Genomic DNA, 49,452 nt, shown 5'->3' on the forward strand with positions numbered 1-49,452 from the left:
CCAATAGCCGCTCTAGTGATCCCTAAAAGCACCGGTTCAGCAATCGCTGGCTCGCCTTTTAAAGCGATCACACGAGCGTTTTCTTCTTTGAAGAGTTTTTTACTGACTAAATCCCCTTCAATAAACTTGCTATCCCCGCTGTCTAAAATACGCACTTGCCTTAGCATTTGAGAGACAATGATTTCAATGTGCTTGTCGGCAATGCTTACCCCCTGCCTGCGATACACTTGCTGGACTTCGCTCACAATGTATTTATAAAGCTCTTTTTCGCCGCTGATCCTTAAAATATCATGGCTTGAGATTACTCCATCTGTCATCGCTTCTCCCGCATGCACAAATTCATCGGCATGCACTAAAATTTGCTTACCTTTATCCACAAAATAATCCATGGAACGGCCATCTTTAGAAGTTACGATGATGTGTTCTTTATTGCGAATGGGTTTGCCAAAACTCACAATCCCATCCACTTCAGAAAGGATCGCCACATCTTTAGGCTTGGGTTTTCTCGCTTCAAAGAGTTCAGAAACCCTTGGGAGACCCCCAGTAATATCCCTGGATTTAACGGTCGCTTTAGGGATTTTCGCTAACACTTCAGCCTGCTCCACGCTAGAGCCATCGCTAATGGCGATAGAAGTTTTTGGCTCTAGGAAATAACGCATCTCTTCGCCATTAGCCCCCTCTAAAAACAAGCTTGGTTTGTACCCGCTTGGGATGTAATCGTTCACCACTAAACTGGTGATACCGGTATTTTCGTCTTCTTTTTCAGCGACCGTAACCCCTGCGATAATATCCACAAAACTCACCTTACCCTTAAAGTCCGCAATGATAGGGGTGTTGTAAGGATCCCATGTGGCAATCGTTTTGAAAGTGTTAGTCGTGGGTTTAGAAATCACGCTATTAGCGCTCACTTCACTATTATCATCAATCAAGATCTCAGAACCCCTAGCGATATAATGGCGAGCGGCTTCCCTACCATTATCATCAGCTACCACCGCAAACAAGCCTTTTTCGCTCACAATATCGCCCCTTTTGATCCCATGGGTGCGCTCTAAATGATTAGCCTCTAAAACATAGTATTTGATTGCGCCTTTTTCTTTGGCATACACATCTTGTGCAATAGGGTCATTATCCCTAACTAGCAATTCGCTCGCATAAGGGATGCGATTAGGCACATTCCAGCCCTCTTGGATAATATCAGCGATACTTCCCCCCTTATGCACCTTATGCCCACTAGCATAAGGCAAATACACTTTCCCCTCAATCTTACCGCCAACGCCGGCTAATTCGCTCGGCTTGACAATATCGCTTCTTCTTAAAACGAACTTAGCTTCTTGCTCGCCATTTTTCACGCTCACAACGACTTCTTCATAGACCGTTTCAATGCGTAATTCCCCATCAAAAGGTGCTTTAATCTTAGGCTCTACCACTAAAATAGAAGCGTTACGGCGGTTAGCGATAATGTTTTTACCATCTTTATTCGTGTAAGTCCTAAGGTTGTAAAAACGCACAAAACCTTCTTTGCTCGCTACAATTTCGCGCTCATCCTGACTCCTGCTCGCTGTCCCGCCCACATGGAAAGTCCTTAAAGTGAGCTGCGTTCCAGGCTCCCCAATAGATTGCGCGGCTACCACGCCCACCGCTTCACCTGGATAACTCATCTTGCCTTCGCCCAAATTCAAGCCATAACATTTCGTGCACACGCCCTTTGGCGCTTTACAAGTTACTGGGGTGCGGATCGTAATGGATTTAATCCCGGCTTCAACCACCTTTTTAGCGCCCTCTTCATCAATCAAAGTGTCCGCATAAAGCAAGATTTCATTCGTAATGGGATCGATCACATCTTCTAATAAAACGCGCCCAAAAATACGCTCCTCTAGAGGTTCAATCAGCTCACTCCCCACCGCAATATCCGTGATTTCAATCCCTTCATGCGTGCCGCAATCATCAGACACCACCTTGACATTTTGCGAGACATCAATGAGCTTTCTGGTCAAATACCCCGCATTGGCTGTTTTTAGCGCTGTATCCGCTAAGCCCTTTCTAGCGCCATGCGTAGAATTGAAGTATTCTAAGACATTCAACCCCTCTTTAAAGTTAGAAATAATGGGCGTTTCAATGATGCTGCCATCTGGCTTTGTCATAAGACCCCTCATCGCTGAAAGCTGACGGATTTGCGCCGCACTACCCCTTGCGCCGCTATCTGCCATCATATAAATAGAGTTAAAGCCCTCTTTATCTTTTGCGATAGTGCTCATCATTTCTTTACTCATTCTGTCATTGACTTCAGTCCAAGTGTCAATGATCTTATTGTAACGCTCTTGGTCAGTGAGCAGCCCTTGATCGTATTGTTGCTGGATTTTTTTAATCTCTATTTTGGCTTTTTCCACCATTTTTTGCTTGTCTTTTGGCGTGATAATATCTTCCATAGAGATAGAAATACCAGCCTTAGTCGCATACCTAAAGCCAAGCGTTTTTAAATTATCCAAAAAGGTTGCGGTAATGCCAATACCACCGACTTTATGCACATAATCCACAAGCACGCCAATATCTTTTTTCTTCATGGGTCTGTTCCACAAATCAGTAGGGATAAAGTCAGGCAAAATGGACTTGATGATCATGCGCCCCGCGCTCGTAGCGATAATATTCCCTCGATCTAAAACCCTAATCTTTGCGTGGATGTCTAATTCTTTCGTGTCAATAGCAGTGATGATTTCATTCACGCTAGAAAAAAGTTTATGCTCGCCCTTGACCCCGCTCTTTTCCAAAGAAAGATAATAAAGCCCTAAAACCATATCCTGGCTAGGAATGGCTACGGCTTTACCGCTAGCGGGCAGAAGGATATTCATAGAGCTTAGCATCAGCACCTTGCATTCAGCGATCGCTTCCTGGCTTAAAGGCACATGCACCGCCATTTGATCCCCGTCAAAATCGGCGTTAAACGCTGAACACACTAACGGGTGCAATTGGATCGCTTTACCATCAATCAGCTTTGGATGGAACGCCTGAATGGATTGCTTGTGCAAGGTAGGAGCGCGGTTGAGCAGCACCGGATACCCCTCTGTGATTTCTTGCAAGCATTCCCACACTTCATTGCTCTTTTGTTCAATCATGCGTTTAGCTTGTTTGAGCGTGGTGGCATAGCCTCTCTCTTCAAGCTTGGATAACAAATGCGGTTTGAAGAGTTCTAACGCCATGTTTTTAGGCAACCCACATTCATCCATTTTAAGGTTAGGCCCAACCACAATCACGCTTCTGCCTGAAAAATCCACGCGCTTGCCTAAAAGGTTTTGCCTGAAACGCCCTTGCTTGCCTTTAATGATTTCACTGAGCGATTTTAAAGGGCGCTTGTTAGCCCCTTTAACCGCATTGGTGCTGCGGCCGTTATCAAAAAGCACATCCACGGCTTCTTGCAGCATCCTTTTTTCATTGCGCACAATGATTTCTGGCGCCCCAAGCTCCATTAGGCGTTTCAAGCGTTGGTTACGATTGATGACACGACGATACAATTCATTCACATCGCTGACCGCAAACTTCCCGCCATCTAGTGCGACTAAAGGCCTTAAATCCGGTGGCAATACCGGTAAAACCGTGAGCATCATCCACTCAGGCCTGTTACCAGAATTTAAAAAGCTTTCTACCACTTTCAAACGCTTAATGAGTTTTTTCTTTTTCGCATCGGAATTGGTGTCCTTCACTTCTTCTTTCAAGCTCTGCAATAAGGTGATCAAATCAATTTCTTCTAACAAATCCTTGATCGCTTCGCCACCCATTTGCGCTACAAAGCCCCTGTCTTCGTATCTTCGTGAGATATTTTGATACTGCTCTTCATTCAAAATATCGTATTTCATCACAAGCTTAGTGCCTTCATTGTCATAAGCGGCTTCGCCTGGTTCTTTAACGATATAAGCTTCATAATACAACACGCGCTCTAAGTCTTTCATCTTAACGCCTAAAAGCGTGCCGATACGGCTAGGCAAGGAATTGACATACCAGATATGCGCTACAGGAGTGGCCAATTCAATATGCCCCATTCTGAAACGCCTGACTTTGGAGTGCGTGATCGCCACGCCGCATTTTTCGCATGTGCCAATGTCTTTGAAGCGAGGCTTTTTGTATTTACCGCACAAGCATTCATAATCTTTAGTGGGGCCAAAGATTTTCATGCAAAACAAGCCGTCTCGTTCAGGTTTTAGGGTGCGATAATTGATCGTTTCTGGCTTTTTAACTTCCCCATAACTCCAAGAATGGATTTTTTCAGGGCTGGCTAGAGTGAGCTGGAAAGAGCTAAAGTCTTTAGGCCTGTCATCTTCTTTAATGACAATGGGTTTAGGTGCTCCATCTTCATCCACATCGTCCCCAAAAATATTAATATCCAAAGCGAGCGATTGCAATTCTTTAGTCAAAACATAGAAAGTCTCAGGGATTTCACTCTCACCCACTTGCTCACCTTTAGCGATAGCCCTATAAGCGTTCTCTCTGCCTCTAATATCATCGGATTTAATGGTAAGCATTTCTTTTAGAGTGTGCGCTGCACCATAAGCTTCTAGCGCCCACACTTCCATTTCCCCAAACCTTTGACCCCCAAAGAGCGCTTTACCCCCAACAGGCTGGTGCGTTACTAAGCTATAAGGGCCTGTGCTTCTGGCATGGACTTTTTCATCCACTAAATGGTGGAGTTTGATCATATACATGTAGCCCACATTCACGCGTTCCCTCATTTTTTCGCCTGTGCGCCCGTCATACAGATCCATTTTGCCATCCATAGCGATCTTGGCTAATTCAAACAGCTTGTAAAATTTTTCTTGCGAGATGCCTTCAAACACAGGGATAGCCATCTTAACGCCCTTGCTCCAATCTTTAGCGTATTCCAAAAGCTCTTCATCAGAGCAATTCTCAAGCACATGGATTGTCAAGGGGTCTTTTTCATTAATGGCGTTAGCGATTTCTAGCATTTTAGCGCGCAATTCTTTGGCAAAATCTTTAGTTTTATCCTCTAGCATGCTAGCGATTTGTTTCCCAAATTCTTTCCCCACTAAGCCTAAATGCATTTCTAAAATCTGTCCGATGTTCATGCGGCTTGGCACGCCTAAAGGGTTTAAGACAATATCCACAGGCTCGCCATCAGCGGTATAAGGCATATCCGCAACCGGCACGATATTAGACACAATCCCTTTATTCCCATGCCTTCCTGCCATTTTATCGCCCACTTTAAGCTTCCGTTTTGTAGCGATATAGAGCTTGACTTTTTTGATCACGCCATTAGGCAAAATATCGTCTTTTTCTAAAATAGAGAGCTTTTCTTCATGCTCTTCGCCCAAAACTTTCTTTTGCTCTAAGAAATTGTTTTTAGTCACTTCATAGTGGTTTTGCACTTCTTTAGAATACTTTTTGACTAAACTGGCCAAAGTGAAGCGGTTGATTGAAGCGATTTCTTCTTTAGGGATTTGATCGCCTTCTTTATAATCCTTACCATTGTGGCTGAAAGGCTCTTCTAAAATCGCTTGAGAAAGGAGCGAACTGACGCGCAACAATTCTTCTCTATTAAGCATGGTCAAGCGGTCAAAATGCTCCATATCAAGCTTGGCTTTTTCTTCTTCATACGCGCTCAAAACTCGCGCGTCTTTCTCATAGCCTTTTTTAGTGAAGACCTTCACATCAATCACCGTGCCTTCCAAACTGGGGGGGCAATACAAACTCTTATTGACCACATGCCCGGCTTTATCCCCAAAAATAGCCCTTAAGAGCCGCTCTTCAGGCGTGCTTTTAATCTCGCCTTTAGGAGAAGTCTTGCCCACTAAAATCATGCCAGCGCTCACATAAGTACCGACTTTAACGATCCCGCTTTCATCAAGATGGGCGAGCGCTTCTTCTTTCACGTCAGGAATATCAGCGGTAAATTCCTCCACGCCATGCTTAAGCTCCCTAGCGTCCACTTCTTTTTCATAAATGTGCGTGGAAGTGAAAACATCGTCTTTAGTGATGCGCTCACTCACCACGATCGCGTCTTCAAAATTGTAGCCATTCCAAGGCATGAACGCCACGCGCACATTTTTCCCTAACGCTAACTCGCCTCTATCCATGCTAGGGCCATCAGCGATGATTTGCCCGGCTTCCACTTTATCGCCCACCTTAACGATAGGGACTTGATTGAAACTGGTGTTTTGGTTGGTGCGTAAGTTTTTTTGCAAAGAATACGCATCAATATAGGCTTCTTCTTTGCCTTCGCCTAAAATATAAATATTTTTAGAATCAATTTTTTCTACAACGCCTGCGCGATTGGCTTTGATCGCTCCCCAAGAATCCCTAGCGATAATTTTTTCAATCCCTGTGCCTACAATGGGAGCGTCGCTTCTTAATAACGGCACGGCTTGGCGCTGCATGTTAGTCCCCATTAAAGCGCGGTTAGCGTCATCATGCTCTAAGAAAGGAATGAGCGATGCGGCGACCCCTACTAGCATGCTAGAGCTTAAATCCATTAAGGTTACTTTACTCTTTTCGTTTAAAACGATTTCGCCTTCCACGCGCGTTTCAATCAAATCGCCCAAAATATTACCCTCTTCATCAATGGGGGTGCTTGCGGGAGCGATGATGTGGCTGTCTTCTTGAATAGCGGTCAAATAAATCGTCTCACCCACTACCTTGCCATCCACAACCTTTTTATAAGGGGCTTCAATAAAGCCTAAATCATTCACCCTCGTGAAAGTGGAAAGGGTGTTGATCAAACCGATATTTTGACCTTCTGGGGTCTCAATGGGACAAATTCGGCCATAATGCGTGGGGTGCACATCCCTAGCTTCAAACCCTACCCTGTCTTTCACCAACCCCCCTTCACCGAGCGCTGAAAGGCGTCGTTTGTGCGTAACTTCACTCAAAGGGTTAGTTTGATCCATGAATTGCGAGAGCTGACCGCCCATGAAAAATTCCATGATGGTGCTGGTGATCATTTTAGAATTAACCAAGTCATGGGGCATGAGCGAATCAAAAGCCCCGCTCATGGTAGTGAGCTTGTCTTTAATGGTCTTTTGCATTTTCACTAAGCCTGAATGCAATTCATTGGCCAATAGTTCCCCTACCGCTCTGATCCTACGATTGCCCAAGTGATCCCTATCATCAATCTTGCCCTGATTGTTTTTGATTTTCATGAGGTATTTAACGGTGGTGATAATATCTTCATGCGTTAAAGTCGTGATGTAATCAGGCACATGCAAGCCTAACTTGTGATTCATTTTCATGCGCCCCACCATGGTCAAATCATAGCGTTCAGGGTCAAAGAAAAGTTTTTTGACAAATTGCTTAGCCACTTCAGTCGTAACAGGATCGCCTGGTTTCATAACCTTATGGATACGAATCGCTGCTAGAGCGTTTTCATCATCAATTTTTTCCGTTTGCTTGAGCAATTTCAAAGACTCATAATCGGCCAAAAAAGAATGGATAATGGAAGCGTCATGCCCTAACGCTAGATCGTTGATGATCACAAATTCTTGCACGCCTAAATCGTGGATTTTTTCTAATTTGTTTTTATCTAGCTGAGTGAGCATGTCCAATAAGACTTCTTTCCCCACCATAACAGGCTCAGCTAAATGACGATTGAGTAAAATATCCATAGGGTATTCCACCCATTCTAGATGGTTTTCTTTAAGCTCTTTAATCTTTCTTGAAGTGAGCTTTTTTCCTGCTAAAAGGATAACCTTGCCTTGAGGATCTTTCAAGTCAAATTCCATTCTTTGATTGGCGTCTAATGAGGCAAACGGGATCAAATATTTATCGTTTTCATAACGCACTTTAACAAGCGGGTAGAACATTTTGATGATGTCTTGTTTTTGATAATCCATTGCCCTGAATAAAATGGTAACAGGCACTTTACGGCGTTTGTTGATACGAGCATACAAAACATCTTTAGAATCGTATTCAAAATACAGCCACGAACCCCTATCAGGGATGATTTGCCCTGTGTAAATGATCTTGTTTAAAGAAGTGCTGGACTCTTCTTCTTTAAAAATCACACCGGGGCTTCTGTGGAGCTGATTGACCACCACGCGCTCCACCCCATTGATAATAAATGAAGTGCGTTCTGTCATCAAAGGGATCTCACGAATGAAAATGCTTTGTTCTTTAATATCCTTGATACCGTTCTTTTCGCCACTTTTGGTATCTTTTTCCCACAAGATCAAGCGCACTTTAATTTTGAGGGGGATAGAGTAGGTAATACCCCTCTCCATCGCTTCTCTAACAGTGTATTTAGACTTGCCAAATTCGCAACCCGCGTATTCTAAAGTGATGCGGTTATGCTCATCTTGGATAGGGAAAATGGATTTAAAAACCTTTTCAATCCCGCTCTCTTTACCCTCTTTAGAATACAAGAAAGAATCATAGCTGTCTCGTTGTAATAATAATAAATTAGGAACTTCTAAATCTGTCGGGGTTTTTGTAAAATCAGCTCTCAAGCGGTTTTTTAGGGGAATTTTTTTTGACATATTTCAAGCCTTTGATCAAAAATTTTGAGTTATTTAATGCATTAATTCAAGTAAGCATTGCAAAAGGATCTTTAAACTTTAGAACCATCCATGATAAAAATACCAAACCCACCTGCAATACTAACCACTTTAGGCTACACGCTCACAAACAAAATCATGGAGCAAAATCATCTGCCACACTAGAGCAGAGAAAGGCGCAAAGACCTTTCTGTTTTTAAGTCTTACTTGACTTCAACCTTAGCACCTACTTCTTCAAGTTTCTTCTTGATGGTTTCAGCTTCTTCTTTATTCACGCCCTCTTTAAGCACATGAGGGGTTTTTTCGGTAGCGTCTTTAGCTTCTTTTAGGCCAAGCCCGGTGATTTCACGAACCACTTTAATCACCTTGATTTTTTCAGCGCCGCTATCAGCCAAAATCACATTAAATTCGGTTTTTTCTTCGCTCTCAGCCGCAGCACCACCGGCTACAGCCGCACCGGCTACGACCGTTGGAGTCGCGCTCACGCCAAATTTTTCCTCAAACATTTTAACCAATTCAGAAAGCTCTAAAACGCTCAATGAACCAATATACTCTAACACTTCTTCTTTTGAAATTGCCATAATCCAATCCTTCAAATTTTTTTAATTAAAGCCATCATAGGCTCTTAGTTTTCTTCTTTCGCTTTACGCAAATTGTCTAAACCGGTCACAAAATAACGCGCCGGAGCCGTCCAAACAGAAAGCAACATTCCCATAAGCTCTTCTTTGCTCGGGAGTTTTGAAACCACTTCCACATGAGCTACGCTAACGCTTTCTTTATCAAACAAGCCCGCTTTCAACACAAAGTGATCTTTATGCTCTTTTTGGAAATCAAACACGAGTTTAGAGAGAGCGATTTGATCACCGCCCCACAAAAACACATTGGTTTCTTTCAAATCCAAATCAGAATAGCCGGCCTCTTTCATGGCAATATGAGCAAGAGTGTTCTTAATCACTTGCACTTTAATGCCTTGAGTGCGAGCCTTATTCCTTAAAGCTTCCAACTTTTTCACGCTAAGACCCTTATAATCGCAAATCAAAAGGGCTTTGGCGCTATCAAATTGCGATTTTAAGTTAGCGACTAGCTCTACTTTATGCTGCCTTTGATGTTGTTTTTGCATCTTTTCCTCCTTTCTAGACTAGACCTCTGCAAGATTATCTTTTTAAAAAAGAAATTTTAAGCTTTTTAGCTCTTACGATCTTCAGCCTAAGATTAAAAACTCCTAACGCTATTTAATATCCATCAATTCCTGTGCGTCCAAACTCACTGAAGGCGACATGGTGAGCGAAAGAGCGGCGTTTCTAATATACTTGCCTTTCGCACTACTGGGTTTTAGGCGGTTGATCGTTTTAACCAACTCAAGCATGTTTTCTTTGATTTTTTCTTCAGGAAAACTCGCTTTGCCAATAGGGGCATGAACATTGCCCTTTTTATCCACCCTGAAATTCACTTGACCGCTTTTAGCGTTAGTAACCGCTTTAGCAATATCCATCGTAACGGTTCCGGTTTTAGGGTTTGGCATCAAACCCTTAGGGCCTAAAATCCTACCCACTTTACCGACAACCGCCATCATATCAGGCGTTGCGATCACCATGTCAAAATCAATACGGCCGTTTTTGATTTCTTCAGCCAAATCGTCTCCGCCAACGACATCAGCCCCAGCGTTTTTGGCTTCATCTTGCTTGATGTCTTTTGCAAAAACGGCCACTCTTACTTTTTTCCCTGTTCCATGAGGAAGCACCACCGCACCGCGCACCATTTGATCCGCATGCCTTGGATCAACCCCTAGCCTTAACGCTACTTCCACGGTTTCATCAAATTTGGCTGAAGCGAGGGATTTAACCACCTCTACGCCTTGCTCTACGCCATACGCTTTATCGTTTTGAATTTTAGAAAAAAGTTTTTCCAATCTTTTAAATACTTTTTTTGCCACGATTCTAATCCTTAAAAATTTCTTTCAATTCCAACAAAACCCAATCAATCCACAACTTCTACGCCCATGCTCCTAGCGCTACCCATAACGATTTTTTTGGCCGCTTCCATGGTGCTTGTGTTTAAATCTTCCATTTTCAATTGCACAATCTCTTCCACTTGCTTGTGGGTGAGCTTTGCGATCTTATTTTTGAGCGGGTTGTCAGAACCTTTTTCAACCCCAGAAGCTTTTTTGATCAAATCCGTTACCGGAGGCTTTTTAGTGATGAAAGTAAAACTTTTGTCTTGATAAACCGTGATAATCACTGGGATATTAAAACTCCCCATGTCTTTAGTTCTCTCATTAAAAGCCTTACAAAATTCCATGATATTAACCCCTCTTTGGCCCAACGCTGGCCCTACGGGAGGTGAAGGGTTTGCCTTACCGGCAGGGATTTGAAGTTTGATTTCTCCGACTACTTTTTTAGCCATGTTTTCTCCTTAAAAAGTTATATAATTTTTTCCACTTGCGAATGCAAAATCTCTATTGGAGTGTTCCTACCAAAAATAGAAACATTGAGCTTGAGTTTGCGGTGCTCCACATCATACTCTTCCACCGTAGCGGTAAAGTTCGCAAAAGGGCCTTCCACCACGCGCACCACTTCGCCTTGCTCAAAAAAGATTTTTGGCTTGGGGGCTGCTCGGTTATTCATTTTTTCTAGAATATGCCCAATATCCGCTTCACTCAATGGGGTTGGCTTTTTATTTTCTCCAATAAAACGGCTCACTCTTGGCAAAGATTGTATCTTATGCCACAAAACCGTATCTAAATCCACCTTAATAAAAACATACCCAGGATAAAGGCTTCGTTCCGTTACTTTCGTCTTGCTTTTTTTAGAAACCTCTATAATATCTTCAGTAGGTACAATGATCTCTTGTATCCTATCTCTTATATTATGGTCATTCGCTAGATTCTCAATCGCTTTCTTAACGGACTGCTCGCTCCCTGAATAAGTTTGTATAGCATACCAATCCATCATTATTCTCCTTAATTTAAAGCCACCAACCTATAGAACACTAGAGACAAAAGCCCCCAGAAAAAAATCCAACAAAGCTAAAAACAGCGTGATAGCACTCACCACCACCAAAACAGAAACAAGCGCGTTGCGTATCTGCTCCTTAATAGGAAATATCACTTTAGAAAGCTCTTCTCTAGCTAATTTATATTGCATGAGCCATTTATCCATAGTTTCTTTTCGCCCTCACTTAAACTTCATACATTTATACATTAAAAGAATTTTCAATCTTATCCAAAATAGCTTAAACTAAAATTAAAAAATTCAAAAACAATCCAATTGAAACAAAAATTTGATAGAATAAATTAGTAGATGGCAGGCCAGGAGGGACTCGAACCCCCAACAACCGGTTTTGGAGACCGACGCTCTACCATTGGAGCTACTGACCTAACCTCCCCTCCTTTTCAATCACAACACAAAAGAAAGAACTAGCTCTTCAATTTGATTTCTTTATGAAGAGTGTGTTTGTTTTCCCTTGGGCAGAACTTCTTAAGCTCCAGTTTTTCAGTGTTAGTTTTAGCGTTCTTGGTTGTGCTGTAATTGATGTCTTCACAATCAGAACATTTCAACCCTATTTTAACTTTCATGATAACCCTTTATTAGCGACCTTTATGGTAACTTTTTTACTTCCATATGAGTAAGATTATTCAATAATATTGCTCACAACACCAGCACCAACAGTCCTACCGCCTTCACGAATCGCAAATTTAGTTCCCAACTCTAACGCAACAGGGCTAATCAATTCTACAGTGATTTTCACATTATCGCCAGGCATAACCATTTCTACGCCTTCAGGAAGGGTGATAGAGCCAGTCACATCAGTCGTGCGCACATAGAATTGCGGGCGGTAATTGGTGAAGAATGGAGTGTGTCTCCCGCCTTCTTCTTTAGAAAGGACATAAATTTCTCCCTCAAATTTCTTGTGCGGAGTGATAGAACCTGGTTTGCATAGAACCATACCGCGTTCTACTTCTTCTTTTTTAGTTCCTCTCAAAAGCACGCCCACATTATCGCCGGCTTCACCTTTTTCTAATTCTTTTCTAAACATTTCTACACCGGTTACAGTCGTTTTTTGTGTAGGTCTGATACCAACGATTTCCACTTCATCGCCCACTTTCACCACGCCTCTTTCAATCCTACCTGTAACCACAGTCCCTCTACCTGCGATAGAAAACACGTCTTCAACCGGCATCAAGAAAGTTTTTTCAGTGTCTCTTTCTGGAGTAGGGATATAGGCATCCACTTCAGCCATGAGTTTAAGCACTTTTTCACCCCATTCACCCACATTACCAGCCTTTGCTTCTTCTAAAGCTCTCAAAGCTGAACCCGCTATGATAGGAGTGTCATCGCCAGGGAATTCATACGCGCTCAACAACTCGCGCACTTCCATTTCTACAAGTTCCAACAATTCTTGGTCATCTACCATGTCTTGTTTGTTTAAGAAAACAACAATGTGAGGCACGCCTACTTGACGAGACAATAAGATATGTTCTCTAGTTTGAGGCATAGGACCATCAGCTGCAGAAACAACCAAAATCGCTCCGTCCATTTGCGCCGCACCGGTGATCATGTTTTTTACATAGTCAGCGTGTCCTGGGCAATCCACATGCGCATAGTGTCTGTTTTCAGTCTCATATTCAATGTGAGAAGTAGCGATAGTGATCCCTCTTTCTTTTTCTTCAGGGGCGTTATCAATATTATCATAGTCTTTCATTTCTGCAAGACCTTTCAAAGAAAGCACCGCTGAAATCGCTGCACTCAAAGTCGTTTTACCATGGTCTACATGCCCAATGGTTCCAATATTAACATGTGGCTTAGTTCTATTAAACTTTTCTTTTGCCATTTGTATTTCTCCTTAATTTTTTGAAATGGATTTTAGAATTATACTAAACAAAATCCTAAGTATTCCTAAATGCTACCACAAAATTTAAGACATTTTTGTCTTATCGCCATTCAAGAGATTATAAACTGGAGCCTATAAGCGGAATTGAACCGCCGACCTCTTCCTTACCAAGGAAGTGCTCTGCCTCTGAGCTATATAGGCGTCTCAAAAACTAAAATGTTATCCTAAAAATGGAGCGGGAAACGGGGCTCGAACCCGCGACCCTCAGCTTGGAAGGCTGATGCTCTAGCCAACTGAGCTATTCCCGCATCTAAAAAAACAAAATGGTGGTGAGACGTGGATTCGAACCACGGAAGACATAGTCAGCAGATTTACAGTCTGCCCTCGTTGGCCACTTGAGTATCTCACCAAAAACTTCGCAAAATAACATTTTAACTGGAGCTGGCTAAGGGACTTGAACCCCCGACCTGCTGCTTACAAGGCAGCTGCTCTACCAACTGAGCTAAGCCAGCAACTAAAATAATCAAAGACTTGGGATTATAGCAGTTTTATACTTGACTTGTCAAGAAATGATGACAGAAAGCTAAATTATTCGTATGGCACAGAGCATGGTTAAAATTTTAGCTATAATCTAGCTCAATTTGGCTTAACACAGCTCAAAGCTCATTACATATTGAAAGAATTTATGGACACTTAAATTATGGCGAAAAAAAAACATAAAATTTCTACTTTAAAATACTTTTTACGCTCTTTAAAGCAAATCTATATGCTCATCACTTTCAAGGAAAAAATGGTTTTTTTCCTGCTTGTGCTGATGGCGGTTTTTTCTTCTTTTGTGGAAGTGATGTCTCTAACCCTCTTAATGCCTTTTATCACTCTCGCTTCCGATCCTAGCAGGGCTTTAGACGATAAAGACTGGAAAATGGTCTATGATTTTTTCCATTTTTCATCTCCCGTTCGCCTTATGTATTTCTTTAGTTTTTGCTTGGTGGGGATTTATTTGTTCAGGATGTTTTATGGGGTGTCTTTCACTTATTTGAAAGGGCGTTTTTCCAATAAGAAAGCTTATCAAATCAAGCAACAACTTTTTTTACAGCACATTAAAAGCAACTACCTCTCCCACCTTAACCACAACTTGGATTCTTTAAGAGACATTATCAATAATAAAGCGGATGGCATGTTTATGAGCTTTAACGCTTTTTTGAATCTACTCACTGAATTAACCGTGATCGTTTTTTTCTATTCCACGCTATTAATCACTAACTGGAAGTTAACGCTTGTATTCACTCTAATCATCTCTATACAAATTTTTATCATCACTAAAAAAATCACCATTCTTATTCAAAAAAAGGGCGAGATAGCGGCAAAATCTAGGGCGCAAACGCTTAAAGTTTTTTCCAAATTTTTCAGCAATTTCAAAATCACTAAACTCAAAGACAACCACGAAGAAGCCCACAAGCTTTTTGGAGAAAATAGCCGTAAAGCCCATGACACTGAGATCATTTACGCCACTTTACAAGTGGTCCCCAGGTATTCATTAGAAACGGTGGGTTTTAGTTTGTTGATTTTAGCGGTCGCTTACATTTTATTCAAATACGGCGAAGCTAAAATGGTGCTTCCTACCATTTCTATGTATGCTCTAGCGCTTTATCGCACGCTCCCTTCTGTTACTGGCGTTTTGAATCAATATAATGAGATCGCTTACAACCAGCTTGCGACTAACATTGTTTTTAAAAGCCTTACTAAAACCATCGTTGAAGAGGATTTAGTCCCTTTAGACTTTAATAAAAAAATCACTCTCCAAAACATCTCATTCGCTTATAAGTCAAAACACCCGGTTTTAAAAAATTTCAACCTCACCATTCAAAAAGGTCAAAAAGTCGCTCTCATAGGCCATAGCGGGTGCGGGAAATCCACGCTGGCGGATATTATTATGGGGCTTACTTACCCTAAAAGTGGGGAAATTTTTATTGATAACACCCTTTTAACCAACGAAAACAGGCGCTCATGGCGTAAAAAAATAGGCTATATCCCCCAAAATATTTACCTTTTTGATGGCACTGTGGGGGATAATATCGCTTTTGGGAGCGCTATAGATGAAAAACGCTTGATTAAGGTGTGCAAAATGGCTCATATTTATGATTTTTTATGCGAGCATGAGGGCCTTAAAACCCAAGTGGGCGAAGGGGGCGCTAAGCTTAGTGGCGGTCAAAAACAGCGCATAGGCATTGCAAGAGCCTTATACGATAACCCTGAAATTTTGGTTTTAGATGAAGCCACTTCGGCCCTAGACAATGAAACCGAGAGTAAAATCATGGATGAAATCTATCAAATCGCTAAAAATAAAACCCTAATCGTTATCGCCCACCGCTTAAGCACGATTGAACGCTGTGAAGTCATCATTGACATGAGCCAACACAAAGACAATCTTGACTAATCAGCTGGCTTTATTCTTGCTTGAAGTTTTGTAAATCAAACCCCTTAAAGCTCTCCAAATACTTCCCTTGATAGCCATCTTGCCCCACTAAATTTTTCAAAACCTTGCTGTTGTAACCCAAAAACGCCACTTTATTAGCCTTAGCGCTTTCATAGTCATTGACGCTATCGCCTATCATTAGCATGCGGCTTGGGTTATAGGCGTATTTTTGAATGATATTAGCGATGATTTTGGGTTTATTGGGCGGACTCCCTTCAACGCTCTTAAAATACTTAGTAATCCCTAAAAACTCGCACAACACTTGCAATTCGCTATGCAAGGCCGCTGAAGCGATATGGAAAATGTAATTTTTATAATGCTTATCAATAAACGCCATCACTTCGCTGTTCAAATGCCCCCTATCAAAAAGCTTTTGCTCTATAATGGCGCCAAACTCTAGGGCTAATGCATCTATTTCTTCTTGAGCGATAGGGGTTTTTAAAATCTCGTTATAAAAGTATTGGATCTTTTCATTCCTTGAAATCCCCCCACTTTGATAGTGATAAACTTCAAATTGTTTCAAACCCTCTTTATTATCGTTGCCATGCTTTTGAAACAACGCCTTAAACCCTTCGTATTTTAAATGCATGCTGTCAAAAATCACGCCATCAAAATCCCATAAAACCACTTCAAGCGCCATGATTTCCCCTTTTTTATAGGCTTATTTTGGTTTCATTTTACCTTATTTAAGCGATTATTTTTGCCATTTAAAGGTTGGGTTATTTTGACTCTTATTTGATAAGAACATGCAAACACTCTTTGGTGTGCGCGGCTTTATGGGTGCGTTTGTTATCTGCTTTAAAACGCATGTAGGTTTTGGTCATTAAGGAGTAAGCGCCGTATTTTTTTAAAATATTTTTAATCTCTGTCTCGCTCATAAGCCCTTCATTGTTATAGCTTAAAAAAATATATTTGAATCGCGCTTTTTTGATCAAGTTTTCAAAAGCGTTTAAGATTTGAGAACGAGAGCAAAAAGAGGATTTCTGGTAACTGGGCAAGCCGGTTTTGCCTTTTGGAGTAAAGGGCGTATAAATAGCAATCGTGTTCAATAAATGGTAATTCGCCCCGTATTGCCTCGCATTATAAGGAGGGTCTAAATACAAAATATCCCCTGAAATCTTTCCGATCAACTCGCTAGAATCTTGCTGATACACTTCATTAGCGTTTAAACTCACATCAAAATGAGCGCCTTTTAAGATGAGTTCTTTTTGAGCGCTTTTTTTAAGGCGTTTTAAAAAAGCCCCATAAACTGAAGCGGTGTTAGCCACCTTGTCCGCGCTCTCTAATAGTGATGCGAGCAAAAAATAATACGCGCAATTATCAATGTTTTGAGAAAGCTTAAGCTCTTCAATTTTTAAACGCATCGCATCAATTTTTTGAGCGTTTGTTTCGCTAAAATACTGCCTTGAACTCCCCCCTAAAGAATAATGCGAATAAATAAAGCCCTTTTTTAAAGCAATGTTATTGAGCCTATCAATAAGCTCTTCTTGATTAGGGATTTCTTGAATGTTGCCGATATAATTTTGATTCAAAACAAAGCTATAATATTCCAAATCATTAGAAATAACCTTATTAACGGCTTTTTTAAACGCACGCCCCACAATGCCCGTCCCAGCGAACAGATCACAAAAAATCGCACCAGAGAGATCATTGCCCGCAACCGCATGGATATTTTCCTTAATAAAGGGAATGAGCTTGTATTTAGAACCGATGTAGTTCATTGCAACCGCTATAAAGTAGTTTTTTGATGGTATCCATTTTGATACCCCTCATAATAGCCTTTTTGATGCCCTTCATTGTATATCCTACCATTACAAGTTTTCCTGTATTGTATGGGGTCATATTGATAACAACCCACACAGCCGTCATATTCAGCCTCCCCTTCATAGAAAGGATAACGATTGCCAGGAATTTTTGTTGCGTCAAATCTATAGCCAGTCTCTTTGCATTCTTTACAAATCTGGCGTTTCTTAATCATTACAAGCTTTGCATAAAGCCTGAAAATCATCAAAAGTCTGTGCGTTTGAATCAGAAACTCTTGAATCATCCTTGCGGCCGTCTTTATGATCCACCTCTATTTGAGTGTTTTCAGAGTTGCCGTGTGCACCGCACATAGTGCAACATTGTTGTTTATAGTGGTTTTTAATGTCTTGACGGATACTTTGATTAAAAACACATTCGGTATTATAGCCATTCAAGCGTATTCTATCAATGGAATTTCCTGGAGTTTGCCCTTTATCAAATTCTAATATAAATTTCTAACCAAAGATGAGTTATTCCTACACCAACTCCCCCCATTACCTAGCTGTAATCCTTGGTATTTTTCTACAAATTCTGTAACGCTTACCCAACGACTCACCCCATTTTTATCAGGTTGTGCGAGTTCCAAAAATAACTCTTTTTTACTTTTATTCATCTTTAAAATTCTCTCTATAAAATTTCATAAATTCTAATCAATTTATTTCAAAACAATCCGCATGGCTCAAATTAGCTCAACCGCTTGTCTAGAATTAACGATCCTTTGTGATGGTTTTGGCTTTAGCGCCTACAGCCGTAGAACCCGTGGGTAAATCTGAAAGCACCACCGCATTAGCCCCAATCCTCACATCATCGCCCACGCAAATCGCGCCCAAGACCTTAGCCCCTGCCCCCACTACCACTCGGTTGCCTAAAGTAGGGTGGCGCTTGCCCTTAAACTTGCCCGTGCCCCCTAGAGTTACGCCATGATAAATGGTAACATCATCTCCAATCTCTGTGGTCTCGCCAATCACCACACCCATGCCATGATCAATAAAAAGCCCTCTCCCAATCTTAGCGCCAGGGTGGATTTCTATCCCAGTGATAAAACGCGCTAACTGAGAAAGCGCGCGCGCAATAAAATAAAACCCTTTCTTGTGCAACGCATGCGCTAGGCGGTGGCAAAGCAATGCATGAATGCCCGGATAAAGCAAAAGAACCTCCCACTTATTCCTAGCTGCCGGGTCTTCTTGCAAGACACGCTCCAGGCTATAAGACAAATCCAGCATGATAGAGTCTCCGGTTAAAATATATCTGGATCAACATGACTTAAGCAGATTTTTCTCATCCATTCCAATAAAATTTGATGCAAATTTTTCTTGCCATTATACCTAAACTCACACTCCTTTTAATGGAGTAAAATTAATAGAGTAAAACGCTCTCTCTTTTAATTTCTTTAAATTCTCTTAACAACCCTTTAAAAAAGGCTTAAAAACCCACTAATCAATCATTGATTTGGTATTTATTTGGGATAAAACTATTTTAAATGAAAAAAATAAAAAGCAGATTGAAAAAAATTACTAGTAGTGGTGCCGAAGGTCGGACTCGAACCGACACGGGATTGCTCCCACCAGATTTTGAGTCTAGCGTGTCTACCAATTCCACCACTTCGGCGTTATAGAACAAGGAGTGAGATTATACCCACTTATTCCTTAAAAAAACTTAATGGTGCACTGGGCGAGACTCGAACTCGCACGAGATTGCTCCCACCACCCCCTCAAGATGGCGTGTCTACCAATTCCACCACCAGTGCTAAAAATTTAAAACAAGCATTATAGCTAAATCATGCTTTTTAAGCAATAATTTAGCCCATCAAAAAACCCTTAACTTAAGAATGGGTTACTATAAATAGCGATAATAGCAAACACTAGAGTATAAATCACTTGCGCTTCAATCATCGCCATGGCTACGAACATGGTTGTGAGCAATTTACCGCCCACTCCTGGGTTTCTTGCTGTGCCTGTAATGGTCGCTGCGGCCGCATTCCCCATGCCGATCGCCCCACCAAAAGCGGCAATCCCTAGACCGATCATCGCCCCTAAGATAGAATAGGATTTAATCATATCCATCCCACCCATGCCACCATCATGAGCGAAAGCAACGCCTGCTAAAGCCAGAAAAAATAATGCTAAAAATTTCATTTTCGCACTCCGTTTCAAAAATTGGGCTTGATTTTCATTTCGAATCGTTCCTCTACTTTCAAAAATACAAGCAAGGACTCATTTTAATCTAAATTTGCTTAAAATCTCTTTTAAAAACGCTTTTTAAAAATTTTAAGCCAAATCCAAAGCGATTTTACCCTTATTGAAACTAATCACCCTACACCTGATACTATCGCCTTCTTTTAAAACCACTTGACACCTGTCCATGTTTTGTTTTCTTAACAAGCCTTCGCCCCCCTTAGGCAAGCTTAAAAACGCCCCAAAATCCACGATTCTCTTCACTTGAGCTTCTAGCACCTCATCAATAGCGTATCGCTCCAATTCTTGATCTAAAGAATGCAAATAGTTTAAAATAAATTCTTTAGTTTTTAAAACGCGCTCTTTATTCCCCATGATTTTCACTTCACCGCTCGGTTTGTTCAAATCAATCTTAACCTCAAACCTTTCTACTATCTCTTTAATCACACGCCCCCCTTGACCGATAATTTCTACAATTTTATCTGGAGCGACATTAAAAATTTCAGTTGTGGGCAAATGGGAAAAATTGATCACGATCTTTTCTTTCGCTTCATGCATGATTTTTAAAATATGTTTCCGCGCTTCTTTAGCTTGAAGTAAGGCTTGGTATAAAACCTCTAATTGGATACCGCTCATTTTGGTATCCATTTGCATAGCCGTAATGCCTTCTAAATTCCCGGCAATCTTAAAGTCCATATCGCCTTCGGCGTCTTCTAAACCGCTAATATCGCTTAAAATAGCGTGATCTTGCCCTTCGCTCACCATGCCCATAGCCACCCCAGCGACTAGATCATAAATTTCCACACCGCTTGCATAAAGGGCTAAAGACCCTGCACACACGCTCGCCATTGAGCTTGAACCATTGCTTTCTAAAATCTCAGAAACCAATCGTATCACCTGCTCTTTATTTTTAATGCTCGTTTCTAAGGCTCTTTTAGCTAAATTCCCATGCCCTAATTCGCGCCTTGAAGTCGCGCCAATAGAGCTCGCTTCGCCCACGCAAAAAGGAGGGAAATTATAATGGAACATGAAGCGCTCTTTGATAGGGGCTTTATGCTCCAAACTCTCATGGGTTTGAGCGTCATTATCCGTGCCTAAGACCCCTACGACTAAGCTTTGAGTTTGCCCCCTAGTGAATAAAATGGAGCTGTGCGCCATAGGGAGTAAATCGCTCTCTATTGAAATGGGCCGCACTTCTTCTAACGCGCGCTTATCCGGGCGGATCTTATCTTGAATAATCATGCGTCTGATCTCGGTTTTTTTCACTTTTTCTAAAGACAATTCAATTTCTTCTAAACTGAATTCTGAGTGGGCTTCGCTGATTTTTTTAGCAATTTCATTGAAAACATTTTCTCGCTCGCTCAAAGCAGAACTTTCAATGCCTTTGATGATTTCATCAAAATACTGATTTGTTAATAAATCCAACAGCCTTTCATTAAGGGCTATCCCTTCGCCCTCTTTAAAAAGGAGTTTGTTTTGATAGGGCGTGAAAGCCTCTTCATAAAGCGTGCAGGTTTCTTTCAAACTTTTTTGAGCCAATTCTAAAGCTTCTAACATTAAAGGCTCTTCTAAAGCGTTTAATTTTTGCCCCAAAGATCGCATTTCTATCATGTTCAAACTCTCTTTTGTGCCGGACACGAACAGATCCAAACTGGATTGATTCAAAAGGCTTACGCTAGGGTTAATGATAAATTCGTTATCCACCCTAGCGATCCTGCAAGCGCTCACGCTTTTAATAGGAGCGATATGGGCTAAAAAGAGAGCGGCTGAAGCGGCGTTTAAAGCAGAAACTTGCAAATCGTTTTCAATATCATGGCTTAAAACCATTAAAGTGATTTGCGTAGGGTAGCGGTAATCTTTAGGGAATAAAGGGCGTAAAGTCCTGTCTATGAGCCTAGAGGTTAAGATTTCAAAATCTTGCGCCCTGCCTTCTCTTTTAACAAAACCGCCAGGAATTTTACCGGCAGCATACGATTTTTCTAAAAACTGCACCACTAAAGGCAGAAAATCTTCACTCACAGGCTCTCTTTCTACGCACACGCTCGCTAAAATAAGAGTTTTTCCTAAGCGATACATTAAAGAGCTAGTGGCTTGTTTGGCCACTTGTTTGAGAGCGAATTCTTCGGTTCTGTTACCAGAGTTGATGGTGATAAAATCCATATTTAATGTTCCTTTTTGAGATTGGACGCGTTGTTAGCGCCCAAGTATTTTTCAATTTCTTCATTGCTTAATCGCTTGAGTTCTTTATAATGATGCTCCACAGAGACAAAACATTCAGGGCGGTACACGCTAATCACCCCATCGCACAAACCTTCTAAGCCTTGAGCGACATTTTGCGCGACAATGGGGGTTAAAATATAAATGTCTTGGCATTCTCTTTTCAAGCAAGTTTGCACGCCCAACCCTGCTCTAAACCCGGTTTCAATCCCCCTATCTACGATAAAAATATTTTTATCTTTTAAGCTTTTGATCGCATTGCCTTTGCGATACTGATAGATATGGGACAAAATGTCTTCTTCATAAGCTCGCTTGGCTTCCCCATAAACATAGTCTAAAGTGATGTCAAAGGAATTGATCAAACTTTCATTCATCACTATATCCATGCTCTCACTCACCAAAGCGATCTCGCATTTTGAGTTTAAAGGGGCTAGGATAGGTTCTAAAAAAAGTATATCATAAGTCGCTCCAAATTTTTGCGCTAAAGCGTTAGCTAAATACAAAGCGTTAAAACTCAAAGCGAGCATGATGGAATCTTTTAAATCAATGTGGCGCGTGTGGATTTCATTGATCAATTTGTTCAAAGCGTCTTCTTCATTGATAAAACGCATGCCCTCTATATCAGTGATATGGCTAAAATCCGTATTCAAATGCATTCCTTTTTTTTATTTACGCTGTAAAGAGCGGTAAGTTACATTGGTTTTAGTGATCGGTGAAAAGTCTAATTCTAGCTTAACATAGTTATTTTCAAACACTCTTATAGGCTGGTTGGGATCGCCAGTAAGGATAGGGCGTCTTTGGTTGACGAATTGAAAGCCAATCCCAAAACAACGGATTTTTTTATAAATCCCCACATTCCAATTCAAAACCACGTTATTTCTAATATCATAACCCACATCCGCGCTCATGGAAAAATACCCAAAGTCATTGCTAAAACCCGCCTTTAAATAATCCGCAGGATTTTCTACAATGCTATTAATCCCACTGCTAAAATTGTTCCTTAAAAAATAAGAGAGGTTAAAGCTTAAAAATTTGCGTTGGTAATTGGCGTTCACAGAGATTTCTTCTAGGCGGTTTTGATAAAACGAATAAAAGACATTCCCAAAGATGTTCAATCCCGTTAAGGGCGAAAACCCGATCTTGCTCTCTAATGGCATTTTAAAGGGCGAAACTTTATCGTCAAGATTGATGAGTTGCGATATTTTAAAATACAACAACTCTTTCCCTCCTAAGCCATAAAGGTATTGCGTTAGGGTTAAATTCACCGTCTTATTGCTTGCATCGCTAGGTAAAATGCTATTAGGATTCCACACGGAGTCATACAAGTGCCCTTGATAATCGTAATCTCTCAATAAAGGCGAAGTGTAGCTGTTTAGAGCTTGCGCGCTTAAAGCATACATGTTTTGAGAAAATAAGCCATTCTTAAAGGTGTAATAAGGGATGTTGAAAATCGCTTCCAGTTGGATCGTGTGGAAAAGCTTGTTGTATTCTCTGGCTAAATCCGTATTGACATACATGGAAAAATTTGAAGACACAAAGTTCCCAAATTCCCTTGATTCATTAGGGATCGTAGGCACGAAAGAATTTTTAGATTGCATTAAAGCCACATTAGATAGTTGGAGATCATTCCAAAGCCCTAAAGATAAATACTTTTTAAACAAAGAAAATTGCAAGCCCACCGGCACATTCAAAGCGTTTTGCACATAGCCATAGCCGATCTCTCTTGCGGTGTTTCTAAACTGATAATCCACCGAATACAATAAATTCCTAAAATACAAAGAATTTAAATATTTATGGTATTGCAAATTAGGGACAGATTGGAAAGTGCGGTTATTGTTGATTTTATTCAGGTTTAAAAAATACTTGATATTCAAGCCGTAATAATTGTTTTCTGTTTGCAAATAGTAATTCGCCCTAGACATGTGCGTGGCGTCTGTGATGCGCTTATTAACCTTTTCAAAACGCACATAGTCCAAATCATTCATGTATAAAAAGTCAATGTAATGCCCGTTGTCAATATTAGATTTAAGATGGAAGTATTTTTGTAAAGTGTCCCTACTGGAGCTTAAAAATTCAAACCCGTAGATATTTTGATTCCTCAAATCATAGCGTTTGACGTATTGGGTGTAATTCCTAAAATAGCGCGCATTGAATAAAAACCTGTCGTCTTTAGAGTTGATGTAGCGCGCTTCAAAATTCAAGCCAAAACCCCTTTTATAGCGGATTTGTGGGGTAAAGGTCATATCCCATGAGTTTTTGGGGGCTAAATAAAAGGGTTGCAAATAAATAAAGCCGTCTAAATTGGAAGTACCAAACTCAGGGTATAAAAACCCGGTAGTTCTTTTATTGCTAGTGGACATGAAAATATAGGGCAAATACAATACAGGAATATCACCGACATAGATCTTAGGATTCCACATAGACAAATGCGATTTTTGCATGTTGAATGAGCCTGAAGTCGCATTGACATGCCAAATGGGGTTATCAATGCTACACCCTGAAGCGCTCATGTTTTTAATCTTATATTTTTGATCCTTCCCGCTAGCAATATCCGCGCTCACCCAAATCCCGCTCACGCTGTCTTGGACATAAAAGGGGAAAATGATTTCATATTTTTCATTCAAACTCAATTTCACATAATCGGTTTTAACGAGCAAACCCTCGCCCCTATAAACCTTGATATTCCCCTCTAATAACGCTTCTTTGGTTTTAGTGTCATAACGCACATTGTCCGCTAGAATATACACATCATAATTCAATAAGATCGCATTCCCTGAGGCGGTTATCACATTGTCTTTAGCGCTCACTTTATCCGCAAGGATTTCAAAAATCTTATGGTTTTGTTTGTCAAATCGTTGCATAGCGATTTCTTTAGCGTCTGATACGCTCAATAACAAAAAAAACACCGCATAAAACCAACGAATCATTTTAAAACAACACCAAAAGACTTTTGCTTTTTTCTTCATGCCACGCCCTATGATAGGGGTTTTTAAATACTACAAACCATAAAAAAGGGCATAGAAAAACCACGATTTTTAACCCTAAACGCTTCAATAAAATAACCCTACTGGGGCAATCTGCTAAATAAATATCAATGATCTTAATCCTAAAAACCAGTTTAGCCAAACTCATCTTGCACAAACACACAAAAAAGATTTCATAAACGCCATACAAGATGATAAAACCCATCACAACAAACGCGCTGTAATAAATGGGGTTAGTTAGCCAATATAAAGAATGTAAAAAAGTGCATGCCTTTAAAAGATCGCTCAATAAAAACGCCACCAATAAACTATCGGTTAAAAACGCTAAGATGCGCCAATACAAGGGGCATAAACGCATTTTTTCACGCATAAGGAGTGTTTCTATGATTTCAGTTTCTTCTTTTTCTAAATTTGGAGAACGCATTCAAAAACAAACAAGACAAACCCCCTTCATTTGTCTTAAACTTTAACCCTTAAGAATATTCTTTCAAATCTAACACCTTAAAACCAATATCCTTGCGATAAAACATGCCTTCAAAATGCACCTTTTGAGCGATTTCATAAGCATGGTTTCTAGCCTCTAATAAAGATTTTCCCCTACCAATGGCAAAGATCACCCTCCCCCCACTGCTTTCAAACACGCCGTTATCCTGCTCCACCTCCCCTAAAATCAAATGGCCCTTTTTTTCATCAACCGGATCAATATAAAGGGTTTGTTTGGGCGAAGAGCTAGTGGGGTAATTCCTAGAAACAAGTGCCACGCTCATCACAAATTCTTTAGAAAACACCAATTCAAGAGAATGCAATTCCCCTTTGGCTGTGGCTAAAAACAAATCTAATAGCGGATTTTCTACAAGGGGTAAAATCGTCTGGCATTCAATGTCTTTAAAACGCACGCTAAAATCCAATAAATACGGCTCTAAAACGCCCTTTTCTTCTATGATTACAATTTCAGCGAGTAAAACCCCTTTAAAAGGCGTGTTGTCAGCCTGAAGTTTCTCTAAAGTGGGTTTAAAAATATGATTTTTTATTTTCTCTTCTAATTCATTAGAGAAAAAGTTTGCAGGAGCGATGGCCCCCATACCCCCTGTATTGACCCCGTTATCCCCCTCTAATAAGCGTTTGTAGTTTTGGCAAAAGGGCAACAAGATAAAATCATCATTGGCTATGAGCGCTGTAACTGAAAGCTCAAACCCCTCTAAAAAAGGCTCTATGATCACAGGCTCATTGCTTTGTTTTAAAGCGTCTTCAAGGATTTTTAGTGCTTCTTCTTCTTGATGGACAATGCTTGTGTTTTTATTCAACGCTTTAATCACTAAGGGGAAAGAAGCGTTTTGAATGTAACTCAAAGCTTCTTTTAAATCGTTTGTTTCAAAGTAAGACGCGCTTTTAATACCACACTCTTTAACAAAAGCTTTCATATAGCTTTTAGAAGCCTCTAACTTAGCCGCTTCTTTAGAAGCCCCAAACACTAAAATCCCCGCTTTTTCTAGCATCTCTGTAAGCCCTAAAACCAAAAGCTCTTCTTCTGAAATGATGGCTAAATGGATCTGTTTTTTCAGGGCTAATTCCACGATATGCTCGTAATGTTCGCATTCCAGATTTTCGCCTAAATCTTGAGTGCCACCATTACCCAAACAAAAATACAAAGCATTCACTCGCTCATCTTGCTGAAGCCTTTGAGCCAAAGCATACTCTCGCCCCTTATTCCCCACAATTAAAACATTATAGTTATTGTTATCTTTCATGTCTTCCCTAAAATGTGGTTGTTTTTAAACCCAGATGACCGCTACTTTTACATGCGCATAAGTTCAACAAACCTACACTAATAAGGCTAGGAGGATTTTCTTAGGGGCAGATTTAAAAAATGCCATCACACAAAAACCACTACCTTAGCCTAACTTATTTTTTCAACGAACTTGCCATCAATAAGAAACACGAATCATCTAGGCGATTCTTACAATTATACTTAAATTTTAAAGAAATTCCATGCAAAAATATTCAAGCGATCCGTGATAGTTTTGATTGGCGTTTGGGCGTTTTAAGAGAAACTGACTGATTTATTTCAGCCTTTCTTTATACGCTACCTCCAAACTGCTATATCCTTTTTTTAATTCCCCCACATCCCCAAAAGCCACTACTTTGGCTTCTTTTAAAAAAATCGCGCTGTCTAAATATTTTTCCACATCCACCACCAAATGCGTAGAGACTAACAAGCTTGCGTTTTGGCTAAATTCCTTAGCGATGAGTTCAAAAATCTCTTCTCTTGCAATAGGGTCAATCCCAGCCACCGGCTCATCAAAAAGATACAAAGAAGCGTTTCGTGATAGGGTTAAAATCAGCTGTAATTTCTCCCTCATGCCTTTTGAAAGGGCTTTGAACTCTCTTTTTAAAGGCACGCTGAAGCGTTTGAGTAAATCTAGGGCTTTTAATGAATCAAAATCGCTGAAAAAATCCTTGTAAAAAGCGATCGCTTTTAAAGGCGTTAATTTAGGATCTAAAAAATCCCCATCGCTTAAAAACGCCACGCTTTTTTTCGTCTCTATGCCGATCTTTTGATTTAAAATTCTCACTTCCCCTTGATAGTTCAAATTCAATCCGGCTAAAATCTTTAACAGAGTGGTTTTACCCGCTCCATTAGGGCCTAAAAGCCCTATAAATTGCTGTTTGGGTAGTTTTAAATTGATATTGTCTAGCGCTTTTAAACTCCCATAGTTTTTAGTCAAATTCTCTATTTCTACTAGCATTTTAATTCCCCAAATTTGCGCACTCTTTTGTAAAAATCGCTAATGATATTTTCTAAATCTTTAGGGGTGAAATCAGGCCATAAAATCGGCGTGAAAAACAATTCCGCATAGCTGGACTGCCACAATAAAAAATTAGACAAGCGCATTTCCCCCCCTGTTCGTAACAATAAATCTACTTCCGGCAAATCATGCGTGTCTAAACGATTAGAAATTTCATTTTCTAAGCTTTCTAAAGGGTCTATATTGTTAGGTGGGTTTTCTAGCAAGCTTTTAAACGCCCTTGAAAGCTCGTTTTTAGATCCGTAATTAAGGGCTAAAACTTGCGTAAAATCCTTAAAATGCCTGGTATCGTTTTCAAGCCGTAAAATCGTATCTCGTAATTCTTTAGAAAAGCCCTCTAAATCCCCTATCGCCCTGAAGCGTATGTTGTTATTTAAGTAAGTGGATCGCTCATCTTTAAGGTATTTTTTAAGCATTTTCATTAAAAAATCCACTTCACTTTTGGGGCGTTTCCAATTTTCCGTAGAAAAAGCGTATAAAGTCAAGCATTCTAACTTATGATTAGCGCACCAAATCGTAATGTCTTTTAGGGTTTTTACGCCTTTTTTATGCCCATAAGCCCTAGCTTTATTCTTTAATTTAGCCCACCTGCCATTACCATCCATAATAATGGCAAGATGTTTGAGAGTGTTATCCAATGCCTTTACCCTTTAAAGAAAGTCTTTAATTATACACCATTAAAGCGTGCAAGCATCCACTAAATAAGCGATATGCTGCCAAGCGAATTGGGTTTTTTCACTCAAACCGATTTCACAAGTGCTAGAAGTGGAAAAGCCCCTTTTAAGATCATAGGATTGGTAAAACGCTTGAAAGCCGTTTAAAGCGCTCTCGTTCAATTCAGGGGTGAAAAAGCCCTTATTCCCCGCAAAACCGCAACAACCCGTCTCTTTGTGGATAACAATCTCGCCCAAAGTACATTTTTTAGCCAAATTCAATAACAATTCTTCTTTATTTTCTAACTTTAAAGCGCACATCGTGTATAACCCTATGTCTTCGTTAATGGGGTTGAATTTTAATTTTGGGCTTAAAACTTCTTCAATATAGACGCTCAAATCATAGACTTTCAAATCCTTATAAGCTTTCATTTGCTTGATAAAATGCGTCGAACATGCGCTATGGTCTAAAACGATCGGTATTTTTCCCCCATCGCTTAATTGTAAAAAAATCGCATGGTTTTTTTCATTGTTTTGTTTGGTTAAGGCGGTGTAATTGATAAAGGCTTTCCCGCAACAAAGTGCATCCAATCCATTAGGATACACTACCGAAACTTTGGCTTTTTGGCATAAGGATTCAAACACTTCTTGAATGCATCTTTTATCCGCCATTTTGGTTGATGGAGCGAACGAGCGGTTGATGCAGGTACTGAAATAAATGACTTTTTCTTCGCTTTTGTGCGTTTTATTTTCTAAAGGATAGTCGTTGTTTTTGGGCATGTAATGAAAGGCTTTGGGGAAAGGTTTGATGAATTTTTTAATCCCTTTAGTTAGGCTCACTAAGTTGTGAGGGCCTATGAGTTTTTGAACCACAAAAGCGCTTTTTAAAGAAAAACGAGCCATGCTTGTGGTTGTTTGCATGTGATTAAGGATCTTTGAAGCGATCTTTTCGCCTTTAGGGTTTTTTTGATAATGATTTAGGGCGATGATCCCGGTATCAATTTTTAAAGGGCATAAAGTGGAACACATATGGCACACCGCGCAAGTGGCGTGGGCTAAGTATTCAGACTCTTTTAAAAGCTCATCTAATAAAACCTGATCTTCATCATGACCATGACTTACCCTTTCTTTTAAACGCTCTATCTCTCTGTGGATAACGATGCGTTGTCGTGGCGTTAAGGATAAATCTTTGCTGGGGCAGATCCTTTCACAAAACCCACATTCCATGCACATGTCCAAATGCTCTTCAATAGGGTAAATGCTCTTTAAATTTTTAGTGTGGATTTCTTTATCGTTTGTGATGATCACATCAGGGTTTAAAAGGCCATTAGGATCAAACAATTCTTTGATTTGTTTGTGGATCTTATAGGCTTTTTCTCCCCACTCCATTTCCACAAAAGGGGCTACCATCCTGCCTGTGCCATGTTCGGCTTTAATGGAGCCAGAGCTTTCGCTCACCATTAAAAACATCTCAGAAACTAAATTTTCAAACGCTTTTCTTTCAGCTTCATTTTCTAAAATCGGCGTAACGACAAAATGCAAATTCCCGCTTAACGCATGCCCAAAAATAATGCCATTATCCTTAAAGCCATGTTTTTTTAAAAGCCCTTCAATCGCTTTTGCCCCCTCTACAAAATCCTCTTTGCTGAAGCACACATCTTCAATGATCACAGAGCTTTGGCTTTTTCTTTTTGACGCTGCGATAGGGAAAATGCCTTTTCTGATCTTCCACCACGATTGATAAATATCAGGATCACTACTGATTTGAGAATCTAAAACGACCGGTATCGCATTCAAAGCGTTTAAAATCGTTTGCATGTTGTTTTCTAAAATCAAAGGATCATCGCTTTCGCTTTGAATGAGTAAGCATGCGTTAGGCTCTTTGATTTCTAAAATCACGCTAGGCATGCCCTCTAAATTTTTCACGCTCTTTAAGGACGCATAATCCATAAGCTCTGCTGAAGAAATCATTTCAGGCTGTTTGGCTTTTAAGGTAGCTAAGATTTGAGCGGCTTTGGCGCATTGCTCTAAATTTTCATAAAACAATAACGCGCAAGTTTTATAGGCGTAGTCTTTCACGCATTCTAATCCCACGCTTGAAATAAAGCCTAAAGTCCCCTCAGAGCCTATGAACAAATGGCTGATGATTTCAATCGGATCTTCAAAATCAATGAGAGCGTTTAAGCTATAGCCGGTGGTGTTTTTGATCTCGTATTTTTTCTTAATTAAAGCGTGCAATTCTTTATCTTTTAAAATCTCTTTTCTTAAATTCAAAACCCCTTCAATCAAATCCTTGCGCGCGTTTTTGAAATTCTCAACGCTCTCTTGATTAGCCGTGTCTAAAAGAGCGCCATCAGCTAAAATGACTCTTAAGGATTTTAGGGTTTTGTAGCTGTTTTGCTCCACTCCGCAACACATCCCGCTAGCGTTATTAGCGACAATCCCCCCTATCATGGCGGTGTTTATCGTAGCGGGATCCGGGCCTATTTTTTTATGGTAAGGTTTTAATAAAGCGTTCGCATGGCTTCCTATGACTCCGCATGAGAGCTGAATGCTTTGAGCGTTGTCTAAAATTTGAGCGTCTTTGAAAAAATGCGTAACCATAACCAGCACCCCATCGCAACTCGCCTGCCCTGATAAGGAGCTACCAGCCGCTCTAAAAGTCAATGAAACGCCATGCTTTTTGGCTAAAGCACAAAGCTTTTGAACTTCTTCTTCATTCTTCACCCAAGCGACTATTTTAGGGATATAACGATAACATGACGCGTCAATGCCATAAGCCAAACGGCGTAAATAATCCTTAAAGATCCGCTCGTTTAAAAACCCGCTCGCTTCGGTAAAAAAAGCATGATAATTTTCTTCCACGCACACTCCTTAAACATTCTTATTTATCAAATCATTGTAACATAACCTTACTTTAAAAATTAAGGATAAACATGCTTGAAGATTATGCGATCAGTTTGGAAGAAGTCAATTTCAATGATTTTATCGTGGTGGATGTGCGCGAATTGGACGAATATGAGGAATTGCATTTGCCTAACGCTACGCTCATTAGCGTCAATGACCAAGAAAAGCTCGCTGATTTTTTAGCCCAACACAAAGATCAAAAAGTGTTGCTCCATTGCAGGGCTGGTCGCAGGGCTTTAGATGCGGCTAAAAGCATGCACGAATTAGGCTATACGCCCTATTATTTAGAGGGCAATGTCTATGATTTTGAAAAATACGGCTTTAGAATGATCTATGATGACACTTGTGCTAAAAAAAACTAGGCATGAGGGAGATTGTATGGGTGCATTCTCAAAGAATCGCCCCCTATAAAACTCTCATCTTAAACGAGTTGCACTACTATCCTTTAGAATTAGATCCAACCCCTTTTAACGCCCTGATTTTCACTTCTAAAAATGCGGTGTTTTCCTTGCTAGAAACCCTAAAAAACAGCCCCAAACTCAAAATTTTACAAAACATTCCTGCTTACGCTTTGAGCGAACCCACCGCAAAAACTTTACAAGATCACCATTTTAAAGTCGCCTTTATAGGGGAAAAAGCCCATGGCAAAGAATTTGTTCAAGAAATCCTTCCTTTATTGGAAAAAAAAAGCGTTTTGTATCTTAGGGCAAAAGAGATTGCCTCTTCTTTAGACGCCATTCTTTTAGATCATGGCATTGATTTCAAGCAAGCCGTTGTTTATGAAAACAAGCTCAAACATTTAACCTTAAGCGAACAAAACGCCCTAAAACCCAAAGAAAAGAGCATTCTTATTTTTACCGCTATAAGCCATGCAAAAGCCTTCTTGCACTATTTTGAATTTTTAGAAAATTACACCGCTATAAGCATTGGCAACACGACCGCTCTTTATTTGCAAGAGCAAGGCATTCAAAGTTATAGCGCCAAAAAGCCCTCCTTGGAGGCGTGTTTAGAACTGGCTTTGAGTTTGAGGGTTAAAGAATGTTAAAAACATCTCATTATAATGCTCTCAGTTATTTTTTAAAGGATGATGCATGAATTTTGTCTTTTTATGGGCCGCTTTAGGGGGGGCTATAGGGAGTTCGTTAAGGTATTTTGTGGGCAAAATGATGCCCAGTAAATTTTTAATGTTTGAAAGTTTTCCTTTAGGGACTTTTAGCGTGAATCTCATAGGGTGTTTTGTCATCGGCTTTATGGGGCATTTGGCTGTTAAAAAAGTTTTTGGTGATGATTTTGGGATTTTCTTTGTAACTGGGGTTTTAGGGGGTTTTACGACCTTTTCTTCTTATGGGTTAGACACTTTAAAACTCTTGCAAAAATCCCAATACATTGAAGCCGTTTCTTATGTTTTAGGCACTAACATTTTAGGGCTTATTGGGGTGGCTATCGGGTGGTTTTTGGCTAAAAATTTTGTAGGCATTCATTAAAAAACGCTTTCTAGCGTTTTATTAACGCTTGATTGAAGCAAAGCCTACAATCACAACAGCCACAAAGCCATTTCATCGGCCATGAAAAAATCGCTCGCTACCAAGCGGTTATTTTTAATGAAAGCCTTATTTTCTTCAATCAAAAACTTTACTTTATTTTCATCTAAGAAACTAAGCTCAACCCCAAGCACGCACCTTAAGCCTAAAAACAATTTTTCTAAGCGCTTGTCTTGTTTATTAAGCGTTTCAACTTGGCGTTTTAGGGGGTCTTTGATGTAGTTTTCTATGAGTTTTTTCGCATAAAAGCGCTCATTCGCCACGCAGCCTACAGCCCCAGCCCCGCACCCTAAGTAATCTTTAGCCCCCCAGTAAGCCAAATTATGTTTGACTTGATAATTTCTAGCGTAATTAGACACTTCGTATTGCTTGAAAGAAAAGCCCTCTAAAGTCTCTTTTACCACATTGTCAAAATCCACGCTTGAGGGTTTTTTGGCGTTTTTTTCTAAATTCGTGTTTTTTTCAATACTCAAAGCGTAAGCGCTCAAATGGTTGATAGGGAGTTCTTTAGCGAGCTTTAGTTCTTCTTTTAAGGAGGTTTCATTGTCTAATGGGGTGTTATAAATCAAATCAATGCTGACATTTTCAATCCCGCTTTTTAAAATGGTTTCTATCACGGGAGCGATATTTTTGGAATGTTGGCGCTCTAAAAACAATAATTTATCCTCTCTAAAACTTTGCACCCCTAAACTCAAGCGGTTGATCCCTAAATCTTTTAAGCCTTGACACCAAGCTTTAGAAATCAATTCGGGGTTAGCTTCAGTGGTGATCTCACAATCCATGCTCAAGCGCGCATTGTAGTAAATGCTTTCAAAAATCCTTTCAAAAGACTCCACGCTTAAAGTGTTAGGCGTGCCGCCGCCAATAAAAATACTTTCAATTTTTTCATGGGTTTGACTTAACGCATGCTTTAAATCCAGGCACAACGCTTGAGTGTATTCTTCTTTTAGCCCATGCTTATCTTCATAGGAATTGAAAGCGCAATAACCGCATTTATTTTCACAAAAGGGGATATGAATGTATAAAATCATATTTATTTCTCTCATTTTCATGTCATTTTAAGCGAAACTTAAACTTGTAATTGTATCATTTTAAGATCATTTTGATAAGTATGAGGAGACACACTATGAAAAAGGTTATTGTGGCTTTAGGCGTTTTGGCGTTCGCAAACGCTTTAATGGCAACCGATGTTAAGGCTCTTGTAAAAGGTTGTGCCGCTTGCCATGGGGTTAAATTTGAAAAGAAAGCTTTAGGCAAAAGCAAAATCGTCAACATGATGACTGAAGCAGAAATTGAAAAAGATCTTATGGATTTTAAAAGCGGTGCTAATAAGAATCCTGTCATGACCGCGCAAGCTAAAAAATTAAGCGATGAAGACATCAAAGCTTTAGCCAAATACATCCCCACTCTCAAATAAACCCTTTTAGTTTTAATAGTGCTGTTTGGGCGCTATTAAAATGAGTTTCAAGCCCTTTTTTTTAATTTTTGATTTTAATGGCATTCTTAACCCTACTTAAAGCCAGCATGCATTATAATACCATCTTAATCAAACAAGAAAGAGCTAAAATAAAGACCTATGCTACATAAAAAATATCGTCCTAATGTTGCGGCTATCATTATGTCGCCAGATTACCCTAATACATGCGAAATTTTTATCGCTGAGCGCATAGATATTGAAGGAGCGTGGCAATTCCCCCAAGGGGGCATTGATGAGGGCGAAACCCCTTTAGAAGCGCTCCATAGAGAATTATTAGAAGAAATTGGCACGAATGAAATAGAGATTTTAGCGCAATACCCCAGATGGATCGCCTATGATTTCCCAAGCAATATGGAGCACAAATTCTATTCGTTTGACGGGCAAAAGCAACGCTATTTTTTAGTGCGCCTAAAGCATGCTAACAACATTGATTTGAACAAGCACACGCCAGAATTTAGAGCTTACCAATTCATCCATCTTAAGGATTTGCTTAAAAAAATCGTTCCCTTTAAGCGTCAAGTGTACCGCCAAGTCATTGCTTATTTCAAAAGAGAGGGGTATTTAGGGTGTTAATCGTTCAAAAATACGGCGGCACGAGCATGGGTAGCGTAGAAAGGATCCACAATGTCGCTCAAAGGGTTTTAGAAAGCGTTAAATTAGGGCATCAGGTGGTGGTGGTGGTTTCAGCGATGAGCGGCGAAACCGATAGGCTTTTAGAATTTGGAAAGAATTTTAGCCATAACCCTAACAAGCGAGAAATGGACAGGATCGTCAGCGCGGGGGAATTGATTTCAAGCGCGGCTTTGAGCATGGCGTTAGAGAGGTATGGGCATAGGGCCATTTCCTTGAGCGGGAAAGAAGCGGGTATTTTAACCAGTTCGCATTTTCAAAACGCCGTGATCCAATCCATTGACACCCAACGCATCACAGGGCTTTTAGAAAAAAACTACATTGTGGTGATCGCTGGGTTTCAAGGCGCTGATATTCAAGGCGAAACAACGACTTTAGGGCGTGGAGGGAGCGATTTGAGTGCGGTCGCTTTGGCCGGGGCTTTAAAAGCGCATTTGTGTGAAATCTATACGGATGTAGATGGCGTTTATACCACCGATCCGCGCATTGAAGAAAAGGCTCAAAAAATCGCGCAAATCAGCTATGATGAAATGCTTGAATTGGCTTCTATGGGGGCTAAAGTGTTGTTAAACCGCTCGGTAGAATTAGCCAAAAAACTCAGCGTGAAGTTAGTGACTCGCAATTCGTTTAACCATAGCGAAGGCACGCTCATTGTCGCTGAAAAAGACTTTAAAGGAGAACGCATGGAAACCCCTATAGTGAGTGGGATCGCATTGGATAAGAATCAGGCTCGTGTGAGTATGGAGGGCGTGGAAGATCGGCCTGGCATTGCCGCTGAAATCTTTGGCGCTTTAGCGGAGTATCGCATTAACGTGGATATGATAGTCCAAACGATCGGCAGAGACGGCAAAACCGATTTGGATTTTACGATCGTCAAAACCCAAATAGAAGAAACCAAGCAGGCCTTAAAGCCTTTTTTAGTGCAAATGGATTCCATTGATTATGATGAAAATATCGCTAAAGTTTCCATAGTGGGCGTGGGCATGAAGTCGCATTCTGGGGTGGCGAGCATCGCTTTTAAAGCCCTAGCCAAAGACAATATCAATATCATGATGATTTCCACAAGCGAGATTAAAATTTCGGTTTTGATTGACATTAAATACGCTGAATTAGCGGTTAGAACCTTGCATGCGGTGTATCAATTAGATCAATGAAAAATTTCTACGACTGGATCAAAGAATTTGTGCGCGATCAGGGGGAGTTTATCGCCCAACAAAGCGGGTGGTTGGAATTAGAGCGATCAAGCTACGCCAAACTCATCGCGCAAACCATTTCGCATGTGCTTAATGGCGGATCGTTATTAGTGAGCGCGGATTCTTCTAGGCGCTGGTTTTTAAACTACATTCTTTCTAACTTAAACCCTAAAGATTTAAAAGAGCGCCCCTTATTGTCCGTCATTGATTTTAACGCTTCTTCTTTCTACCCCAAAAACGATGCGAATCTCTCTCTAGCCACCATAGAGATGACTTATCAAAACCCCATGTTTTGGCATGTTGGGAGGGTTGAAAATGAAAGCTTGAAAACCTTACTACTGAGTAAAATCCCTAGTTTTTTATGGCTTTTTGAAGAGCTTAAAGAAGATTGCCTGCTTTTAAAAGAGCATGATAGTTTGCTAGATTATAAATTATTGCAACTCTTCAAACTCTTTGAAAACGCGCTTTTTAGCGCGCTATACAATAAGGTTACTCTGTGAAAAACTCCAACCGCCTTATTTATACGGACAATCTTGAAGAGAGCCTAGAAGAGACCGCAAGCCTTTTTAAAAATCATATTAAATTCTACACGGAAATTATTGAAAAAGACAAAAAGGTGATCAAAACTTTTAACAAGGATTTTAAAATAGAGCATGCCAAAGAAGTGATTTCAAAGGCCCATCTCAAACACAGCGAACTGAACGCCTTTTTAATCGCCGCTCCTAGCTATGGCATAGAAGCCCAAAACGCGCTTTTAAAAATCTTAGAAGAACCCCCAAATAACGTTTGTTTTATCATGTTCGCTAAAAGCCCAAACCATGTTTTAGCCACCATTAAATCCCGCCTAATCAAAGAAGACAAGCGCCAAAAAATCCCCCTAAAACCTTTAGATTTGGATTTATCAAGGCTGGATTTGAAAGATATTTATGCGTTTTTGAAAAATTTAGACAAAGAAAATTTTGATTCCAGAGAAAATCAGAGGGAAAAAATTGAAAGCCTGTTAGAGAGTATCCACAGACACCAAATCTGTTTAAATGAGCAAGAATTGCAAGCCTTTGATTTAGCGATCAAGGCTAACAGCTCTTATTACAAGCTCAGCTATAATCTTTTACCACTGCTTTTAAGCCTTTTATCCAAAAAGAAAACGCCATGATTGTAAAACGCCTTAACCCTGATGCGCTCAAAAACGCTCTGCAAAAAATAGGCCCAGAAAAGATCGCACAAGATCGCATGCACCAAAAAGGCGTTAGCTTTGTTTTTGAAATCCAACATCTGCCCTTAAGCGCAACGCTCATTTTAAAGCAAGAGGCCATAAGCGTTGGGGGCGATTTTGCCACGCCAAGAGATTGCATTTTAGCTAAAGAGCCTTTTTATGATGGGGTGTTGATTGCGAACGCTAACCAATTAGAACGCCTTATTGTGAAGTGCCATTCCCAACCCTTTGGGCTTAAACATTTAGCGCAAGAATTAAAAAGCCACCTCAAAGCCCCTAAGCCTAACACCCCACAGATCATGGCAATCTTGAATCTCACGCCGGATAGTTTCTATGAAAAGAGCCGTTTTAGTAGCAAAAAAGCGCTTGAAGAAATCTATCAATGGCTAGAAAAGGGTATCACGCTCATTGATATAGGCGCGGCCAGTTCAAGACCGCAGAGTGAAATCATTGATCCAAAAACAGAGCAAGATCGCTTAAAAGAAATTTTACTAGAGATCAAATCCCAAAAGCTCTACCAATGCGCGCATTTTAGCATAGACACCTACCATGCCCAAACCGCCCAAATGGCTTTGGAGCATTGTTTTTCTATCCTTAATGACGTGAGCGGTTTTAATAGTATTGAAATGCTAGAAGTCGCACGAGATTACAAGCCCACTTGCGTTTTAATGCACGCTCAAAAAACCCCCAAAGACATGCAAGAAAATGTTTTTTACCACAATCTGTTTGATGAAATGGATCGCTTTTTTAAGGAAAAACTAGAGGTTTTAGAAAAATACGCACTTCAAGACATTATTTTAGATATTGGGTTTGGATTCGCTAAATTAAAAGAGCATAATTTAGCCTTAATCAAGCACTTAAGCCACTTTCTTAAATTCAAAAAACCCCTATTGGTAGGAGCGAGCCGTAAAAACACGATCGGGCTTATCACCGGGCGTGAAGTTCAAAACCGGCTCGCTGGCACTTTGAGCTTGCATTTAATGGCGCTGCAAAATGGGGCGAGTATTTTAAGAGCGCATGATATTGATGAGCATATAGATTTAATCAAGGTGTTTAAGAGTTTGGAAGAAGCGGATTGAACCCAATTTTGGTTTTAATTTAATCAAAAACATTGGTGATAAAAAACGCTCAAAAGCGTTTTTGATGATTAATGCCCCATTTAGCCCTAGCATTCAAAGAACCACATCCATAGACGAAGGGTTGTTGTAAGCGTTTTGGTAGCGTTGCAAAAAATCGTTATGGTTGGTGGCGTTAAAGGTTTGAAAGGCTTTTTTGTGCAAGCCATTCACCGGTTGCTTGGGGGCGCTTTCCACTTCTTTAGAGAATTTCCCGTTATAAAAATCCGTCAAACTATAAAGCGACTGGGCGGCAAGGCGTTTTTGGCTCTCATCCATTCCGGCCGTAGCCCTTAAAAAAGCCTCATACTCTCTATCGCTCATCAATTCTAACACCAAAAAGCCGTAAGTCTCTCGCTTGTCAGGGTTAAAGGGGAGGTTTTCTGTTGGAGCGTCCTTTTTTTCTCGCTCTATTTTTTCTGTGCTTTCAATAGGAGCTAGGTCTTCTTTAGGAGCGCTTTTAGCGTTTAAAAGCCCATAGAGATTAGAATCAAATTGATTGATAGAAGAAACAGCCATGTGAATTTCCTAAAATTGGATTTTACGCTAATATTAAGCAAAATTCATTCCATAATGAGACTAAAAAATTCAAAAAGCGATGGATTAAAAGTTTTTCTAATGGTGGCATTCAAACCCTTTAAAAAGGGTCTAGGAGTTTATTTTCAAAAAGGATTCGTGTTTTTGTGTTTTCATATTTCTATAAGGAGCTTAAAATGGATAAACAAAAGGTAAAACTCCTAGAGCGTTGTTATAGCATGATTTTACCAATCAATGCAACTTTTATGCATTTAGAGCTTAAAAACTTTAATCCTTAATTAGAGATTTTAGGTTAAACTACCCTAAAAATCTTTATTGATGGGTAAAAGGCATGTGTAATACCATTTTATTTGGCGTTTCAATGATACTTTTGGCGAATTTATGCTTTGGGATCATGAGCGCGTTTGTTAAAATCACAGCGGATTATTTTTCCCCTATGGAAAATGTGTTTTACCGCTCCATTACCATGACGCTTTTACTCTTGCTTATTTATCCTTTCAAACCCTACCGCTTGAAGAGTTACAAACAAGGCGGTTTTAAAAAGCTCGCTTTTAGGGTCGTTGTGGGGGGCTTAGCCATGCTGGCGTTTTTTTATAATATTGAAAAAATTTCGCTCGCCACAGCGACGGCTTTCTCGCAATGCGCACCGATTTATACGGTGCTTCTTTCCCCTTTGCTTTTGAAAGAAAAGCTCAAAAGAAGTGCGTTAATTTCTGCATGCATTGGGCTAGTGGGGGTGGTGTTGATTTCAGATCCTAGCGTGGAAAATGTGGGACCGGTTGAAATTTTTATGGGCATATTGAGCGGGATCTTTGTGTCTTTAGCGTATATCACTTTAAGGGATTTGAGGGAATATTACGACAAGCAAGCCGTGATTTTAGCGTTCGCCTTTGGCATGAGCCTTCTTGGGTTAGCGGGCATGTTTGTTGATATTCCTTTTTTATCCACAGGCATTCACATCCCTAGAAAAGAAGACATTTTGTGGATTTCTTTAATAGGGATTAGCGGGACTTTAGGGCAGTATTTCTTAACTTATGCTTACATGAACGCACCCGCTGGGATCATTGCCCCCATTGAATACACCCGCATTGTTTGGGGGCTGTTGTTTGGGCTGTATTTAGGCGATACATTTTTGGATCTTAAAAGCTCTTTAGGGGTGGCTTTGATCTTATGTTCAGGCTTACTCATCGCCTTGCCCGCTCTTTTAAAAGAATTAAAAAAAATTTAAATCATGCAACTAAGCCCCTTACAAAGCGCTCTGTTATATTTCCGCTACTTTATTTATCCGGAAAAAAAAACAAGAAGCTTTGATTTAAGCGATTTAATTTTTATTGTCATGGTTTTTTTTGTCCTAGCTTTGGGGCTGTTGATGAGTGAAGAAATTTCTATCAGCTACAATGAGGCGAAGGACTTTTTTTATAGCAGCGCATGGTTTGTTCAAATCGCTCAAAAAAGTGCCGCCATTTTAGGCCAAAACGATTTGGCTTTAAGATTGCCTTTTTTGATCGCTCATCTCATCAACATGTTTTTATTCTACCTCATAGGGCGAAAGATTTTAAAAAAGCCTAAAGACGCTCTTTATGTGGTATTGACTTACGCTTTATTGCCTGGAGTGAATCTCTTTGCGATTTTATTATCCAAAAGCGTGCTGGTGTTAAGCCTTGGGCTTTTGGTTAGCTATTTGTATATCAAAACCCAAAAAATCCCTTATTTGATCCTTAGCGCTTGCGCGTTTTTAGACGGCGCGTTCATCCCGCTTTTACTAGGGGTTTTTGCCTACGCTTTAAGAAAACGCTATTTTAAGAGCGCGATCTTTATTTTGGTGGTTTTAATTGTGAATACCGCTCTTTTTAGTGGGGATTTCAATAAGGGCTTGCCTAGCGGGTATTTTATAGACACATGCTTAGAACTCATGCTTTTGTATTCGCCCTTATTGTTCCTCTACTACCCTTATACGCTCTATAAAGCCCTTCTGGATAAAAAACCATCGTTACTAGCCTTTATGAGCGCGAGCGGTTGGCTTTTCCCTTTGCTTTTGAGCATGCGCCAAGAGATAGATTTAAAAACTTTCGCCCCCTTAGCGTTAATCGGTTTGCCCTTGTTTATTAAAAGCGTTTTGAATAGCCTTAGGGTGCGTTTGAAGGAATTTAGGGGGCAGTATTATTTGCGCGTTTTTAGTTTGTATCTTTTAATGCTCACTGAAACGCTTTTTTTATGGGGGAGTAAAATTTCTGGCGCTAATGAAAAATTATTAAACCGGCATTTCTTAGCCAAAGAAGTCGCTACAGCCTTGCAATTAAGGGGCATCCATCAAATCCGCACTAACGATAAACAACTCGCTTTAAGGCTCCAATTCTATGGCATTAAAGAAGGGGGGAGATTAAGACTGATTAACACTAAAATTTCTAAAAAACGCCCGGATATTACAATCATCTACGCTGATAAAATTCTACAATCCTATAGTTTGGTGCGCCATTAAACCCATTCTTTAAAAAGCGTTTTATCTAAAAAACGATAAAATACACTCTAAAAATAAATAAAATACGCGAGAAAAACCATGAGACTCAAACTAACCCATATAAACCATATAAGCCATAAGATTGCCAACGACTTTATCCATTCAAAACTATTAGAATTAAAAGCCCCTAGGGAATTATTGTGTGAATTGATAGAAGGGATTTTGGAAAAAAGCGTTAAAAAAGAAAACGCCATAGATGAGCAAGCCAGAGAGCTTTTAGAAGAAAACACCGATGAGATAGAATTCATGCGGATGGATGAAAGGCAGCTTTTTTGGATGATTAAAAGACAGATCGCTCAAAAAGAGGGCTTTCATTTGTTTTGGGAAGAAAGGTGCAGCGATTTATCGCACCAGATTTTGAATAAAATCCTAGATGAAGATTTGATCATGTTTAGCGTGTCTGAAAATTTGATAAGAAACTTGATTTACAAATCCATTGACACCTATTCTAAAGCGTATGAAAGCATTGAAAATGAAGTGCATGAAAAAATCAAGCATTACAAACGCAAACTCCCCGTAGGGAGCGATGAATACGAGTTGGTGTTTGAAAGGCTCTATGAAGAAGAATTAAGACGAAAAGGCTTTTTATAATGGTCTCTCTCTATTTAGAAAACGGGCTTTTTTTGCAAGCACAAAGTTTTGGGGCTAGCGGCACGCAAGTGGGCGAGCTTGTTTTTAACACTTCCATGAGCGGCTATCAAGAAGTCATTAGCGATCCTAGCTATAAGGGGCAATTTGTGGTTTTTAGCATGCCTGAAATTGGGGTTGTGGGCGCTAATTCTAAAGACGATGAATCCTTTTTTTCATGCACAGGGATTTTAGCGCGCCATTACAACGAATTTTTTTCTAATTCAAGGGCAGATTTTAGCCTGAGCGCTTATTTGAAAGAGCGTGGCGTTTTAGGGATTTGCGGCGTTGATACCAGAAGTTTGATTAAAACCTTACGCCATCATGGGTGTTTGATGATGGTCGCTTCCACGATAGAGCATGACAAAAACAAGCTTGAAGAAATTTTAAAAAACGCCCCTAGAATTTCTCACTCCCCCCTAGTGTCTAGCGTTTCTACGCAAAAAATCACCACGCACCAGCACACGACTTTTGATTTCAAAACCCTAGATTACAAGCCTTTTGATGAAAAAACCTCTCATAAAATTATCGCGGTGTTAGACTTTGGGGCTAAGGGCAACATTTTAAACGAGCTTCAAAATGTGGGGTTAAAAGCCCTTATTTACCCGCACCACACTAAAGCTAGCGAGCTGATTAAAGCTTATGAAAAAAAAGAAATTAGCGGAATCTTCCTCTCTAACGGGCCAGGCGATCCTTTGAGTTTGCGGCAAGAAATTGGAGAAATCAAACGACTCATTGACGCTAAAATCCCCATGTTTGGCATTTGCTTAGGGCATCAATTGCTCTCTATCGCGCAAGGCTACCCCACTTACAAACTCAAATTCGGTCATCATGGGAGCAACCACCCCGTTAAAAACCTAGAAACAAACGCTGTTGAAATCACCGCGCAAAACCACAACTATTGCGTCCCTGAAGCAATTGAAGAAATCGCTGTTATCACGCACCGCAATCTTTTTGACAACACCATTGAGGGCGTGCGTTATAAAAACGCTCCCATCATCTCTGTCCAGCACCACCCAGAAAGCAGCCCTGGCCCTAAAGAGAGCCATTATATTTTTAAGGAATTTGTGGAATTGTTAAAGGGCTTTTAGGGGTTTTTAAAACAACACCTATAAAGGTTGAAAAGCGCTTTAAAAATAGATTTAAATCTTTTTATCAAAAAATCTCACATTTACTCTAAATTAGTTCTCTTGTAATAGTATTCTCTCGCAATAATTGTTATTGTTATTGCGACAAAACTTTTTAGAAGGAGTTATTATGGGAAGTATCGGTAGTATGGGCAAACCTATTGAAGGGTTTTTAGTGGCAGCCATTCAGTTTCCTGTGCCAATTGTCAATAGCCGTAAAGACATTGATCACAATATTGAAAGCATTATCAGAACCTTGCATGCGACTAAAGCGGGGTATCCGGGAGTGGAACTTATCATTTTCCCTGAGTATAGCACGCAAGGTTTGAATACCGCTAAGTGGCTTAGTGAAGAGTTTTTATTAGATGTCCCGGGTAAAGAGACAGAGTTATACGCTCAAGCGTGTAAAGAGGCGAAAGTTTATGGTGTTTTTTCAATCATGGAACGCAATCCTGATTCTAACAAAAACCCCTACAATACCGCCATTATCATTAATCCGCAAGGTAAAATCGTTTTAAAATACCGCAAGCTATTCCCATGGAATCCCATTGAACCATGGTATCCTGGGGATTTAGGAATGCCTGTGTGCGAGGGGCCGGGCGGATCAAAATTAGCCGTGTGCATTTGCCATGACGGCATGATTCCAGAGCTCGCTAGAGAAGCAGCCTATAAAGGGTGCAATGTGTATATCCGTATTTCAGGCTATAGCACTCAAGTCAATGATCAGTGGATTTTGACCAACCGCTCCAACGCGTGGCACAATTTGATGTATACCGTGAGCGTGAATTTAGCCGGCTATGACAATGTCTTTTACTACTTTGGTGAGGGGCAAATCTGTAACTTTGATGGCACGACTCTTGTTCAAGGGCACCGCAACCCTTGGGAGATTGTAACCGGGGAAATCTATCCTAAAATGGCAGACAACGCTCGCTTAAGCTGGGGCTTAGAAAACAACATTTACAACCTAGGCCATAGAGGGTATGTGGCTAAACCGGGCGGAGAACATGACGCAGGCTTAACCTACATCAAAGACTTAGCCTCTGGTAAATACAAATTGCCTTGGGAAGATCACATGAAAATCAAAGATGGCTCTATTTATGGCTACCCTACCACCGGTGGGCGTTTTGGGAAATAATCCCTAACCTTGTACTTTTGCTAGAACCTGTTTTTAAAGGTTCTAGCGTCCCCCTATTTTAATTTTTTCAATCAATTTTTACGAATAGTCTTCTATTGTAGAGCATGTAAGACGACCCATAAAAAGCGTAAGCCCCCATAAAGCGATATAACCCACACAAAACCATGTTATTTTTGATAAAGACCACCACCCCATTGCGACTGATAGAGCGCTAAAATCCATAATAATGGCCACAATAGATCATTCCCGCTAAACATGCCAATTTATGAGCATGGTAGTAAGCGCTAATCCCAAAACCACCACCAAGATTGATAAAAGAATACGAGACCAAGACCCCATGACAACTCCTTAAACATCAAATGTTGTATTATATCGCTTTTTTTGTTTGTCAAGGGGGTTTATCAGTTAGATAGAGTGTTTTTAACGCTTATCTTTTAGTGATAAGCCTAAAAACATTGCTTTTTATCATAAGCCAATTATCGGTCATCTAATATACCATTAATAGGTATACTTGGAAATGTTGAAGCGGAGCAAAAAAACACATAAAGAAGAAAATAACCCGTTACTTTCCAAAAAGACCACCCATTAAAACTCCAAATGAGACACAAGCCTATCATTGCTTCAACAACGATGCAAAATAACGACAAAAATCTTAAGCTAGAGATTGAAATTTTTTGCCCTTCTGTGAGCTTGTCTTTTCTAAACGCCTCTTGCAAACCTTTCTCAGCCAACGGCTTGACGCCATCAACGATTGGTTTGGTATCTGGGAAAAAAATACTAATAGCCGCACCTCCAATACCCATAGCAGCAGTAATGAAAGGATTGTTTTGATTGGGATCAGAATTTTCTATCTCTTCCATCTCTCTTTTGAAGCTCTTCCCAGAAAAGAGATATATTCCCCACGCAACCAACCATAAAAGCACCACCGCAACAGAAAAAATAAAATGCGCCAATGCGAGAAACCCTTTAAACATCAAATGCTGGAGTGTATCGTTTTTTTTGTTTGTCAAGGGGGGGTTGGCTAGAAAATAGTATTGTTGAGTGTTTTAAAATAAAATAATAGCGTTTATAACGATGCAATTTTAGCCCCTAATTTTAGCGCCCCTAACAAGCCTTCCACATTCAGCCCCAACCCCACGCTTAAATTCTCGCTTGAGCTTTTAATATAAGGCTTATGAAAGTCCTCTAAACGCACACAGCCCGCACTTTCTTGCCATAAACCGCTCTCTAAATATTTTTCTATTTCGCTACAATCAAACGCCTTTAAACGCGCTCTAAAAACCGATAGATCCAGCCATTCCAACACAGGAGAAATCAATGCCGAGCAGGTTAAAACCTCTATTTCATTGCCATTTTGGCGTTTTAAAAATTCAAGGGCTTCTTGCTTGTTTTTAGCTTTTCGTTGCATGCGATTACCCACGCTCACCACGCTATCAGCCACCACGATAACGCAATTATTCGCAAGTAACTCTTTAGCTTTTTCTAATTTCCCCTTGCACGCCAAATAGACAAACTCCTTAGGGTCTGTGGTTTTTAGGCTTTCTTCATCAAAATAGAGCGCTTTTTGTTCAAACTTAATCCCATGCTCTTTTAAAAGATTCGCCCTAGCGCTAGATTGAGAGCCTAAAATAAGCTCCATGCTATCCCTCTAAAGCTTTAAGAGCGGTATTTTTCGCTAAATTGAGCGCGGCTTGCAAATTTTCAATATCCTTACCTCCAGCGCTCGCAAAATCATCTCTCCCGCCCCCTTTACCCCCTAAAATTTGCGCCACTTCGTTAGCCCATGCGTTCGCTTTTATGGGCGCGTTTTTCACCCCGCATGCGAGAGTTATGCGCTCGTTTTCTTTTTTAAACACCATAGCGAGCAATCTTTCATGCTTACTTTTCAATCGGTCAATCATTTCTTTAATGTCGCCATTTTCCACGACGCCCACCACCAAACTCACGCCATGGATTTTTTCAATCGGTAAATCCATAGAAACGGGAGATTTTTGGCTGTTCTTCACGCTCTCTTTAAGCTTGTTGATGCCGGCTATGACATCGTTATTTTTCAATAAAATCTTAGCGTTTTTAAGCTCTTTACTTTCTTCTTTAGCCAGTTGGTAAAAGGCTTTCCCGCACACCGCTTCAATGCGTCTGACCCCACTACTCACCCCGCTTTCTTTTACAATCCTAAACCCCCCAATAAGCCCGGTATTTTCCACATGAATGCCCCCACACAATTCAATGGACGCTTCTTTGAAGCTCACCACGCGCACATTTTCAGCGTATTTCTCGCTAAATAACGCTAACGCCCCCCTACTTTTAGCTTGATTTAAAGGCATATGCTCCACTTGGCTTTTTAAGTGCTTGAAAATTTGAGCGTTGACTAGATCTTCTACTTTTTCCAACTCTTCATCATTGAGCGCTTTAGCATGCGAGAAATCAAAGCGCAATCGTTTGGATTCCACTAAACTCCCCGCTTGACTCACATGCGAGCCTAAAACCTCTCTTAAAGCGCTCTGTAATAAATGCGTCGCGCTATGGTGTTTGGCTATTTCTAAACGCTCATCGCTCACTTGCACGATCACTTGATCGCCTTTTTTTAGCGCTTTTTTGATTTCAAGAAGCGAAAAATTAAGCCCAAAAAAGTTTTTTGTATCTAGCACTAGAGCCACTTCTTCATCATCTTTTAAAAGCGCACCCTTATCGCCTATAGCCCCCCCACCTTCTGCATAAAAAGGGGTTTTTTCTAACAAGACCCAGACTTCTTGGTTAGGATTTACTTCTGCTATTTCTTTAAAGTCGCTATCAAAAAACCCTAAAACTTTAGCAGAACATTCTGTCGTTTCATACCCCACAAATTCATTAGGCGCATAAGCGTTTAAAATAGCGCTAAAATCAGCGTTGTTTTGTTTGCCTTTCCATGAAGCTTTAGAGCGTTTCACTTGCTCTTGCATGCAATTTTCAAAGCCTTGCATATCCACACACGCCCCATGACTTCTTAGCATGTCGTTTGTTAAATCCAAAGGAAAACCAAAAGTGTCATAAAGCTTGAAAGCGATCTTGCCATCAAAAATCTTATTTTCATTCAAATGCTTTAAAGACAAGTTAAACAATTCCATGCCAGATTCCAAAGTCTCTAAAAAGCGCTCTTCTTCTTCAAAGCACTCTTTCATCACTATTTCTTTAGATTCTTTCAAATACGCATGCGTGTTAGAAAATTGCTCGCACACCACGCCCACGACTTTGTATAAAAACGCTTCTTTCAAGCCCATTAAATACCCATGCCTTAAGGCTCGCCTTAAAATGCGCCTTAGAACATAGCCACGACCTTCCTTATTGAAATGCACCCCTTGAGCGAGCAAGAACGCCACCGCCCTTGCGTGATCGGCCACTACCCTAAAGCTTGGTTTAAATTCGCTCGCATAATCTAAGCTTGTAAGATCGCTGATTTCTGCCATTAAAGGCACAAATAATGAAGAATCAAAATTATTGAGCTTATGCTCTAATAACGCCTGCACCCTTTCTAAGCCCATGCCTGTATCAATGCTAGGCTTTGGCAAGGGGGACAAAACGCCATCATTAGAGCGTTCGTATTGCATGAACACCAGATTCCAAATTTCTAAAAACCTATCGCCCTCGCCCCCAAAATAATCCTCGCTCCCCTTAAAGTGTTTTTCGCCTTGATCAATATAGATTTCACTGCAAGGCCCGCAAGGCCCGCTATCGCCCATTTGCCAGAAATTATCTTTATCGCCCATTTTTTTAATCCTGTCAAAAGGCACAAACTTTTCCCATAGTTTAACGGCTTCATCGTCTTTTTCATGCACGCTGATGTATAAATCTTTAGGCTTAAACCCTAAATTTTTGGTTACAAATTCCCACGCAAACAAGATCGCTTCTTCTTTGAAATAATCCCCAAAAGAAAAATTCCCTAGCATTTCAAAAAGCGTGTGGTGTCTTGCGGTATAACCGACATTTTCTAAATCGTTATGCTTGCCGCCTGCGCGCATGCACAATTGCGAACTTGTCGCTCTAGGGATGCTAGGGCGCGGCACCATCCCAGTAAAAATATCTTTAAATTGCACCATGCCGGCATTGGTAAAAAGCAAGGTAGCGTCATTAGGCACTAAAGGCATGCTAGGATAAATGGCATGCCCTTTATTTTGAAAAAATTGTAAAAATTCGTTGCGAATATCCATGGGTATTCCTTTTTGTCGTTTTATCGCGTGCTTTAAAGCTATTTTATAGCTCTTTTAAGTTGTTTTTTTAAAAAGATAGTTTATTATACTTTAAACATCCAAAATAAAGGAGAAAACCATGTTCCATGAATTTAGAGACGAAATCAGCGTGTTAAAAGCGAATAATCCGCATTTTGATAAGATTTTTGAGAAACACAACCAGCTTGATGACGACATCAAAACCGCCGAGCAACAAAACGCTAGCGATGCTGAAGTCAGCCACATGAAAAAACAAAAATTAAAATTAAAAGATGAAATCCACAGCATGATCATAGAATATAGAGAAAAGCAAAAATCTGAACGCGCTTAAGGTTTAGTCATCTTTGTCAAAACACGCCAAAACGCTTTTAAAAGAGCGTTCTAGCTTCACTGCTTGGTTGGATTTAACGCTTTGATTTTGATTAAAGCGGTAGGTTGTTTTTAGCTTTATTCCCACCATAAACTTTATTAGTTTTAATGTTCTTTACATCATTTTAAAAATGGGGTTTTGTTTTATTGTTTTAGATCTTATTTTGTTGTAAAACGCATTTTCTTAAGTTTTATTTTATTTTCTTAAAAAGATAGGAAGTATTTGAAACCATTCTCCCCCTTTTAACCCCACTAACCCCCCCTAAAGAAGCGCTTTTTTAAAAACTATCGCTTAAATTAGCGTCAAGCTTTTCACTAGTCAATCATCAAAAACGCTAAAAAAGATTTTTCATCAAATCCCCCCAAAAAAACAAAGAATTTAAAAACAAAGAATTTAAAAACAAAGAATTTAAAAACAAAGAATT

At 40.1% G+C, this 49,452-nt stretch carries 42 protein-coding genes, 7 tRNA genes and 2 pseudogenes (1 of these 51 cut by a window edge); 16 read left to right on the forward strand and 35 right to left on the reverse strand.

Annotated elements, in window-relative coordinates; genetic code table 11:
- The 14 genes from EXS92_RS05870 to EXS92_RS05935 all read right to left on the reverse strand — a co-directional run.
- Nucleotides 1-8,474, reverse strand: the 5' portion of a protein-coding gene (locus EXS92_RS05870) for a DNA-directed RNA polymerase subunit beta/beta' (RefSeq protein WP_165515861.1). The gene continues 199 nt to the left of window position 1, outside the view; only the first 8,474 of its 8,673 coding nucleotides appear in the window; it begins with the start codon at nt 8,472-8,474; the stop codon falls past the left edge of the window.
- A gap of 221 nt (nt 8,475-8,695) precedes the next feature.
- The gene (gene rplL / locus EXS92_RS05875) at nt 8,696-9,073 is read right to left on the reverse strand and encodes a 50S ribosomal protein L7/L12 (protein ID WP_001018228.1); all 378 of its coding nucleotides are present in this window, start codon (nt 9,071-9,073) and stop codon (nt 8,696-8,698) included.
- A gap of 44 nt (nt 9,074-9,117) precedes the next feature.
- On the reverse strand, nt 9,118-9,612 hold the full coding sequence (rplJ, locus tag EXS92_RS05880) for a 50S ribosomal protein L10 (RefSeq protein WP_165515862.1): 495 nt from the start codon (nt 9,610-9,612) through the stop codon (nt 9,118-9,120).
- Nucleotides 9,613-9,720: 108 nt separating this feature from the next.
- Entirely contained in the window at nt 9,721-10,425 is a 705-nt protein-coding gene (rplA, locus tag EXS92_RS05885; protein WP_001085847.1) for a 50S ribosomal protein L1, read from the reverse strand.
- A 44-nt stretch (nt 10,426-10,469) separates the two neighbouring features.
- A complete protein-coding gene (gene rplK / locus EXS92_RS05890; protein ID WP_001086000.1) occupies nt 10,470-10,895 on the reverse strand; it encodes a 50S ribosomal protein L11 in 426 nt (141 codons plus the stop codon).
- A 17-nt stretch (nt 10,896-10,912) separates the two neighbouring features.
- Nucleotides 10,913-11,440 carry a transcription termination/antitermination protein NusG gene (gene nusG / locus EXS92_RS05895; RefSeq protein ID WP_001846772.1) on the reverse strand — a complete coding sequence of 176 codons (528 nt, stop codon included), beginning with the start codon at nt 11,438-11,440 and terminating at the stop codon, nt 10,913-10,915.
- A gap of 30 nt (nt 11,441-11,470) precedes the next feature.
- Nucleotides 11,471-11,650 carry a preprotein translocase subunit SecE gene (gene secE, locus EXS92_RS05900; RefSeq protein WP_000362122.1) on the reverse strand — a complete coding sequence of 60 codons (180 nt, stop codon included), beginning with the start codon at nt 11,648-11,650 and terminating at the stop codon, nt 11,471-11,473.
- 142 nt (nt 11,651-11,792) lie between these two features.
- Nucleotides 11,793-11,868 (reverse strand) — tRNA-Trp (locus EXS92_RS05905).
- A 39-nt stretch (nt 11,869-11,907) separates the two neighbouring features.
- Nucleotides 11,908-12,066 carry a 50S ribosomal protein L33 gene (rpmG, locus tag EXS92_RS05910; RefSeq protein ID WP_000865159.1) on the reverse strand — a complete coding sequence of 53 codons (159 nt, stop codon included), beginning with the start codon at nt 12,064-12,066 and terminating at the stop codon, nt 11,908-11,910.
- A 56-nt stretch (nt 12,067-12,122) separates the two neighbouring features.
- Nucleotides 12,123-13,322 (reverse strand): elongation factor Tu, encoded by a 1,200-nt coding sequence (tuf, locus tag EXS92_RS05915; protein ID WP_001040574.1) that lies wholly within the window; start codon nt 13,320-13,322, stop codon nt 12,123-12,125.
- Nucleotides 13,323-13,448: 126 nt separating this feature from the next.
- A tRNA-Thr gene (locus EXS92_RS05920) sits at nt 13,449-13,523 on the reverse strand.
- Nucleotides 13,524-13,553: 30 nt separating this feature from the next.
- A tRNA-Gly gene (locus EXS92_RS05925) sits at nt 13,554-13,630 on the reverse strand.
- 16 nt (nt 13,631-13,646) lie between these two features.
- Nucleotides 13,647-13,731: transfer RNA gene (locus EXS92_RS05930), tRNA-Tyr, on the reverse strand.
- Nucleotides 13,732-13,758: 27 nt separating this feature from the next.
- Nucleotides 13,759-13,834 (reverse strand) — tRNA-Thr (locus EXS92_RS05935).
- 188 nt (nt 13,835-14,022) lie between these two features.
- Here EXS92_RS05935 and EXS92_RS05940 point away from each other — a divergent pair.
- Entirely contained in the window at nt 14,023-15,759 is a 1,737-nt protein-coding gene (locus EXS92_RS05940; RefSeq protein ID WP_001074946.1) for an ABC transporter ATP-binding protein/permease, read from the forward strand.
- Between the two features lie 10 nt (nt 15,760-15,769).
- Here EXS92_RS05940 and EXS92_RS05945 read toward each other — a convergent pair whose 3' ends face one another.
- The 15 genes and pseudogenes from EXS92_RS05945 to EXS92_RS06020 all read right to left on the reverse strand — a co-directional run bounded on the left by EXS92_RS05945 (nt 15,770) and on the right by EXS92_RS06020 (nt 31,301).
- The gene (locus tag EXS92_RS05945; protein ID WP_165515863.1) at nt 15,770-16,438 is read right to left on the reverse strand and encodes an HAD family hydrolase; all 669 of its coding nucleotides are present in this window, start codon (nt 16,436-16,438) and stop codon (nt 15,770-15,772) included.
- A gap of 91 nt (nt 16,439-16,529) precedes the next feature.
- Nucleotides 16,530-17,519: a DNA adenine methylase gene (locus EXS92_RS05950; protein WP_165515864.1), complete on the reverse strand. Its 990-nt coding sequence runs from the start codon at nt 17,517-17,519 to the stop codon at nt 16,530-16,532.
- An 8-nt stretch (nt 17,520-17,527) separates the two neighbouring features.
- Nucleotides 17,528-18,214, reverse strand: a pseudogene (locus tag EXS92_RS08030) (HNH endonuclease).
- Nucleotides 18,215-18,308: 94 nt separating this feature from the next.
- Nucleotides 18,309-18,824, reverse strand: a complete 516-nt coding sequence (gene cysE, locus EXS92_RS05965) for a serine O-acetyltransferase (RefSeq protein ID WP_000886319.1) — start codon at nt 18,822-18,824, stop codon at nt 18,309-18,311.
- A gap of 298 nt (nt 18,825-19,122) precedes the next feature.
- Nucleotides 19,123-19,209: transfer RNA gene (locus tag EXS92_RS05970), tRNA-Leu, on the reverse strand.
- Nucleotides 19,210-19,261: 52 nt separating this feature from the next.
- Nucleotides 19,262-19,348, reverse strand: a tRNA-Leu gene (locus EXS92_RS05975).
- Between the two features lie 70 nt (nt 19,349-19,418).
- Nucleotides 19,419-19,736 carry a F0F1 ATP synthase subunit C gene (locus EXS92_RS05980; RefSeq protein WP_000669961.1) on the reverse strand — a complete coding sequence of 106 codons (318 nt, stop codon included), beginning with the start codon at nt 19,734-19,736 and terminating at the stop codon, nt 19,419-19,421.
- Nucleotides 19,737-19,868: 132 nt separating this feature from the next.
- Nucleotides 19,869-21,935, reverse strand: coding sequence for a polyribonucleotide nucleotidyltransferase (locus tag EXS92_RS05985; RefSeq protein WP_165515865.1), 2,067 nt, complete (start codon nt 21,933-21,935; stop codon nt 19,869-19,871).
- Nucleotides 21,936-21,937: 2 nt separating this feature from the next.
- Nucleotides 21,938-22,642 (reverse strand): phosphoribosyltransferase, encoded by a 705-nt coding sequence (locus EXS92_RS05990; protein WP_165515866.1) that lies wholly within the window; start codon nt 22,640-22,642, stop codon nt 21,938-21,940.
- Between the two features lie 15 nt (nt 22,643-22,657).
- Nucleotides 22,658-24,919, reverse strand: a complete 2,262-nt coding sequence (locus EXS92_RS05995) for an LPS-assembly protein LptD (RefSeq protein ID WP_165515885.1) — start codon at nt 24,917-24,919, stop codon at nt 22,658-22,660.
- Between the two features lies 1 nt (nt 24,920).
- Entirely contained in the window at nt 24,921-25,400 is a 480-nt protein-coding gene (locus EXS92_RS06000; RefSeq protein WP_165515867.1) for an RDD family protein, read from the reverse strand.
- Between the two features lie 49 nt (nt 25,401-25,449).
- On the reverse strand, nt 25,450-26,724 hold the full coding sequence (purD, locus tag EXS92_RS06005) for a phosphoribosylamine--glycine ligase (protein ID WP_165515868.1): 1,275 nt from the start codon (nt 26,722-26,724) through the stop codon (nt 25,450-25,452).
- Nucleotides 26,725-27,036: 312 nt separating this feature from the next.
- Entirely contained in the window at nt 27,037-27,723 is a 687-nt protein-coding gene (locus tag EXS92_RS06010; RefSeq protein ID WP_165515869.1) for an ABC transporter ATP-binding protein, read from the reverse strand.
- Nucleotides 27,717-28,421: a di-trans,poly-cis-decaprenylcistransferase gene (locus tag EXS92_RS06015; RefSeq protein WP_097717848.1), complete on the reverse strand. Its 705-nt coding sequence runs from the start codon at nt 28,419-28,421 to the stop codon at nt 27,717-27,719. Before EXS92_RS06015 ends, EXS92_RS06010 begins: the two co-directional genes overlap by 7 nt.
- A 39-nt stretch (nt 28,422-28,460) precedes the next feature.
- Complete coding sequence (locus EXS92_RS06020; protein ID WP_165515870.1) at nt 28,461-31,301, reverse strand: FAD-linked oxidase C-terminal domain-containing protein; 2,841 nt, start codon at nt 31,299-31,301, stop codon at nt 28,461-28,463.
- A gap of 71 nt (nt 31,302-31,372) precedes the next feature.
- On the opposite strand from EXS92_RS06020, the gene EXS92_RS06025 reads away from it, so the two are divergent.
- Genes EXS92_RS06025 through crcB form a run of 3 tightly spaced genes read left to right on the forward strand, consistent with a single transcriptional unit; the run spans nt 31,373 to nt 32,827 of the window.
- The gene (locus EXS92_RS06025; protein WP_042633199.1) at nt 31,373-31,705 is read left to right on the forward strand and encodes a rhodanese-like domain-containing protein; all 333 of its coding nucleotides are present in this window, start codon (nt 31,373-31,375) and stop codon (nt 31,703-31,705) included.
- Between the two features lie 2 nt (nt 31,706-31,707).
- Complete coding sequence (locus tag EXS92_RS06030; RefSeq protein WP_165515871.1) at nt 31,708-32,388, forward strand: uroporphyrinogen-III synthase; 681 nt, start codon at nt 31,708-31,710, stop codon at nt 32,386-32,388.
- 46 nt (nt 32,389-32,434) lie between these two features.
- The gene (gene crcB / locus EXS92_RS06035) at nt 32,435-32,827 is read left to right on the forward strand and encodes a fluoride efflux transporter CrcB (protein ID WP_165515872.1); all 393 of its coding nucleotides are present in this window, start codon (nt 32,435-32,437) and stop codon (nt 32,825-32,827) included.
- A gap of 50 nt (nt 32,828-32,877) precedes the next feature.
- Here crcB and hemW read toward each other — a convergent pair whose 3' ends face one another.
- Nucleotides 32,878-33,915 carry a radical SAM family heme chaperone HemW gene (gene hemW, locus EXS92_RS06040; protein ID WP_165515873.1) on the reverse strand — a complete coding sequence of 346 codons (1,038 nt, stop codon included), beginning with the start codon at nt 33,913-33,915 and terminating at the stop codon, nt 32,878-32,880.
- 95 nt (nt 33,916-34,010) lie between these two features.
- Between hemW and EXS92_RS06045 the strand changes: the two genes are divergently transcribed.
- The 6 genes from EXS92_RS06045 (at nt 34,011) to folP (ending at nt 38,476) form a co-directional block, all read left to right on the forward strand.
- Nucleotides 34,011-34,301, forward strand: a complete 291-nt coding sequence (locus EXS92_RS06045) for a c-type cytochrome (RefSeq protein ID WP_021175770.1) — start codon at nt 34,011-34,013, stop codon at nt 34,299-34,301.
- A 159-nt stretch (nt 34,302-34,460) separates the two neighbouring features.
- On the forward strand, nt 34,461-34,934 hold the full coding sequence (locus tag EXS92_RS06050; RefSeq protein WP_000902575.1) for an RNA pyrophosphohydrolase: 474 nt from the start codon (nt 34,461-34,463) through the stop codon (nt 34,932-34,934).
- Nucleotides 34,928-36,145 carry an aspartate kinase gene (locus EXS92_RS06055; protein WP_165515874.1) on the forward strand — a complete coding sequence of 406 codons (1,218 nt, stop codon included), beginning with the start codon at nt 34,928-34,930 and terminating at the stop codon, nt 36,143-36,145. Before EXS92_RS06050 ends, EXS92_RS06055 begins: the two co-directional genes overlap by 7 nt.
- Entirely contained in the window at nt 36,142-36,684 is a 543-nt protein-coding gene (gene hobA / locus EXS92_RS06060; RefSeq protein WP_165515875.1) for a DNA replication regulator HobA, read from the forward strand. Before EXS92_RS06055 ends, hobA begins: the two co-directional genes overlap by 4 nt.
- A complete protein-coding gene (locus tag EXS92_RS06065) occupies nt 36,681-37,337 on the forward strand; it encodes a DNA polymerase III subunit delta' (RefSeq protein WP_165515876.1) in 657 nt (218 codons plus the stop codon). Before hobA ends, EXS92_RS06065 begins: the two co-directional genes overlap by 4 nt.
- Complete coding sequence (gene folP, locus EXS92_RS06070; RefSeq protein WP_165515877.1) at nt 37,334-38,476, forward strand: dihydropteroate synthase; 1,143 nt, start codon at nt 37,334-37,336, stop codon at nt 38,474-38,476. The genes EXS92_RS06065 and folP overlap by 4 nt, the downstream gene beginning before the upstream one ends.
- 93 nt (nt 38,477-38,569) lie before the next feature.
- On the opposite strand, the gene EXS92_RS06075 is transcribed toward folP, so the two are convergent.
- Nucleotides 38,570-39,031, reverse strand: coding sequence for an HP1233 family protein (locus EXS92_RS06075; protein ID WP_165507879.1), 462 nt, complete (start codon nt 39,029-39,031; stop codon nt 38,570-38,572).
- Between the two features lie 349 nt (nt 39,032-39,380).
- Between EXS92_RS06075 and EXS92_RS06080 the strand changes: the two genes are divergently transcribed.
- From EXS92_RS06080 to EXS92_RS06100, 5 genes are all read left to right on the forward strand, one after another.
- On the forward strand, nt 39,381-40,277 hold the full coding sequence (locus EXS92_RS06080; RefSeq protein WP_165515878.1) for a DMT family transporter: 897 nt from the start codon (nt 39,381-39,383) through the stop codon (nt 40,275-40,277).
- Between the two features lie 3 nt (nt 40,278-40,280).
- Nucleotides 40,281-41,528 (forward strand): glycosyltransferase family 39 protein, encoded by a 1,248-nt coding sequence (locus tag EXS92_RS06085; RefSeq protein ID WP_165515879.1) that lies wholly within the window; start codon nt 40,281-40,283, stop codon nt 41,526-41,528.
- A gap of 78 nt (nt 41,529-41,606) precedes the next feature.
- Entirely contained in the window at nt 41,607-42,158 is a 552-nt protein-coding gene (locus tag EXS92_RS06090) for a DUF507 family protein (RefSeq protein WP_001237425.1), read from the forward strand.
- Nucleotides 42,158-43,285 carry a glutamine-hydrolyzing carbamoyl-phosphate synthase small subunit gene (gene carA / locus EXS92_RS06095; RefSeq protein ID WP_165515880.1) on the forward strand — a complete coding sequence of 376 codons (1,128 nt, stop codon included), beginning with the start codon at nt 42,158-42,160 and terminating at the stop codon, nt 43,283-43,285. The genes EXS92_RS06090 and carA overlap by 1 nt, the downstream gene beginning before the upstream one ends.
- 166 nt (nt 43,286-43,451) lie before the next feature.
- Nucleotides 43,452-44,456, forward strand: a complete 1,005-nt coding sequence (locus EXS92_RS06100) for a formamidase (RefSeq protein WP_097557482.1) — start codon at nt 43,452-43,454, stop codon at nt 44,454-44,456.
- 78 nt (nt 44,457-44,534) lie between these two features.
- Here the strand turns inward: EXS92_RS06100 and EXS92_RS06105 are convergent.
- The 4 genes and pseudogenes from EXS92_RS06105 to alaS form a co-directional block, all read right to left on the reverse strand.
- A pseudogene (locus EXS92_RS06105) lies at nt 44,535-44,787 on the reverse strand (hypothetical protein).
- Between the two features lie 145 nt (nt 44,788-44,932).
- The gene (locus EXS92_RS06110; RefSeq protein ID WP_165515881.1) at nt 44,933-45,409 is read right to left on the reverse strand and encodes a hypothetical protein; all 477 of its coding nucleotides are present in this window, start codon (nt 45,407-45,409) and stop codon (nt 44,933-44,935) included.
- A 113-nt stretch (nt 45,410-45,522) separates the two neighbouring features.
- On the reverse strand, nt 45,523-46,095 hold the full coding sequence (maf, locus tag EXS92_RS06115) for a septum formation inhibitor Maf (RefSeq protein WP_165515882.1): 573 nt from the start codon (nt 46,093-46,095) through the stop codon (nt 45,523-45,525).
- Between the two features lies 1 nt (nt 46,096).
- Entirely contained in the window at nt 46,097-48,640 is a 2,544-nt protein-coding gene (gene alaS, locus EXS92_RS06120) for an alanine--tRNA ligase (RefSeq protein ID WP_165515883.1), read from the reverse strand.
- A 118-nt stretch (nt 48,641-48,758) separates the two neighbouring features.
- On the opposite strand from alaS, the gene EXS92_RS06125 reads away from it, so the two are divergent.
- Nucleotides 48,759-48,989 (forward strand): HP1242/YdcH family protein, encoded by a 231-nt coding sequence (locus EXS92_RS06125; protein ID WP_000468330.1) that lies wholly within the window; start codon nt 48,759-48,761, stop codon nt 48,987-48,989.
- The last annotated feature ends 463 nt before the right edge of the window (nt 48,990-49,452 follow it).

It is taken from the genome of Helicobacter pylori (assembly GCF_011175115.1).
GTDB lineage: Bacteria > Campylobacterota > Campylobacteria > Campylobacterales > Helicobacteraceae > Helicobacter > Helicobacter pylori_DF.

Coding starts and splice junctions, on each gene's coding strand:
- carA (WP_165515880.1), top strand. CDS start 42,158: ATGGTCTCTCTCTATTTAGAAAACGGGCTTTTTTTGCAAGCACAAAGT.
- EXS92_RS05950 (WP_165515864.1), bottom strand. CDS start 17,519: ATGAACTACATCGGTTCTAAATACAAGCTCATTCCCTTTATTAAGGAA.
- EXS92_RS06090 (WP_001237425.1), top strand. CDS start 41,607: ATGAGACTCAAACTAACCCATATAAACCATATAAGCCATAAGATTGCC.
- EXS92_RS06085 (WP_165515879.1), top strand. CDS start 40,281: ATGCAACTAAGCCCCTTACAAAGCGCTCTGTTATATTTCCGCTACTTT.
- EXS92_RS06010 (WP_165515869.1), bottom strand. CDS start 27,723: ATGCTAGTAGAAATAGAGAATTTGACTAAAAACTATGGGAGTTTAAAA.
- rpmG (WP_000865159.1), bottom strand. CDS start 12,066: ATGAAAGTTAAAATAGGGTTGAAATGTTCTGATTGTGAAGACATCAAT.
- EXS92_RS05985 (WP_165515865.1), bottom strand. CDS start 21,935: ATGGATTTTATCACCATCAACTCTGGTAACAGAACCGAAGAATTCGCT.
- alaS (WP_165515883.1), bottom strand. CDS start 48,640: ATGGATATTCGCAACGAATTTTTACAATTTTTTCAAAATAAAGGGCAT.
- EXS92_RS05945 (WP_165515863.1), bottom strand. CDS start 16,438: ATGGCGCTTGAAGTGGTTTTATGGGATTTTGATGGCGTGATTTTTGAC.
- EXS92_RS06125 (WP_000468330.1), top strand. CDS start 48,759: ATGTTCCATGAATTTAGAGACGAAATCAGCGTGTTAAAAGCGAATAAT.
- EXS92_RS06100 (WP_097557482.1), top strand. CDS start 43,452: ATGGGAAGTATCGGTAGTATGGGCAAACCTATTGAAGGGTTTTTAGTG.
- EXS92_RS05980 (WP_000669961.1), bottom strand. CDS start 19,736: ATGAAATTTTTAGCATTATTTTTTCTGGCTTTAGCAGGCGTTGCTTTC.
- EXS92_RS06000 (WP_165515867.1), bottom strand. CDS start 25,400: ATGCGTTCTCCAAATTTAGAAAAAGAAGAAACTGAAATCATAGAAACA.
- EXS92_RS06030 (WP_165515871.1), top strand. CDS start 31,708: ATGAGGGAGATTGTATGGGTGCATTCTCAAAGAATCGCCCCCTATAAA.
- rplK (WP_001086000.1), bottom strand. CDS start 10,895: ATGGCTAAAAAAGTAGTCGGAGAAATCAAACTTCAAATCCCTGCCGGT.
- EXS92_RS05940 (WP_001074946.1), top strand. CDS start 14,023: ATGGCGAAAAAAAAACATAAAATTTCTACTTTAAAATACTTTTTACGC.
- tuf (WP_001040574.1), bottom strand. CDS start 13,322: ATGGCAAAAGAAAAGTTTAATAGAACTAAGCCACATGTTAATATTGGA.
- cysE (WP_000886319.1), bottom strand. CDS start 18,824: ATGCTGGATTTGTCTTATAGCCTGGAGCGTGTCTTGCAAGAAGACCCG.
- EXS92_RS06045 (WP_021175770.1), top strand. CDS start 34,011: ATGAAAAAGGTTATTGTGGCTTTAGGCGTTTTGGCGTTCGCAAACGCT.
- EXS92_RS06050 (WP_000902575.1), top strand. CDS start 34,461: ATGCTACATAAAAAATATCGTCCTAATGTTGCGGCTATCATTATGTCG.
- EXS92_RS06075 (WP_165507879.1), bottom strand. CDS start 39,031: ATGGCTGTTTCTTCTATCAATCAATTTGATTCTAATCTCTATGGGCTT.
- secE (WP_000362122.1), bottom strand. CDS start 11,650: ATGGATAAATGGCTCATGCAATATAAATTAGCTAGAGAAGAGCTTTCT.
- EXS92_RS05995 (WP_165515885.1), bottom strand. CDS start 24,919: ATGATTCGTTGGTTTTATGCGGTGTTTTTTTTGTTATTGAGCGTATCA.
- hobA (WP_165515875.1), top strand. CDS start 36,142: ATGAAAAATTTCTACGACTGGATCAAAGAATTTGTGCGCGATCAGGGG.
- folP (WP_165515877.1), top strand. CDS start 37,334: ATGATTGTAAAACGCCTTAACCCTGATGCGCTCAAAAACGCTCTGCAA.
- crcB (WP_165515872.1), top strand. CDS start 32,435: ATGAATTTTGTCTTTTTATGGGCCGCTTTAGGGGGGGCTATAGGGAGT.
- EXS92_RS06080 (WP_165515878.1), top strand. CDS start 39,381: ATGTGTAATACCATTTTATTTGGCGTTTCAATGATACTTTTGGCGAAT.
- nusG (WP_001846772.1), bottom strand. CDS start 11,440: ATGGATTGGTATGCTATACAAACTTATTCAGGGAGCGAGCAGTCCGTT.
- hemW (WP_165515873.1), bottom strand. CDS start 33,915: ATGATTTTATACATTCATATCCCCTTTTGTGAAAATAAATGCGGTTAT.
- purD (WP_165515868.1), bottom strand. CDS start 26,724: ATGAAAGATAACAATAACTATAATGTTTTAATTGTGGGGAATAAGGGG.
- rplL (WP_001018228.1), bottom strand. CDS start 9,073: ATGGCAATTTCAAAAGAAGAAGTGTTAGAGTATATTGGTTCATTGAGC.
- EXS92_RS06025 (WP_042633199.1), top strand. CDS start 31,373: ATGCTTGAAGATTATGCGATCAGTTTGGAAGAAGTCAATTTCAATGAT.
- maf (WP_165515882.1), bottom strand. CDS start 46,095: ATGGAGCTTATTTTAGGCTCTCAATCTAGCGCTAGGGCGAATCTTTTA.
- rplJ (WP_165515862.1), bottom strand. CDS start 9,612: ATGCAAAAACAACATCAAAGGCAGCATAAAGTAGAGCTAGTCGCTAAC.